Origin of the sequence: Stenotrophomonas maltophilia group sp. msm1 (genome assembly GCF_032025805.1) — a bacterium.
Lineage (GTDB): Bacteria > Pseudomonadota > Gammaproteobacteria > Xanthomonadales > Xanthomonadaceae > Stenotrophomonas > Stenotrophomonas hibiscicola.
On sequence record NZ_JAVSKH010000002.1, the window covers coordinates 512,259 to 565,616 of the forward strand.

The 53,358-nt window shown below is 66.5% G+C and carries 57 protein-coding genes, 5 tRNA genes and 2 pseudogenes (2 of these 64 running past the window's edge); 36 read left to right on the forward strand and 28 right to left on the reverse strand.

The annotated features are described in order from the left end of the window. Both ROV95_RS09935 and ROV95_RS09940 read right to left on the reverse strand, forming a co-directional pair. Positions 1-69, reverse strand: the 5' portion of a protein-coding gene (locus ROV95_RS09935) for a hypothetical protein (protein ID WP_111097927.1). 195 nt of this gene lie to the left of the window's left edge; only the first 69 of its 264 coding nucleotides appear in the window; its start codon is at positions 67-69; its stop codon lies off the left edge, out of view. Further along, a complete protein-coding gene (locus tag ROV95_RS09940; RefSeq protein WP_021202190.1) occupies positions 69-365 on the reverse strand; it encodes a hypothetical protein in 297 nt (98 codons plus the stop codon). The genes ROV95_RS09935 and ROV95_RS09940 overlap by 1 nt, the downstream gene beginning before the upstream one ends. A 429-nt stretch (positions 366-794) precedes the next feature. Here ROV95_RS09940 and thrS point away from each other — a divergent pair, with 429 nt between their 5' ends. The 14 genes from thrS to ROV95_RS10010 all read left to right on the forward strand — a co-directional run bounded on the left by thrS (position 795) and on the right by ROV95_RS10010 (position 11,443). Next, positions 795-2,696: a threonine--tRNA ligase gene (gene thrS, locus ROV95_RS09945; RefSeq protein WP_312544205.1), complete on the forward strand. Its 1,902-nt coding sequence runs from the start codon at positions 795-797 to the stop codon at positions 2,694-2,696. Positions 2,697-2,744: 48 nt separating this feature from the next. Further along, positions 2,745-3,287, forward strand: coding sequence for a translation initiation factor IF-3 (infC, locus tag ROV95_RS09950; RefSeq protein ID WP_019660568.1), 543 nt, complete (start codon positions 2,745-2,747; stop codon positions 3,285-3,287). Positions 3,288-3,553: 266 nt separating this feature from the next. Then, entirely contained in the window at positions 3,554-3,751 is a 198-nt protein-coding gene (rpmI, locus tag ROV95_RS09955; protein ID WP_005410436.1) for a 50S ribosomal protein L35, read from the forward strand. An 11-nt stretch (positions 3,752-3,762) separates the two neighbouring features. Then, positions 3,763-4,122, forward strand: coding sequence for a 50S ribosomal protein L20 (gene rplT, locus ROV95_RS09960; RefSeq protein WP_005410435.1), 360 nt, complete (start codon positions 3,763-3,765; stop codon positions 4,120-4,122). Positions 4,123-4,315: 193 nt separating this feature from the next. Then, a complete protein-coding gene (gene pheS / locus ROV95_RS09965; protein WP_164145054.1) occupies positions 4,316-5,311 on the forward strand; it encodes a phenylalanine--tRNA ligase subunit alpha in 996 nt (331 codons plus the stop codon). A 121-nt stretch (positions 5,312-5,432) separates the two neighbouring features. Beyond that, positions 5,433-7,829 carry a phenylalanine--tRNA ligase subunit beta gene (gene pheT / locus ROV95_RS09970; RefSeq protein WP_312544209.1) on the forward strand — a complete coding sequence of 799 codons (2,397 nt, stop codon included), beginning with the start codon at positions 5,433-5,435 and terminating at the stop codon, positions 7,827-7,829. A 27-nt stretch (positions 7,830-7,856) separates the two neighbouring features. Beyond that, positions 7,857-8,156 (forward strand): integration host factor subunit alpha, encoded by a 300-nt coding sequence (locus tag ROV95_RS09975; protein WP_005410432.1) that lies wholly within the window; start codon positions 7,857-7,859, stop codon positions 8,154-8,156. Further along, on the forward strand, positions 8,137-8,493 hold the full coding sequence (locus ROV95_RS09980) for a MerR family transcriptional regulator (RefSeq protein ID WP_005410431.1): 357 nt from the start codon (positions 8,137-8,139) through the stop codon (positions 8,491-8,493). The genes ROV95_RS09975 and ROV95_RS09980 overlap by 20 nt, the downstream gene beginning before the upstream one ends. A 68-nt stretch (positions 8,494-8,561) precedes the next feature. Continuing rightward, positions 8,562-8,638: transfer RNA gene (locus ROV95_RS09985), tRNA-Pro, on the forward strand. Positions 8,639-9,244: 606 nt separating this feature from the next. Beyond that, positions 9,245-9,886, forward strand: a complete 642-nt coding sequence (locus ROV95_RS09990) for a hypothetical protein (RefSeq protein WP_312544211.1) — start codon at positions 9,245-9,247, stop codon at positions 9,884-9,886. A 38-nt stretch (positions 9,887-9,924) separates the two neighbouring features. After that, a complete protein-coding gene (locus tag ROV95_RS09995; protein WP_180876562.1) occupies positions 9,925-10,488 on the forward strand; it encodes a M35 family metallo-endopeptidase in 564 nt (187 codons plus the stop codon). A 229-nt stretch (positions 10,489-10,717) separates the two neighbouring features. After that, a tRNA-OTHER gene (locus ROV95_RS10000) sits at positions 10,718-10,787 on the forward strand. Between the two features lie 117 nt (positions 10,788-10,904). Then, positions 10,905-11,105, forward strand: a complete 201-nt coding sequence (locus ROV95_RS10005) for a hypothetical protein (RefSeq protein WP_204260624.1) — start codon at positions 10,905-10,907, stop codon at positions 11,103-11,105. Further along, positions 11,102-11,443 carry a phosphotyrosine protein phosphatase gene (locus ROV95_RS10010; RefSeq protein ID WP_312544216.1) on the forward strand — a complete coding sequence of 114 codons (342 nt, stop codon included), beginning with the start codon at positions 11,102-11,104 and terminating at the stop codon, positions 11,441-11,443. Before ROV95_RS10005 ends, ROV95_RS10010 begins: the two co-directional genes overlap by 4 nt. On the opposite strand, the gene ROV95_RS10015 is transcribed toward ROV95_RS10010, so the two are convergent. Next, positions 11,422-11,871 carry a GNAT family N-acetyltransferase gene (locus ROV95_RS10015; protein WP_312545108.1) on the reverse strand — a complete coding sequence of 150 codons (450 nt, stop codon included), beginning with the start codon at positions 11,869-11,871 and terminating at the stop codon, positions 11,422-11,424. The two genes, ROV95_RS10010 and ROV95_RS10015, sit on opposite strands and share 22 nt — an antisense overlap. Before the next feature lie 47 nt (positions 11,872-11,918). Next, positions 11,919-12,440 carry a DUF3011 domain-containing protein gene (locus ROV95_RS10020; RefSeq protein WP_312544218.1) on the reverse strand — a complete coding sequence of 174 codons (522 nt, stop codon included), beginning with the start codon at positions 12,438-12,440 and terminating at the stop codon, positions 11,919-11,921. Between the two features lie 242 nt (positions 12,441-12,682). Here ROV95_RS10020 and ROV95_RS10025 point away from each other — a divergent pair, with 242 nt between their 5' ends. Beyond that, positions 12,683-13,078 (forward strand): hypothetical protein, encoded by a 396-nt coding sequence (locus ROV95_RS10025; protein WP_019660558.1) that lies wholly within the window; start codon positions 12,683-12,685, stop codon positions 13,076-13,078. Positions 13,079-13,102: 24 nt separating this feature from the next. Here the strand turns inward: ROV95_RS10025 and ROV95_RS10030 are convergent, their stop codons facing one another. Further along, on the reverse strand, positions 13,103-13,795 hold the full coding sequence (locus ROV95_RS10030) for an aspartate/glutamate racemase family protein (protein WP_053443330.1): 693 nt from the start codon (positions 13,793-13,795) through the stop codon (positions 13,103-13,105). Between the two features lie 86 nt (positions 13,796-13,881). Here ROV95_RS10030 and ROV95_RS10035 point away from each other — a divergent pair, with 86 nt between their 5' ends. The 5 genes and pseudogenes from ROV95_RS10035 to ROV95_RS10055 all read left to right on the forward strand — a co-directional run bounded on the left by ROV95_RS10035 (position 13,882) and on the right by ROV95_RS10055 (position 16,197). Further along, on the forward strand, positions 13,882-14,193 hold the full coding sequence (locus ROV95_RS10035; protein WP_019660556.1) for a metalloregulator ArsR/SmtB family transcription factor: 312 nt from the start codon (positions 13,882-13,884) through the stop codon (positions 14,191-14,193). Beyond that, complete coding sequence (locus ROV95_RS10040; RefSeq protein ID WP_171952881.1) at positions 14,193-14,543, forward strand: polyketide cyclase; 351 nt, start codon at positions 14,193-14,195, stop codon at positions 14,541-14,543. Before ROV95_RS10035 ends, ROV95_RS10040 begins: the two co-directional genes overlap by 1 nt. A gap of 37 nt (positions 14,544-14,580) precedes the next feature. Then, positions 14,581-15,189: an ATP-dependent Clp protease proteolytic subunit gene (locus tag ROV95_RS10045; protein WP_111102443.1), complete on the forward strand. Its 609-nt coding sequence runs from the start codon at positions 14,581-14,583 to the stop codon at positions 15,187-15,189. Positions 15,190-15,287: 98 nt separating this feature from the next. After that, positions 15,288-15,929: pseudogene (locus ROV95_RS10050) on the forward strand (LysE family translocator). Positions 15,930-16,023: 94 nt separating this feature from the next. Continuing rightward, positions 16,024-16,197 carry a DUF1328 domain-containing protein gene (locus ROV95_RS10055; RefSeq protein WP_021202178.1) on the forward strand — a complete coding sequence of 58 codons (174 nt, stop codon included), beginning with the start codon at positions 16,024-16,026 and terminating at the stop codon, positions 16,195-16,197. Positions 16,198-16,219: 22 nt separating this feature from the next. Here ROV95_RS10055 and ROV95_RS10060 read toward each other — a convergent pair whose 3' ends face one another. The 4 genes from ROV95_RS10060 to ROV95_RS10075 all read right to left on the reverse strand — a co-directional run bounded on the left by ROV95_RS10060 (position 16,220) and on the right by ROV95_RS10075 (position 17,532). After that, positions 16,220-16,552, reverse strand: coding sequence for an SMR family transporter (locus ROV95_RS10060; RefSeq protein WP_019660551.1), 333 nt, complete (start codon positions 16,550-16,552; stop codon positions 16,220-16,222). After that, on the reverse strand, positions 16,549-16,755 hold the full coding sequence (locus ROV95_RS10065; RefSeq protein WP_312544222.1) for a hypothetical protein: 207 nt from the start codon (positions 16,753-16,755) through the stop codon (positions 16,549-16,551). The genes ROV95_RS10060 and ROV95_RS10065 overlap by 4 nt, the downstream gene beginning before the upstream one ends. Positions 16,756-17,001: 246 nt before the next feature. Beyond that, the gene (locus ROV95_RS10070) at positions 17,002-17,235 is read right to left on the reverse strand and encodes a DUF1653 domain-containing protein (protein WP_019660549.1); all 234 of its coding nucleotides are present in this window, start codon (positions 17,233-17,235) and stop codon (positions 17,002-17,004) included. A 12-nt stretch (positions 17,236-17,247) separates the two neighbouring features. After that, the gene (locus tag ROV95_RS10075; RefSeq protein ID WP_005410420.1) at positions 17,248-17,532 is read right to left on the reverse strand and encodes a hypothetical protein; all 285 of its coding nucleotides are present in this window, start codon (positions 17,530-17,532) and stop codon (positions 17,248-17,250) included. Between the two features lie 401 nt (positions 17,533-17,933). Between ROV95_RS10075 and ROV95_RS10080 the strand changes: the two genes are divergently transcribed. The 3 genes from ROV95_RS10080 to ROV95_RS10090 all read left to right on the forward strand — a co-directional run bounded on the left by ROV95_RS10080 (position 17,934) and on the right by ROV95_RS10090 (position 19,208). Continuing rightward, positions 17,934-18,140: a hypothetical protein gene (locus tag ROV95_RS10080; RefSeq protein WP_021202175.1), complete on the forward strand. Its 207-nt coding sequence runs from the start codon at positions 17,934-17,936 to the stop codon at positions 18,138-18,140. A 132-nt stretch (positions 18,141-18,272) separates the two neighbouring features. Then, the gene (locus tag ROV95_RS10085) at positions 18,273-18,836 is read left to right on the forward strand and encodes a DUF3011 domain-containing protein (RefSeq protein ID WP_308305602.1); all 564 of its coding nucleotides are present in this window, start codon (positions 18,273-18,275) and stop codon (positions 18,834-18,836) included. A gap of 168 nt (positions 18,837-19,004) precedes the next feature. After that, positions 19,005-19,208 carry a hypothetical protein gene (locus ROV95_RS10090; RefSeq protein ID WP_005417823.1) on the forward strand — a complete coding sequence of 68 codons (204 nt, stop codon included), beginning with the start codon at positions 19,005-19,007 and terminating at the stop codon, positions 19,206-19,208. 143 nt (positions 19,209-19,351) lie between these two features. Here the strand turns inward: ROV95_RS10090 and dxs are convergent, their stop codons facing one another. From dxs to ROV95_RS10125, 7 genes are all read right to left on the reverse strand, one after another. Beyond that, positions 19,352-21,259 carry a 1-deoxy-D-xylulose-5-phosphate synthase gene (gene dxs, locus ROV95_RS10095; RefSeq protein WP_032953273.1) on the reverse strand — a complete coding sequence of 636 codons (1,908 nt, stop codon included), beginning with the start codon at positions 21,257-21,259 and terminating at the stop codon, positions 19,352-19,354. Between the two features lie 105 nt (positions 21,260-21,364). After that, complete coding sequence (locus ROV95_RS10100) at positions 21,365-22,030, reverse strand: HNH endonuclease (RefSeq protein ID WP_312544226.1); 666 nt, start codon at positions 22,028-22,030, stop codon at positions 21,365-21,367. Between the two features lie 411 nt (positions 22,031-22,441). Continuing rightward, positions 22,442-24,232, reverse strand: coding sequence for an acyl-CoA dehydrogenase C-terminal domain-containing protein (locus ROV95_RS10105; RefSeq protein WP_312544228.1), 1,791 nt, complete (start codon positions 24,230-24,232; stop codon positions 22,442-22,444). Positions 24,233-24,297: 65 nt separating this feature from the next. Further along, positions 24,298-24,774: an LEA type 2 family protein gene (locus ROV95_RS10110; RefSeq protein ID WP_010486516.1), complete on the reverse strand. Its 477-nt coding sequence runs from the start codon at positions 24,772-24,774 to the stop codon at positions 24,298-24,300. Between the two features lie 161 nt (positions 24,775-24,935). Next, on the reverse strand, positions 24,936-25,487 hold the full coding sequence (locus tag ROV95_RS10115; protein ID WP_312544230.1) for a lipocalin family protein: 552 nt from the start codon (positions 25,485-25,487) through the stop codon (positions 24,936-24,938). Between the two features lie 161 nt (positions 25,488-25,648). Continuing rightward, positions 25,649-25,724, reverse strand: a tRNA-Phe gene (locus ROV95_RS10120). A gap of 71 nt (positions 25,725-25,795) precedes the next feature. Further along, positions 25,796-25,871 (reverse strand) — tRNA-Phe (locus tag ROV95_RS10125). A 364-nt stretch (positions 25,872-26,235) separates the two neighbouring features. Here ROV95_RS10125 and ROV95_RS10130 point away from each other — a divergent pair. Beyond that, a pseudogene (locus ROV95_RS10130) lies at positions 26,236-27,260 on the forward strand (NADP-dependent oxidoreductase). Between the two features lie 37 nt (positions 27,261-27,297). Here the strand turns inward: ROV95_RS10130 and ROV95_RS10135 are convergent. Beyond that, positions 27,298-28,140 carry a methylated-DNA--[protein]-cysteine S-methyltransferase gene (locus ROV95_RS10135; protein ID WP_031269378.1) on the reverse strand — a complete coding sequence of 281 codons (843 nt, stop codon included), beginning with the start codon at positions 28,138-28,140 and terminating at the stop codon, positions 27,298-27,300. Positions 28,141-28,272: 132 nt separating this feature from the next. Between ROV95_RS10135 and ROV95_RS10140 the strand changes: the two genes are divergently transcribed. Next, a complete protein-coding gene (locus ROV95_RS10140; RefSeq protein ID WP_233653914.1) occupies positions 28,273-29,034 on the forward strand; it encodes an SDR family oxidoreductase in 762 nt (253 codons plus the stop codon). A gap of 6 nt (positions 29,035-29,040) precedes the next feature. On the opposite strand, the gene ROV95_RS10145 is transcribed toward ROV95_RS10140, so the two are convergent. After that, on the reverse strand, positions 29,041-29,526 hold the full coding sequence (locus tag ROV95_RS10145; protein ID WP_233653915.1) for a hypothetical protein: 486 nt from the start codon (positions 29,524-29,526) through the stop codon (positions 29,041-29,043). Positions 29,527-29,685: 159 nt separating this feature from the next. Here ROV95_RS10145 and ROV95_RS10150 point away from each other — a divergent pair, with 159 nt between their 5' ends. After that, on the forward strand, positions 29,686-29,856 hold the full coding sequence (locus ROV95_RS10150; protein WP_019660537.1) for a hypothetical protein: 171 nt from the start codon (positions 29,686-29,688) through the stop codon (positions 29,854-29,856). A gap of 62 nt (positions 29,857-29,918) precedes the next feature. On the opposite strand, the gene ROV95_RS10155 is transcribed toward ROV95_RS10150, so the two are convergent. The 4 genes from ROV95_RS10155 to ROV95_RS10170 form a co-directional block, all read right to left on the reverse strand. Next, positions 29,919-29,994, reverse strand: a tRNA-Ala gene (locus ROV95_RS10155). A gap of 89 nt (positions 29,995-30,083) precedes the next feature. Further along, positions 30,084-31,010, reverse strand: coding sequence for an alpha/beta hydrolase (locus ROV95_RS10160; protein WP_100478501.1), 927 nt, complete (start codon positions 31,008-31,010; stop codon positions 30,084-30,086). After that, positions 31,000-31,893, reverse strand: coding sequence for an alpha/beta hydrolase (locus ROV95_RS10165; protein ID WP_019660535.1), 894 nt, complete (start codon positions 31,891-31,893; stop codon positions 31,000-31,002). Before ROV95_RS10165 ends, ROV95_RS10160 begins: the two co-directional genes overlap by 11 nt. 21 nt (positions 31,894-31,914) lie before the next feature. Then, the gene (locus ROV95_RS10170) at positions 31,915-32,970 is read right to left on the reverse strand and encodes a sugar phosphate isomerase/epimerase (protein ID WP_180876576.1); all 1,056 of its coding nucleotides are present in this window, start codon (positions 32,968-32,970) and stop codon (positions 31,915-31,917) included. A gap of 101 nt (positions 32,971-33,071) precedes the next feature. On the opposite strand from ROV95_RS10170, the gene ROV95_RS10175 reads away from it, so the two are divergent. After that, on the forward strand, positions 33,072-33,653 hold the full coding sequence (locus ROV95_RS10175) for a TetR/AcrR family transcriptional regulator (RefSeq protein WP_010486565.1): 582 nt from the start codon (positions 33,072-33,074) through the stop codon (positions 33,651-33,653). Positions 33,654-33,833: 180 nt separating this feature from the next. Continuing rightward, positions 33,834-36,164: a TonB-dependent receptor gene (locus ROV95_RS10180; RefSeq protein ID WP_312544240.1), complete on the forward strand. Its 2,331-nt coding sequence runs from the start codon at positions 33,834-33,836 to the stop codon at positions 36,162-36,164. A 75-nt stretch (positions 36,165-36,239) separates the two neighbouring features. On the opposite strand, the gene ROV95_RS10185 is transcribed toward ROV95_RS10180, so the two are convergent. Together ROV95_RS10185 and rnd are read right to left on the reverse strand one after the other, a co-directional pair. Then, positions 36,240-37,313, reverse strand: a complete 1,074-nt coding sequence (locus ROV95_RS10185) for a hypothetical protein (protein WP_058979641.1) — start codon at positions 37,311-37,313, stop codon at positions 36,240-36,242. A gap of 88 nt (positions 37,314-37,401) precedes the next feature. Then, entirely contained in the window at positions 37,402-38,481 is a 1,080-nt protein-coding gene (gene rnd / locus ROV95_RS10190; RefSeq protein WP_312544243.1) for a ribonuclease D, read from the reverse strand. 84 nt (positions 38,482-38,565) lie between these two features. Here rnd and ROV95_RS10195 point away from each other — a divergent pair, with 84 nt between their 5' ends. Together ROV95_RS10195 and ROV95_RS10200 are read left to right on the forward strand one after the other, a co-directional pair. Beyond that, a complete protein-coding gene (locus ROV95_RS10195) occupies positions 38,566-40,452 on the forward strand; it encodes a formylglycine-generating enzyme family protein (protein ID WP_134735709.1) in 1,887 nt (628 codons plus the stop codon). Positions 40,453-40,540: 88 nt separating this feature from the next. Beyond that, positions 40,541-41,437, forward strand: coding sequence for a M48 family metallopeptidase (locus ROV95_RS10200; RefSeq protein ID WP_019660530.1), 897 nt, complete (start codon positions 40,541-40,543; stop codon positions 41,435-41,437). 530 nt (positions 41,438-41,967) lie between these two features. On the opposite strand, the gene xseA is transcribed toward ROV95_RS10200, so the two are convergent. After that, the gene (gene xseA / locus ROV95_RS10205; RefSeq protein ID WP_111097875.1) at positions 41,968-43,299 is read right to left on the reverse strand and encodes an exodeoxyribonuclease VII large subunit; all 1,332 of its coding nucleotides are present in this window, start codon (positions 43,297-43,299) and stop codon (positions 41,968-41,970) included. A gap of 44 nt (positions 43,300-43,343) precedes the next feature. Beyond that, positions 43,344-44,414: a tRNA epoxyqueuosine(34) reductase QueG gene (gene queG / locus ROV95_RS10210; RefSeq protein WP_019660528.1), complete on the reverse strand. Its 1,071-nt coding sequence runs from the start codon at positions 44,412-44,414 to the stop codon at positions 43,344-43,346. A 23-nt stretch (positions 44,415-44,437) separates the two neighbouring features. Here queG and ROV95_RS10215 point away from each other — a divergent pair, with 23 nt between their 5' ends. The 6 genes from ROV95_RS10215 (at position 44,438) to ROV95_RS10240 (ending at position 52,016) form a co-directional block, all read left to right on the forward strand. Further along, positions 44,438-45,922 (forward strand): NAD(P)H-hydrate dehydratase, encoded by a 1,485-nt coding sequence (locus ROV95_RS10215; RefSeq protein ID WP_312544248.1) that lies wholly within the window; start codon positions 44,438-44,440, stop codon positions 45,920-45,922. Continuing rightward, positions 45,919-46,401, forward strand: coding sequence for a tRNA (adenosine(37)-N6)-threonylcarbamoyltransferase complex ATPase subunit type 1 TsaE (tsaE, locus tag ROV95_RS10220; protein ID WP_019660526.1), 483 nt, complete (start codon positions 45,919-45,921; stop codon positions 46,399-46,401). The genes ROV95_RS10215 and tsaE overlap by 4 nt, the downstream gene beginning before the upstream one ends. 82 nt (positions 46,402-46,483) lie before the next feature. After that, positions 46,484-48,052, forward strand: a complete 1,569-nt coding sequence (locus ROV95_RS10225) for an N-acetylmuramoyl-L-alanine amidase (protein ID WP_019660525.1) — start codon at positions 46,484-46,486, stop codon at positions 48,050-48,052. A 160-nt stretch (positions 48,053-48,212) separates the two neighbouring features. After that, positions 48,213-50,117 (forward strand): DNA mismatch repair endonuclease MutL, encoded by a 1,905-nt coding sequence (mutL, locus tag ROV95_RS10230; RefSeq protein WP_021204166.1) that lies wholly within the window; start codon positions 48,213-48,215, stop codon positions 50,115-50,117. Between the two features lie 11 nt (positions 50,118-50,128). Next, positions 50,129-51,061, forward strand: a complete 933-nt coding sequence (locus tag ROV95_RS10235) for a DUF1684 domain-containing protein (protein ID WP_312544252.1) — start codon at positions 50,129-50,131, stop codon at positions 51,059-51,061. Position 51,062: 1 nt separating this feature from the next. After that, the gene (locus ROV95_RS10240; protein WP_111102814.1) at positions 51,063-52,016 is read left to right on the forward strand and encodes a TraB/GumN family protein; all 954 of its coding nucleotides are present in this window, start codon (positions 51,063-51,065) and stop codon (positions 52,014-52,016) included. 74 nt (positions 52,017-52,090) lie between these two features. Here ROV95_RS10240 and phaR read toward each other — a convergent pair whose 3' ends face one another. Further along, complete coding sequence (phaR, locus tag ROV95_RS10245) at positions 52,091-52,624, reverse strand: polyhydroxyalkanoate synthesis repressor PhaR (RefSeq protein WP_031270734.1); 534 nt, start codon at positions 52,622-52,624, stop codon at positions 52,091-52,093. Between the two features lie 182 nt (positions 52,625-52,806). Then, on the reverse strand, positions 52,807-53,358 hold the 3' portion of the coding sequence (phbB, locus tag ROV95_RS10250; protein ID WP_019660520.1) for an acetoacetyl-CoA reductase. It continues 189 nt past the right edge of the window; only the last 552 of its 741 coding nucleotides appear in the window; its start codon lies beyond the right edge, outside the window; it ends in the stop codon at positions 52,807-52,809.

Below are 53,358 nucleotides of genomic sequence, written 5' to 3' on the forward strand. Positions count from 1 at the left end.
GAGCAGGCCGGTAACGGCGGCTGCAAGCAGGAAGCCGACGATGATGCCGGCGAAGGCGCGCGCCCACATCAGGGCAACTCCGTGCCCGGTCGGTGCCAGGCGGCCAGCGCCGGCAGCAGCATCGCCGCGAGCATCCAGGTGCACAACATCGCCACCAGGCCGGCGGCAAAGCCGAGCTCGGCCATCCACAGCCACAGCGCGGCGGCAGCGGCGACCAGGCCGATCTGGCGGCCCAGGCGGCCGGCGCGGCGCAGGCGCGGCCAGCGGCAGTGGGGCGAGGCCGCATAGAAGGCCAGTGCCGAGAACATCGCCGCCAACATGCCCAGGCTGCAGAAACCCAGCGTGGAGAGGCCGACGGTGATCATCGCGGGCAGCCTGCGCGGCGGCGGGTCGGCGAACGCGGGGCACGGGCGGGGCCGGCGGCAGCCGGTCGAAGCGGGTGGCGCATCACGAGGTCCTGGGGGAAAGCGGGCAGGCTGGCACGGGGCGGGCTGCGCGCACATGGTAATCATTGCGTTTTCACGCCGCCAGCGCGGCTCATTCAGCGGGCCGTACGGTGGCCCTTGGGCTTTCCGGTGCGCTGGTTTAAGATCATCGCAGAACCCCAGACTGGAACAAGGTGGCCCGCGCCCAGCGCCGGCCGAGCGTGCGACATGAGCACTACCACCGCCCACTGTTGACCTGCCCCCGAAGGCCCTGCGTTCCAGGCGCCCTCGCGGCGCTTTTTTATTGCCCGGGCAACGGCCCGGGAACGCTTTCCAGCCCGCCCGGCGGGCCCGCACGAAGCCACTGCGATGATCAACATTACCCTTCCCGACGGCAGCCGCCGCGAATTCGAAAACCCTGTGAGCGTCATGGAGGTTGCCCAGTCGATCGGCGCCGGCCTGGCCAAGGCCACCATCGCCGGTGCCGTGGATGGCGTGCTGGTCGATGCCAGCGACGTCATCGACCACGACGCCACCCTGCGCATCATCACCGCCAAGGACGAGGAGGGCGTGGAGATCATCCGCCACTCCTGCGCCCACCTGGTCGGCCACGCCGTCAAGCAGCTGTACCCGGATGTGAAGATGGTGATCGGTCCGGTGATCGCCGAAGGCTTCTACTACGACATCTATTCCGAGCGCCCGTTCACCCCGGACGACATGGCCGCGATCGAGAAGCGCATGGGTGAACTGATCGCCCAGGACTACGACGTCATCAAGAAGATGACGCCGCGCGCCGAAGTGGTCGAGATCTTCAAGGCCCGTGGCGAGGACTACAAGCTGCGCCTGATCGAGGACATGGCCGACGACATCCAGGCGATGGGCATGTACTACCACCAGGAATACGTGGACATGTGCCGCGGCCCGCACGTGCCGAACACGCGCTTCCTGAAGGCCTTCAAGCTGACCCGCATCTCCGGCGCCTACTGGCGCGGTGACGCGCAGAACGAGCAGCTGCAGCGCATCTACGGCACCGCCTGGGCCGACAAGAAGCAGCTGGAGGCGTACATCAAGCGCATCGAAGAAGCCGAAATGCGCGACCACCGCCGCATCGGCAAGCAGCAGGATCTGTTCCACCTGCAGGAAGAAGCCCCGGGCCTGGTATTCTGGCACCCGAAGGGCTGGGCGCTGTGGCAGGTGGTGGAGCAGTACATGCGCAAGGTCTACCGCAACAGCGGCTATGGCGAAGTGCGTTGCCCGCAGATTCTGGACGTGAGCCTGTGGAAGAAGTCCGGCCACTGGGACAACTACCAGGACAACATGTTCTTCACCGAATCGGAGAAACGCACTTACGCGGTCAAGCCGATGAACTGCCCGGGCCACATCCAGGTGTTCAACCAGGGCCTGCACAGCTACCGCGACCTGCCGATCCGCTACGGCGAGTTCGGGTCGTGCCACCGCAACGAGCCGTCCGGCGCGCTGCACGGCATCCTGCGCGTGCGTGGCTTCACCCAGGACGACGGCCACGTGTTCTGCACGGAAAACCAGATCGAGTCGGAAGTGACTGCCTTCCACCAGCAGGCGCTGGCGGTCTACCAGCACTTCGGCTTCGACGAGATCCAGATCAAGATCGCGCTGCGCCCGGAATCGCGCCTGGGTGACGACGCCACCTGGGACAAGGCCGAAGGCGCGCTGCGCTCGGCACTGACCGCCTGTGGCGTGGAATGGCAGGAGCTGCCGGGCGAGGGCGCCTTCTACGGCCCGAAGATCGAGTACCACCTGAAGGATGCCATCGGCCGTACCTGGCAGCTGGGCACGATGCAGGTCGACTTCATGATGCCCGGCCGCCTGGGCGCCGAGTACGTGGACGAGAACAGCCAGAAGAAGCACCCGGTGATGCTGCACCGGGCCATCGTCGGCTCGATGGAGCGTTTCCTGGGCATCCTGATAGAGCACCATGCGGGCCAGTTCCCGGCCTGGCTGGCGCCGACCCAGGTGGTGGTGGCCAACATCACCGACGCCCAGGCCGACTATGTCTCGGGCGTGACCAAAACCCTTGCGGAGCAAGGCTTCCGCGTCAGCTCGGATTTGCGTAACGAGAAGATCGGCTATAAAATCCGCGAGCATACGTTGCAGCGCGTGCCCTACCTGCTGGTCATCGGTGACCGCGAGAAGGAAAATGGGGCTGTGGCGGTGCGTACGCGTTCTGGCGAAGACCTGGGCAGCATGAGCCTGCAGGCCTTCATCGAGCGGCTCCACGCCGAGGGCGCGTAAGCAAAGGTCCGGTCCGGGGGCACAGGCACCCGGGCCGGTTCGATACCCTTGGGAGAACGTAATATCAGCACCCCTGACAACAAACAGAACCGCAAGAATCAGGAAATCCGTGTGCCGCGCGTCCGCGTGATCGGCAGTGACGGAGAAATGATCGGCGTGTTGTCGCGCGACGAAGCGCTGTCCATGGCCGAAGATGAAGGCCTGGACCTGGTCGAAATCCAGCCGCAGGCCGATCCGCCGGTCTGCAAGATCATGGACTTCGGCAAGTTCAAGTTCGAAGCGCAGAAGAAGGCCAGCGAGGCCAAGAAGAAGACCAAGCAGGTCGAGATCAAGGAAGTGAAGTTCCGTCCGGTCACGGACGAGGGCGACTACCAGATCAAGCTGCGCAAGATGCGCGGGTTCCTCGAAGATGGTGACAAGATCAAGGTCAACATCCGCTTCCGTGGCCGTGAAATGAGCCACCAGGAGCTGGGCCGCGAAATGGCCAACCGGATCGAGGCCGATCTGGGCGAGGACATCGTCATTGAATCCCGTCCGCGCCTGGAAGGGCGTCAGATGGTCATGATGATCGCGCCGAAGAAGAAGACCTGAGGCCTGACGGGCTGCCTTTCGGGGCGCCTGGCTGAATGGTTCAGGGTAAGGGGGCGCCGCTGGCGTCCCTTTGCTTTTGTGGCGGGCCGGCGGGTTGCGGATGAAAGGCGGGCAGGGGCTGGTGGCAGGGCCGTTTTGCCTGTATCATGCCCGGCTCGACCCACCCAGGACGGGTCGTACGCCGATCATGGCAGGACGGAAAGAGCGGCCCAGGCCGCCGCCAGATCAGTCAGAAACCAGGGTCAAATCCCATCAAGGACATTGCAATGCCCAAGATCAAGACCAACCGGGCAGCGGCCAAGCGTTTCCGCAAGACCGCCTCGGGCAAGTACAAGTGCGGCCACGCCAACCGTAGCCACATCCTCACGAAGAAAGCGACCAAGCGTAAGCGTAATCTGCGTCAGACGGGCCATGTCCGTGCAGAAGACGCAGGCCGTCTGGACCGCATGCTCCCTTACCTCTGAGGAACTGAAAAATGGCACGAGTTAAGCGTGGCGTACAGGCGCGTCGCCGCCACAAGAAGATTCTGGATCTCGCCAAGGGCTATTACAACGCCCGTCGCAAGGTCTTCCGCGTTGCCAAGCAGGCGGTCATCAAGGCACAGCAGTACGCCTACATCGGCCGTAAGCAGAAGAAGCGCAACTTCCGTTCGCTGTGGATCACCCGCATCAATGCGGCTGCCCGCATCAACGGCCTGAGCTACAGCCGCTTCATGAACGGCCTGCTGAAGGCCGGCATCACCCTGGATCGCAAGGTCCTGGCTGACATCGCCGTGCACGACGCAGCCGGTTTTGCCGCGCTGGCCGAAAAGGCCAAGGGCGCGTTGGCGGCATAAGTCCTTCCCGATGCCGTAACCGTTCACTCGGAACGGTGTCAGGTCAAGGCAATGCATGGGGAAGGGCGCAAGTCCTTCCCCATTCTTTTTTGGGTCCCGGTGCGGCCATTGCGGCAGCGCGGGGACGGCGGTGGCGACAGGGGTCGGCCCTTCGCGCATCGCGATGGCAGATCGACTGGAGTTCCGGCCCCCCATGAGCGACATCCAATCCCTCACCACCCAGGCGCTGGCCGATGTGGCCGCCGCACAGAGCCCTGACGTGCTGGAACAGCTGCGCGTGGCCCTGCTTGGCAAGAGCGGCAGCATCACCTCGCAGCTCAAGCAGCTCGGTGCCCTGCCGGCCGAGGAGCGCAAGGCCGCCGGTGAAGCGATCAACCAGGCCCGCGACACACTGACCCGTGCGCTGGCCGAGCGCAAGGCGCTGCTGGAAGACGCCGCACTGGACGCGCGGCTGGCTGCCGAAGCCATCGACATCACCCTGCCGGGCCGCAATGGCGACCGCGCTGGCCTGCATCCGATCACCCGTACCCTGGAACGCATCACCGGTATTTTCGGCCGGCTGGGCTACGAGCTGTCGGAAGGGCCGGAGATCGAGGATGACTGGCACAATTTCGAGGCGCTGAATTTCCCGCCGCACCACCCGGCGCGCGCCATGCACGACACCTTCTACTTCGGCGACGGCCGCCTGCTGCGCACGCATACCTCCGGTGTGCAGGTGCGCTACATGGGCGACCACGCGCCGCCGCTGCGCATGATCGCTGCCGGCAAGGTGTACCGCAGCGACAGCGACCAGACCCATTCGCCGATGTTCCATCAGGTCGAAGGCCTGCTGGTGGACGAGCACTCGACCTTCGCCGACCTGAAGGGCACGCTGGCAGAATTCGTGCGCGCGTTCTTCGAGCGCGATTTCGAGATGCGCTTCCGTCCCAGCTACTTCCCGTTCGTCGAACCGGGTGCGGAAGTGGACATCGCCTGGCAGCAGCCCGATGGCAGCACCCGCTGGCTGGAAGTGCTCGGCTGCGGCATGGTGCATCCGAACGTGCTGCGCAATGTCGGCATCGATCCGGAGCGTTACACCGGCTTTGCCTTCGGCATGGGCGTGGAGCGTTTCGCGATGCTGCGCTACGGCGTCAACGACCTGCGCGCGTTCTTCGAGAACGATGTGCGGTTCCTGAAGCAGTTCGCGTAAGCCGCAACCGTGTAGAGCCGGGCCATGCTCGGCTGCCTTTCTGGATGGACGCCTCCTTGCGCATGCGCTGGGCGACCACAAAAACCGCAACGGGAGGCACGCCTCCCACCAGGGTGACACCATGAAATTCTCCGAAAACTGGCTGCGCAGCCACGTCCCGACCTCCGCCTCGCGCGATGAGCTGAGCGCGGTGCTGACCGCCATCGGCCTGGAAGTGGAAGAAGTATCCGCGCTGGGCGAAGGCCTCGATCACGTGGTCGTGGCACGCATCGTCGAGGCCGCGCGCCACCCGGAAGCCGATCGCCTGCAGGTGTGCAAGGTCGATGCCGGGCAGGGCGAGCTGCTGCAGATCGTCTGCGGTGCGCCGAACGCCCGCGCGGGCCTGGTCGCGCCACTGGCGATGGTCGGTGCGCAGATCGGCGAGCTGAAGATCAAGCCGGCCAAGCTGCGTGGCGTCGAGTCCAACGGCATGCTGTGCTCGGCCAAGGAGCTGGGCCTGGACAACGATGCCTCCGGCCTGCTGGAACTGCCCGATGACGCCCCGGTCGGCCAGGCCCTGGTCGAGTACCTGGGCCTGCCGGACGCCAGTATCGAAATCAAGCTGACCCCGAACCGCGCCGACTGCTTCAGCCTGCGCGGCATCGCCTACGACGTCGCCGCCGCTACCCGCAGTGAAGTGCTGGATTTCGCCGCCGACGCCATTCCGGCTACCGGCAGCCGTGAGCTGGCCATCCAGCTCGACGCTGGCGCCGAAGCGCCGCGTTATCTGGGCCGTGTGATCGAGGGCGTCAACGCTGCCGCCAAGACCCCACTGTGGATGGCCGAGCGCCTGCGCCGCAGTGGCGTGCGTCCGGTCTCGCTGCTGGTCGACATCACCCAGTATGTGATGCTGGAGCTGGGCCAGCCGATGCATGCTTACGACCTGGCCACCCTGCAGGGCAGCATTGCCGTGCGCCGTTCGCGCGCGGGCGAGACGCTGAAGCTGCTGGACGGCCGCGATGCCGCGCTGGACGACAGCTTCCTGGTGGTCACCGACGCCGATCGTGCGGTCGGCCTGGCCGGCCTGATGGGCGGCTTCGACACCCGTGTCACCGACGCGACCACCGCCGTGTTCCTGGAGGCCGCGCACTTCGCGCCGGCCGCGATCATGGGCCGTGGCCGCAAGCTGGGCCTGCACACCGATGCCGGCCACCGCTTCGAGCGCGGTGTCGATCCGGCACTGCCGCGTACCGCGATCGAGTACGCCACCCGCCTGGTGCTGGACCTGGCCGGCGGTACCCCGGCGCCGGTCACCGAAGCTGTGCGCGAGGCCGATCTGCCGCAGCCGGCCACGATCGTGCTGCGCCGCACGCGCATCACCCGCGTGCTTGGCATCACCATTGACGATGCCGAAGTCGAGCGCATCCTGCGTGCGCTGGGCATGGACGTGGCCGCCACCGCCGACGGCTGGCAGGTCACCGCGCCGAGCCGCCGCTTCGATATCGCCATCGAAGAGGACCTGATCGAAGAACTGGCCCGCATCCACGGTTACGAGCAGATCCCGACCACGCTGCCGGGCGGTGCCTCGCGCGTGGCGATGCCGAGCGAGACCCAGCTGGACGCGCTGAGCGTGCGCCGCCAGCTGATCGCTCGCGACCTGCAGGAAACCGTCAATTTCGCCTTCGTCGACGACGCACTGCTGGCCCAGTGGCAGCTGCGCGACGCCCTGGTGCCGCTGGCCAACCCGCTGTCGGCCGAACTGGCGGTGATGCGCCCGTCGCTGCTGCCGGGCCTGGTTGCCACCCTAGGCCGCAATGCCGCTCGCCAGCTCGGCCGCGTGCGCCTGTTCGAGCTGGGTCGGGTGTTCGCCCAGCAGGCCGGAGATGCGTCGCTTGGCGAAAGCCAGCCGGCACCGCTGGAAACCCCGCGCGTGGCCGCTGCGGTCTGCGGTGATGCGCAGGCGGTGCAGTGGGGCCTGCCGACCCGCAAGGTCGATTTCCATGACCTGAAGGGTGACCTCGAATCGCTGGCGGCCGCCAGTGGCGCGCAGCTGGAGTTCCGTGCGTCCACCCGCGCCTACGGCCACCCGGCGCGTTCGGCCGAGGTGTTGCGCGATGGCGTGGCGATCGGCTGGATCGGCCAGGTTCACCCGCGCCTGGCCAGGGCGATGGGCATCGAAGCCGACGTCTACGCCTTCGAACTGGACCTGGAACCGCTGACCGCCCGCCGCCTGCCGCGTGCCGGCGAACTGTCGCGCTTCCCGGCGGTGCGCCGCGACCTGGCATTCCTGGTGCCTGAACAGGTGGCCTGGGCCGATCTGGCGGCGACCGTCCGCCAGGCCGCCGGCCCGTTGCTGCGCGACCTGAACCTGTTCGACCGCTATGTCGGCCAGGGCGTCGAGCCGGGATTCAAGAGTCTCGCTATGGGCTTGATTTTGCAGGACAAGTCGCGCACTCTGACGGACCGCGACGTGGAAGCGGTGGTGGCCGAGGCGGTCACTGCCATCGAGCGTGAACACCACGCCCGGATCCGCGGCTGAGCGGGCAGCACTCGGGGGTAGCAGGCAATGGCATTGACCAAGGCGGAGATGGCGGAAAAGCTGTTCGACGAAGTCGGTCTGAACAAGCGGGAAGCCAAGGAATTCGTCGACGCGTTTTTCGATGTGCTGCGTGAAGCATTGGAACAGGGACGTCAGGTGAAGCTGTCGGGCTTCGGTAATTTCGATCTGCGGCGCAAGAACCAGCGCCCGGGTCGCAACCCCAAGACCGGCGAGGAAATTCCGATTTCCGCCCGTACGGTGGTCACCTTCCGTCCGGGCCAGAAGCTCAAGGAGAGGGTGGAAGCTTATGCTGGATCCGGGCAGTAACCGCGAACTACCGCCGATTCCGGCCAAGCGCTACTTCACCATCGGTGAAGTCAGCGAGCTGTGCGACGTCAAGCCGCACGTCCTGCGCTACTGGGAAACCGAGTTTCCCAGCCTTGAGCCGGCCAAGCGCCGAGGCAACCGCCGCTACTACCAGCGCCATGACGTGCTGATGGTGCGGCAGATCCGCAGCCTGCTGTACGAACAGGGCTACACCATCGGTGGTGCACGCCTGCGTCTGGACGGCCCCGATGCCCGCGAGGAATCGGCGCTGAGCAACCAGATCATCAAGCAGGTGCGCATGGAGCTGGAAGAAGTGCTGCAGTTGTTGCGCCGCTGATCCCATTTCCATCGTAATCCGCTATACTTCACGGCCCGCCGCACTGGCGGGCACATCGCAGCATCAGTCGGGGCGTAGCGCAGCCTGGTAGCGCATCTGCCTGGGGGGCAGAGGGTCGTCGGTTCGAATCCGGCCGTCCCGACCAAAAGCAGCGATAGAACAAGGGCTTGCGCCATACGGTGCAGGCCCTTCTTCGTTGTGCACCCTATCGTCACCCTATCGAATGGCGAGGATGCCCGTGTTGATCTCGGTCCACGGCCTTTCGTGGCCTTCCAGATACACCTCGGTCATCGCCGGCGAGCTGTGTGTGAGAAGGTGCTGCACTTGTTCTTCCGACCAACCTCGACGGTTGTGTGGAAGAGCACCGCCAAGCCTGCGGATCTCCTGGAGTGACACCTGATGCATGCCGATCCAAGCTGATTGACTCGCGGACGTCCTGGAACTCGCGGCTCTCCGCTGATGCGCTCGATTGCCAGGCGAAAGGCGTAGTTCTTCGACGCTTCACTGAAGTCCAACGGTCTCGCCGGCGATGGCCTTTGCGATGATGGCCGAGCTCGGCACAGTGGCGTAGGCGCGGTAGCAAAAGATCCTGGAGGTCAGTGCCTGCAAAAACGTGATTCTTATGGCGGTTCGAAAATTTAATCTGCGGTTCGGGGAAGTCCTACAGATCGATGGCTGAGGTTCGGGTTGGAAAATGCTGATCTGTATGTTAATAACGCATCTTGAATCATGGAAGAAGGCGGGTGGCGGAATGAAATCACCCATTAAAGTGGCAATGCTGTTCATCGCGCTTTGTAGCAGCAATGTTGCGATGGCCGACGCTCGGCTACAAGTCGAAATAGTTCCGCTGAAGGGCGACATGGGAGAAACTTCAATCGCGTTGAAGCTCTCGAATGTCGGTGACCAAGTTGCGGTAGTCGCTGAGTCTTCTCTGCCGACGCTCAATGCTCGCAAAATGTTGTTGGATGATCCCTTCATAGTGAAACAGCAGGATGGGCGCGAAGTCCAGTTCTTCGGGATAATGAGGGATACGCTCTCCGAAACTCCGAGTTCTTTGTCCATACCTCCTGGCGGCAGTTTCAGCCTAGATATAAATCTTGCAAGTGGCTATAGTCTGTCGCCAGGGCTGAGTTACACCATTGGCTTGCGAGCCCCGATTTCCTATCGCACCGCCGACGGCAGGAATGCGGAAGCTGGGCCCATAAAGCGGCAATCAGGCAAGTGGCAAAGTGCGTATCCCGCACCCCGCACGGTTGTTGTACCCGTTACTGGAAGAACAATGAAGCAAGCCCGGGCGGGGGAGTTTCTTGAACCTGTGGCATGTGTCGATCCGGCCGGCACCCCGCCTTCGGCCAAAAAAGTGCAATTTTTCAGAGTGTATTGGCTGGGGTAACGATTGGTGCAGGAAATGCGCTGAGCCAGCTCCAGCAGATGACTGAGGTCGATACAACATCTGAAACTGAGTTGTGGCTGAGGTTCAGCCCCTCAGTTCACTATACGCGCTACTTCGGGGAGCATGGCCCGGACGTCAACGTCGTTGCCGGTGAAGATGTCAACGAAGATGATGCGCTGGTTGATAGCACTTTGATGGCGATCATCTGGAGAATTTCGGGAGACGGAGTGACCCCGAAGCCGCCGGTGTCCCTCTCCTGCCGGTGCAATGCTGACGAAGTGCCGGCAGACACCATTGCTTATGTGCAGTCAGGTGCTCCATACGTAATTCACGCATGCCCTGTATTTTGGTCCCTATCTATGCTGCCCGCCAATCACATTGGTGAACCCTCAAAGGTTGGCACGATGGTCCACGAGTTCACTCATTTTACTGACGACAAGGGCATGGCGCTGCGGCATCCGCCGGTCCCCGGCAAGAATGTCTCATCTCTTTCGTACGCACTAGAGTTGGCGGCCAGCTCACATCCAGGCGCTGTTCGATTCCCGAACGCGTACAAGTTTTTCGTTTTGGGTCAAGCACACGGTTTTTCTCCGCCGGAATAGTCCGAGGCAGGAGGATGCGGTCATTGGAGCCCGCCAAGCCGCCGCCGGTGACCAAGCTCCGTCCGAGCGACGCCCGTAGGGCGTAGATGAGGGCAGGGCCGCAGCAGATGCGGAGCCATGTTTAGTCCCGGTGGCTGCAACCCTATCAGCGCGGAAGTAATTGATTGAATTGGGCCTCAATCGGCACTTATGGGAGGCCCGGTGCAGGCCTGAAACCCTTATGGATCAACGGGATGGGGCAGCCAGTGATGATGCCTGGGGGCAGAGGGTCGTCGGTTCGAATCCGGCCGTCCCGACCACTGTGATGAATCAAGAAGCCCGCGCAGCGATGCGTGGGTTTTTTTGTGCGTGCGGTGTATGCTGCGCGCCACTCGTACTACCGCGGCTGCTGAACCCGGTACTCACGAGAACACATCATGGAATCTGCAAGAAGCCGTGCCTGGCGTCGCAGCCAGGCCCGCAACCGTGGTGGCGACCGCGCCACGACCGCCTACAGCTACAAGCCCGAGAAGAACTGGAAGCTGCTGTATACGCGCGATGCCAAGCTCGCGCGCGCACGCCAGCTGGGCTTCACCTATCCGGTCCTCAGCGCCCGCCAACTGCAGGAACAGGAATGATCAACCTGCTGTTCGTCTGCAGCCGCAACCAGCTGCGCAGCCCGACCGCCGAAGCCATGTGGCGACGGCGGCCCGGCTTCAACGCGCTGTCGGCCGGTACCAGCCCGCACGCACGACGCCCCATCGGCCCGGCGGATATCCGCTGGGCCGATGTCATCTTCGTGATGGAGGCCAAGCACCAGCATCGCCTGCAGGCCACGTACGCGCGCCTGCTGGAACACAAGCGCCTGCATTGCCTGGACATCCCCGACGACTATCGCTGCATGGATCCGCTGTTGATGGACCTGCTGGACGCCAAGGTGGCCGTGTATCTCGATCAGCTGCCGGCAAAGCAGTAGATCAGTTCCGGATCGCCTTCGTCCAATCCATGCACGATGCCACTTTCGATGAAACCCGGGGCGGCGAGCAGGCGTTGCATGCTGGTGTTGGATGCATTCGTCGAAGTAAACAGCTTGCCTTGCCCCTGCAGCGCGATGGCATGGCGCAGCAGGGCGGCGCCGGCGTCCTGTCTGCGTTGTTCGCGCGCCACCATGAGCATCTCGACGAAGGCTTCGCCGAAGAAGTGACGATGGATGACCAGGTAACCGGCCAGCTGGCCGGACCGTTCGGCCACGTGCATGCCACCGCTGGCCTGCCAGTCGCTGATCTGCCGTGCGCGCCGCGGATCGTGGGCCGCAACGCTGTCGAGCGCGATCAACGCGGGAACGTCGGCGGGCATTTCCTCGCGGATATGCAGCGTCGTCGAGGAAGGATCGGGCGGCACCATCGAAGCTCCTGAGCTGGTTGCGCCCAGTCTATCCATCACGTCGGCAGTCAATACACCCGGAACTCGGCACGGCAGCCGTCGCTGACCCACACGCCGCGACGGTCCCAACCCCAGTTGCGGTCCTCGATGCAGGTCGTCACCGATTTCTGCTTGACCAGCCGCACCTCGTGGCGGACGCGGATGCGGCACTCCTTGTCCTTGTTCTCGTAGGACTCGCAGACCAGGCGTTCACCCTCGTTGTCGCGATCACGGCCACGGCCACGGCCACGGCCACGTCCCGGCCAGCGCCCGTATCCGTCGGCGACGAACTCGGCGCGGCAGCCGTCGGTCACCCATAACGTGCGGCGGCTCTGGCCCCAGTTCTGGTTCTCCACGCAGCGGGTGACCGACAGTTGCCTGGCCAGGCGCATCGGGCCCTCAATGGGGCATTGCTCGGTCTTGTTGAACTGGGATTCGCAGCGCAGCGCTGGAATGTGATCAGTGTCGTGGTCCTGGGCGGCCACGGCGGTGGCGGCCAGCAGCAGGGCAAGGGCGGCGCCGGTGATCGGCAGCAGCGGGCGAAGGGTCATAGGGAGCCTCGAGCGTGGATTCGGGCGGCAAGAATGACCCAGCACGAGGCCATCGGAACGCATCGTTCCGGATGTGGCTCAGTAAGGATTTAGTAGTGCGCACGGGCCCATGCAGAGGCTTACATCCCGTATCATCGCTGCACATCCGATCGCATCGGTTTACGCCTTCTTACATGTCTTCCACGCCTGTCGGCGCAGCCTGTGGCTGCCGTCACTGGTGTGCGGGCGGCCTGTGCGGGAGGATGCGCGGACCACGACGACCACAGGGGGTTGCGTTGATCAGCAGTACCGTCATTCATCGCTCGGCCGACGCAGGCGGCGCCGAGGTGCGGGTCCTGGACACCACGTTCAAGGGCAAGCACGTGTTCACTGCCTGGGGCCTGCGCGGGCCGGAACTGACCCGCAGCGCGGACCCGGTTGCGACCGTGGCCGCACGCAAGGCGCTGCACGCGGTTGCCGGCCACAGCGAAGGGCCGCGCAGCCCGGAAGTGTTCATCGCCAACCAGTCGGCGGTGGCGATCACGGTCTATCGCCTGCTTACCGAAGCGCGCTCCGGCGATGCCATCTTCTTCCTGTGCGATTCCCAGGCGGTGGTCGAATGGCTGATCACCGCGCTGGAAGTGCAGGGCGCGGACTGATTCCGCGTTCCGGCGCGCATTGATTCACGCCAGCGCCGCGTCCACGGCGGCCCGCGCATGCAGTGCAGTGGTATCGAACAGCGGCACTGTGCTGTCCTCCGGCCGTACCAGCAGCATGATCTCGGTACAGCCGAGGATGATGGCCTCGGCGCCGCGCGCGACCAGTCTCTCGATCACGCCGGCGTAGACCTGTCGTGAGTGTTCGCTGACCACGCCGGCGATCAGTTCCTGGTAGATGATGTCGTGCACGCTGCGACGATCATCGGCTTCGGGAACCAGGACCTCCAATCCGAAGCGATCCTGCAGCCGGCCGCGGTAGAAGTCCTGCTCCATGGTGAAGGCGGTGCCGAGCAGGCCCACCTTTCGCGCGCCTGCCTGCACGATGGCCTGGGCGGTGGGGTCGGCGATATGCAGCAGTGGCAGTGGGCAGGCCGCCTCGATGCGGTCGGCCAGTTGGTGCATGGTGTTGGTGCAGACCAGCAGCAGATCGGCACCACCGGCCTGCAGGCGCCGTGCGGCCTCAACCATGTGGTCGCCCAGTGCATCCCAGTCGCCGTCGTGCTGCAGCTGCTTGATCGGGGCGAAGTCCACCGACCACAGCAGCAGCTGCGCCGAATGTGCGCCACCGAGGCGCTGCCGCACGTCCTCGTTGATGAGCCGGTAATACTGCGCCGAGCTTTCCCAGCTCATGCCGCCGATCAGGCCAAGGGTCTTCATGCACAGCTCCATGCCGGGGAGCCGTCATTGCAGCACAGCCGATGCGGGAGTTGCACAACACATTAGCGATTGCTAATGTGTTGACCATGATCGAGAACGCCCTGTTCAAGGCGCTGGCCGACCCGACCCGCCGCCACATCTTCGAAAAGCTGGCCGAGGGCGGGCAGCATGCCAGCGCGCTGCGCGAGGGCGTGGCGATCAGCCAGTCTGCGATGTCCCAGCACCTGGCAGTGCTGCGCGATGCCGGGCTGGTGAGCGAACAGCGCCAAGGCCGCTTCGTCTACTACGAGGTCGATCCGCGCGGACTGGCCCACATCGGCAACTGGCTGCAGCGCTACCGGGCCTACTGGCCCGCGCGTATGGATGCCTTGCAGGATCTGCTGAAGGAGATGGATTGATGGACGACGTTCTGAACGAAGCGGCTCCTGCGTTGGTGATGGAGCAGTGGCTGCCAGCGCCACCGGAACGGGTCTGGCGCGCACTGTTGGACCCGGCGCTGCGTGAGCGCTGGTTGCCCGCAGCCGATCTTGCCGACCCGCAGCCCTGCCTGTGCGAGGAGGGACGGGAGCTGGGCTTCCGCTTGCGCGATGCGCAGCCCCCACATCTGCACAGTCTGGTGTGTTTCCGGCTGCGCGCGGATGAGGGTGGAGGGACGGTGCTGACCATCGTGCATCGGCTCACTGACCGGCGTTCTCTGATCCCGCCGGCTTCCAACGATGAGCATCGCACGGTGATGCGCGCGGCTTGAACCAGCGCTTGGATCGAACGCTATAGGGAGCAGGCACATGCGGGACAGGATGCAGCTGGTACCGATGGTGGTGGAACGCAGCGAGCGCGGCGAGCGTTCCTATGACATCTACTCGCGGCTGCTGCGCGAGCGCATCATCTTTCTCAACGGCGAAGTCGATGACACCGTGTCGGCGCTGGTCTGCGCGCAGCTGCTGTTCCTGGAATCGGAAAACCCGGAGAAGCCGATCCATCTGTACATCAACTCGCCAGGCGGAGTCATTTCCAGCGGCTTGGCGATGTACGACACGATGCAATACATCTCTGCTCCGGTGCATACGCTGTGCATGGGCACCGCGCGGTCGATGGGGTCGTTCCTGCTGATGGCCGGCGAGCCGGGTCACCGCGCGGCGTTGGCCAATGCCAGCCTGCACGTGCACCAGCCGCTGGGCGGGGTACAGGGCCAGGCTTCGGACATCTTCATCCACGCCGAGGAAATGCAGCGCACCAAGCAGCGCATCACCCGGCTGTATGCGCAGCATTGCGGACGCAGTGTCGAGGAGGTCGAGCAGACCCTGGACCGCGATCGTTTCATGAGTGCCGAGCAGGCATGCGAATGGGGCCTGATCGACCAGGTACTGGTACGGCGCGACGCGCACGCGGCCTGAGCCTGCCTCTGTAACCACCACATCCACGCTGTGCTGTATGTGCCGCGCGTTGCAGACGCACTCTATGCTGGTACGGTCTTCTGAAGTGGATGTGCGCCATGGCCCTGCATACCTGGTGGTGGTTCCTCGCCACGGTGTTCGTTCTGTGTGGCACGCCGGGGCCGAACATGCTGCATATCCTCGGCCGCAGCGTCGGACTCGGCTTCCGCGGCAGTGTACCGGCGATGGCCGGCTGCCTGCTGGCGATGCTGCTGGTGCTGGCCGCGTCCGCTGCTGGCCTGAGCGCATTGCTTCATTCCTCGCCGATGCTGTTCGAAGTGCTGCGCTATCTGGGCGTGGCCTACCTGGCCTGGCTGGGCCTGAAGGCATGGCGCGACAGCTGCCGTCCCGCGCCTACGGTGACGGTGGATGCCGCACTGCCCATGATGCCGACGCTTGGTGCCTAGACCGTGTTCCGTGGTGGCCTTCTGGTGGGCCTGAGCAATCCCAAGCTGCTGCTGTTCGCGGCGGCGTTCCTGCCGCAGTTCGTTGACCCGTCACGTGGCCAGGCGTTTCAGTACAGCGTGCTGGTGGCCACCTTCGCCGCTTGCGAACTGTTCTGGTACGTGATGTATGCAGCCGGTGGCCATGGCCTGCGCCGCTGGCTGGCCGAACCCTTTGCGCGACGCTGGTTCGAGCGGTTGGTCGGTAGCGTGTTCCTGGCGTTTGCCGTCGCGCTGCTGCGCTTTCGTCCGCGCTGATTCACGCCGCGCACGCGGCCTGTTCACGACTGCCGCATCGGTGACGGCCTAGCCTGATCATCCAGTACGCAGTCCCCGCAGGGAAAGGTTTGACATGATCAAGTGGGCCATCATCTTCGCCATCATCGGTGTGATCGCAGGCGTGCTCGGCTTCGGTGGCATCGCCGGTGCCTCGGTCGGCATCGCCAAGTTCCTGTTCTGGGCCGGCATCATCATCGCCGTGGTGCTGTTCCTGCTCGGCATGACCGTGGCCAAGAAGGTCAGCTAGCGTTGATCGCGCAGCAGCGTGCTCAGTGCGCGCTGCTGCGCGAAAACAGGTTGATCACGAGTACACCGGCGCAGATCAGGCCGATGCCGATCAGCGCGGGTGCATCCAGGCGCTGCTTGAACACCACCAGCCCGATCAGCGAGATCAGCACGATGCCGACGCCGGACCAGATCGCGTAGGCGATGCCGGTCGGGATCGACTTCATGGTCATCGACAACAGGTAGAAGCACAGTCCATAGCCGACCAGTGCGCCCAGTGTCGGCGCCAGCCGGCTCATGCCGTCGGACGCCTTCAGCAGTGATGTGGCAATCACTTCCAGCACGATGGCAGCGGCAAGGTAGAGATAGGAATTCACTGACCGCTCCAGCTCATTGCGCTCAGTTTCAGCGCCTGTTCGGCCATGGTCAATGCGCTGGCACGTTCCTGCGCGTCCAGCGGGTAGGCCGTGGCCCAGCAGCCATTGGCAGCGTGCAGCGCGCCGCGTACCGTTGGCGTCGCCGGGATTCGGCCAGCATCGCACGCTTCCAGGACGTCAAGCGCAGGCAGCGCTGGTTCCATCGGGTTGCCCGCGCTTCGAAATCGCCGATCAGCGCGCCGGTGGCTTCATCCACCAGCAGCCAAGCCATTACGGCAGGCTACTTCGATGGTGGCCCGCAGCAGTGATTGGCGCACGCGGTCGGCTGCCTTGCAGCGCGAACAGGAGCGGATACCGGCGTGGCGGGAAGAAACCGACTGGACGGTACGACTGTAGCGCAGGCCCACCGCGTTGCCGCGCGCTGCCGGCCAAGGCCGGCAGCGGAGCCATCATGCGTCGATGCGGGCGAAACGCGGTTGCGGTCCGTGCTCGCCCGGCACCTGCTCGACGAACATGGCGTACGGGCGTACCCACAGGCCACCTTCGCCATACAGCGCGCGGTACAGCACCATCGGCTGCAGGGTCTCACTGCTGCGGACGATGTCGAGCACTTCGTACTCGCCGCCCTTGAAGTGGCGGTAGCGGCCCGGGGCCAGGGTGGGTAGCGGACTCAGCTCGGCCATGGGCGGCGCGAGTCACTTGCGCGCCGGGCTGGCCGGCTTCGCGCAGTAGGCATCGATGGCTTCGGCGGTGTTGGCCAGACCCTGTGCCTGCGCCAGTTCCCACGGACGTTCGCAACGCTGGCTGTGCTCGCACCACTGGTAGCCGGCCGAACCGATGCAACCGTGGGCATCGCGGTCGCCACCGACCTTCGGCGTGGCAGGCGAAGTGGCCGCCGTATCGGCACGCGCAGCGGCCTGATGCTGGTTGGCACAGGCGGACAGCACCAGCAGGGCTGGAATCAGAAGAAGCGCTTTCATCGGGCGGGCTCCGTGCCTAAAGCGACAGTGTCTGCCGCAAATAGCCCTACAGCAAGCGCTCAGTGCATGGCGGCGCGGATCAGTTCCTCGATCAGCACGAGGTAGCTGGCCACGAAGTAGAACTTCAGCAGCGTCCAACGCTGCTGCGAGAAGAAGGTGCGCATGTGGAAGGGGCCCCTGTTGGTGACGGTAGTGTGAAGCTCCGCCAACTCCGTGACAAGGGTCACGAAAGGGGACTCACTAAACGGCCTCAGGGATGTGATGGCGGGGCGCCCTGACAGCGCGGCGCGGCATTTTCGTACAAATCTGATGGGCCATCCCGGAGGCGATCGCTAGCCTGATGGGGTACCGGTGCTCAGGGCCTTCCGTCGCCGGCTTGACCCATTCCGCAGGAGTCTCCAATGGTCATTACCGTTCAATGCAATGCCCGGCACTGGTCCGTACTGGACCCGCAGGCGCATGACGCAACCCGTTATGCACGGGGTGCCGAGGCCTTCGATGTCGCCGCAGCGCGGGCCCAGGAGCACCACCGCCGCACCGGCCAGTGCAGCACGGTACGGGTCGAGGCGCTTGGCAATTCCGTGGACGCACTCCACTTCGGACGTTGACACCACCCGGCCGAGGTGCAGTCAGCCACGGTTGAGCTGTTTGAATGGGGAAAGAACCGCCTTGGGGGCGCCCCTGTCCGCCGGGCCGCGAATCCCGGATGCTTGCGCCATCGTATTCATGTGGAGATTCCGATGGGCAAGGCACTCACCTGGCGCACCCTGGCCTGCACGCTGCTGCCGATGTTGGCCGCCGCAGGCGGCGCGCAGGCGCAGAGCTATGGCTACGGCTATGACGACGATCGCTATGGCGGTCGCGACGGCGGCGGCATCGTACGCTGCGAATCGATCAAGAACCGCAGCAATGAATGCCGCCTGGAAGGCCGTGCCCGGATGATCCGCCAGTTGTCCGGCTCGCCGTGCGTGGAAGGCGAGACCTGGGGGCAATCGCGCTACGGCGTCTGGGTCACCCAGGGCTGCCGTGCCGAGTTCGTCGGCGAGTACCGCCGCGGCGGTGGCTGGGGTGGTGGCCATGGCAACGGCTGGGGCAATGGTGGCGATGGCTGGGGCGGGGGCGAGGTGATCACCTGCCATTCCAACGGTCACCGCCAGGAATACTGCGATGCCCGCATCCGCCGTGGCGTGCGCCTGGTCCGCCAGGATTCACGCAGTGCCTGCATCGAAGGCCAGACCTGGGGCTGGGACCGCCGTGGCATCTGGGTCAGCGACGGCTGCCGGGCGCAGTTCCAGGTGAATTGAGCGCACCCCTCGAAAATCAGAATAATCTGATACAGCTCACATTTTGAACGTCGTATCTTCTGCGAATCAGGGCACCCCTGTGTGCCCCTGATCCGTCGCGATGAAGTCTGCCGTAACCGGCACGCCCATCCCGCCACCGTCGATACGCTGCCTCAAGGAGTGAGCTGCATGTTGATCCGCCTGCAATGCGAGCAACGCCAATGGCGCGTGCTGCACCCGGACCGGCCCGAACCGATCGAGTTCCGCGACGGTGCCAGAGCCTATGATTTCGCCGAGACCCTTGCACGTCTCCACTTCGTCGACACCGGGCAGCGCGCTGCGGTGCGGGTGGAAGCCAGCGGCGCCTTCGTGGAAGCGGTCAGCTACGGCTGAGGGTTGGGGCTTCCGGCCAGATCCGGTTCTGGGACCCCGCTATCCACGCATGGCGTCGATCTACTTTGCATCTGGCGTGGGTCTGCGCCTCTGTTCCGCAGTAGATCCACGCCATGCGTGGATCCACGGAGTGGCAATCGGCCTCAGCCGGCCGCGCTGAGCGGCGGTGTGCCGGCGGCCAGCTGCGGCCAGCGCTTGAGTACCGCCGCGCGGATGCCCGCGGCATCGATACCGGCTTCGGCCAGCAGGTCTTCACGGCTGGCGTGGTGCTGGTAGCTGTCGGGCAGGCCCAGGTGCAGGATCGGGCGCAGCACGCCTTCGGCGTTGAGCAGCTCACCGACGCCGGAGCCGGCGCCACCGGCCACCACGTTGTCTTCGATCGTCACCAGGCCCTCGTGCTGGGCGGCCACAGCCAGCAACAGCTCGCGGTCCAGCGGCTTGATGAAACGCATGTTGACCACGCTCAGGCCCAGTTCGCGGCCGACCTGCTCGGCGGCGGCCACCGTGCTGCCGAAGGCCAGCAGGGCGATGCGGCTGCCCTGCAGGCGCAGCTCGCCCTTGCCGATCGGCAGGGTGGACAGGTCGGTGCCGGCAGCCACGCCGGTGCCGGTGCCACGCGGATAACGCACGGCTGCCGGGCCGGGGTGCTGCAGGCCGGTGCTGAGCATCTGCCGGCATTCTGCTTCGTTGGAGGGGGCCATCACCACCATGTTCGGCACGCAACGCAGGAAGCTCAGGTCGAGGTTGCCGGCATGGGTCGCGCCGTCCGGGCCGACCACGCCGGCGCGGTCGATCGCGAACAGCACATCCAGGTCCTGGATGGCCACGTCATGCACCAACTGGTCGTACGCGCGCTGCAGGAAGGTCGAGTAGATCGCCACCACCGGCTTGCCCCCCTGGGTCGCCATGCCGGCGGCGAGGGTGACCGCGTGCTGTTCGGCAATGGCCACGTCGAAGTAGCGCTGCGGGTATTCCTTGCTGAAACGCACCAGGCCGGAGCCTTCGCGCATCGCGGGGGTGATGCCGTACAGGCGCGGTTCGGCGGCGGCGGCATCGCACAGCCAGTCGCTGAACACATCGGTGTAGGTCGGCTTCTTGGCACCGGCCTTGGCCACCAGGCCCTTGTCCGGATCGAACGGACCCACCGCGTGGTAGCCGATCTGATCGCCTTCAGCCGGCTCGTAGCCCTTGCCCTTTGTCGTCATCACGTGCAGCAGCTTCGGGCCCTTGGAGGCGCGCAGCGTCTTCAGCGTGGACAGCAGGGCGGGCATGTCGTGGCCGTCGATCGGGCCGGTGTAGTGGAAACCCATTTCCTCGAACATCGTGGACGGCACGAACATGCCCTTCCAGTGTTCTTCCCAGCGCTTCACGAAGCGCGCCGGGTTGTTCTTCTTGTCACCGAGGATCTTCTTGCCGCCTTCGCGCAGCGCATTGAGCGTGCGGCTGCCGGTAGCACGGCCGAGCATCTTGGTCAGGCCGCCGACCGCCTCGGAGATCGACATGTTGTTGTCGTTGAGGATCACCAGCAGGTTCGGTTCCGGCTCCATGCCGCCGGCATGCATCAGCGCTTCGAACGCCATGCCGGCGGTCATCGCGCCGTCACCGATCACGGCCACGATCTTGCGGTCGTCGCCTTCGGACTGGCGGGCGATGGCCATGCCCAGTGCCGCCGAGATCGAGGTCGAGGAGTGCCCGACGCCGAAGGTGTCGTACTCGCTTTCCTCGCGCTTCGGGAACGGCGCGACGCCGTCCTTCTGCTTGACGGTATGGATCTCGTCGCGGCGGCCAGTCAGGATCTTGTGCGGGTAGGTCTGGTGACCCACGTCCCAGACCAGCTGATCGACCGGAGTCTGGTAGAGGTAGTGCAGGGCCACGGTGAGTTCGATCACGCCCAGGCCGGCGGCGAAGTGGCCGCCGCTCTTGCCCACCGATTCGATGAGGTAGGCGCGCAGTTCGTCGGCGACCGCCCTCAATTCGGATTCGTCGAACGTGCGAAGGTCATCCGGAGTCTGGATGCGCGCGAGGCGGGGATAGCGGGCAGAGTCGATCATCATGTTCGCACTTTTTCTGAACGCCCATTTTCGCCCTCAAACGGGGGTGGGGCAAGCAAACGCCGCCGCCCGTGACAGGACGGTGAGGGTTGCATTTTCGGGCGTTCAGGTGCTCAGTTTCGACCGCTTGGGCAATTGCGCCTTCAGGAAGGCCATCTGGTCGGCCAGGATGTTGCGGTTGGACAGGATCAGGTGCTCGATCCAGCTGGGCCGGTAGGGGACTGCCAGCAGGGGCATGCCGGCCTGCTGCGGGGTGCGGTCGCTCTTGCGCGAATTGCAGTGGAAGCAGGCGGTAACCACGTTTTCCCAGCAGTCCAGGCCGCCCTTGGACAGCGGCACGACGTGGTCGCGGGTGAGCGTGGGGCGGTTGAACTGCTGGCCGCAGTACATGCACAGATGGGCGTCGCGGGCGAACAGGGCCGGGTTGGTCAGGTTCGGTGTCGGATCGATCGCGCGGGAGCGGGCGTGGCCGCGGGCGGCAATGATCGGGTGCAGGTCCATGCCGCTCTGCAGGCCGGTGAAGCGGTTGGTACCGCCGTGGATGTGCAGGCAGGGATCGCCCAGCGTCCAGGCAACCGCTTCGCGCGCGTAGAGGCAGGCTGCGTCCTGCCAGGTGATCCAGTCCAGTACGCGTCCGTGGGCATCAAGCGAGAGCAGCCGGACCGAACCGGGGCGATGCAGCGTCGTGGCGTTGGGCGATGCTTCGGCGCCCGGAGCAGAAAGCGGAGCTCCGGCTTCGATCAGACCCAAGCGTGTAGTGTCTGTCTCCATCGGGAGAACAGCTTATACCTGAATGTTGACGATTTGTGTATCGCCTGTCGGCGATACGCAAATCGTCAACATTCAGGTCCGCGCATTCTTCCTAATCCCCGCGCCTGTCGGCGCGCCCCCTTTAACAAAAGGGGGCTCTTCTCCAGAGGGATTTCGGGGGTTTCCATCCACGCATGGCGTGGATCTACGGTGTCGACCAAGGTCGACACCTACCAGCAGCAGAAATCTGTCGAGGGCGGGGTGGGTCCGGTTGCGGGGGCGTGAGCGCCATGGATGGCGCGACCGAGGCTACAGGGACGTACTTGCGCCGTCCCCCGCAATTGGACCCACCTCGCCATCCCGCAGGAAGCCGGCTGTTGCGGTTGCCGGCCAGCGGCCGGCACTACCGCGGGTGCCGGGCGGCAGCCCGGCTCAGGCGCCGAAGCGCTCGTCGTCCATCGTCATCAGCGGGGCGGCGCCGGACTGGATCGCGGCGGCGTGGCTGAGCGTGCGCGGCAGCACGCGGGCGAAGTAGAAGCGCGCGGTTTCGCGCTTGCCCTGGGCGAAAGCGGCACCGTGCGCGCTGGCATCGGCGGCGGCCACGCTGCGGGCCCACCAGTAGGCCAGCACCACGTAACCCGAATAGAACAGGTAGTCGTAGCTGGCTGCGCCCAGTTCGTCCGGATTGCCGGCCGCGCGCTGCAGCACGTCCATCGTCAGCTTGCCCCATTCGGCGGCCTTGGCGCGCAGCGGGCCAATGAACTCGGCCAGCGCTTCGTTGCCCTCGTGTTCCTTGGCGAAGGCTTCGATCTCGGCCAGCATCAGCTTCAGGCCGGCGCCCTGGCTGGAGGCGGTCTTGCGGCCGATCAGGTCCAGCGCCTGGATGCCGGTGGTGCCTTCATACAGTGTGGTGATGCGCGCATCGCGGGCCAGCTGTTCCATGCCGTGTTCGCGGATGTAGCCGTGGCCACCGAAGCACTGCAGGGCGTTGTAGGTGTTCTCGATGCCCCATTCGGTCTGGCAGGCCTTCGAGATGGGCGTGAGGAAGCTCACCAGGGTGTCGGCGCGCTCGCGCTCGGCGGCATCCCCGGCATGGTGGGCAATGTCGATCAGGGTGGCAGCGTGCAGCGCCAGCAGGCGGCTGCCTTCGACCAGCGACTTCACCGTCAGCAGCATGCGTCGCACATCCGGGTGGACCAGGATCGGGTCGGCCGGCTTGTCCGGGAACTTGGCGCCACTCAGGGCGCGCGACTGCAGGCGCTCACGGCTGTACTTCAGTGCGTTCTGGTAGGCGCGCTCGGACAGGCCGATGCCCTGCAGGCCAACGCCCAGGCGCGCGGTGTTCATCATGGTGAACATCGCCTGCAGGCCCTTGTGCGGCTGGCCGACCAGGTAGCCCTGTGCGCCATCGAAGTTCATCACGCAGGTGACCGACCCCTTGATGCCCATCTTGTGCTCGATCGAGCCGCAGCGCAGTGCGTTGCGCTCGCCGACGTTACCTTCGCGGTCGACCTTGAACTTGGGGGTGACGAACAGCGAGATGCCCTTGGCGCCCGGAGGGGCGTCGGGCAGCTTGGCCAGCACCAGGTGCACGATGTTGCCGGTCAGGTCGTGCTCGCCGGCGGTGATGAAGATCTTGGTGCCGGTGATCGCGTAGCTGCCATCGGCATTCGGCTCGGCCTTGGTCTTGAGCAGGCCCAGGTCGGTGCCGCAGTGCGGTTCGGTCAGGCACATGGTGCCGGTCCAGCGGCCTTCGATCAGCGGCTTGAGGAAGGCCTCGTGCTGCCAGGCTTCGCCGTGCTGCTTCAGCGCTTCGATGGCGCCGTGCGAGAGCAGCGGGAAGTTGCCCCACGCCAGGTTGGCGGCGTTGATCATTTCGTTGAGCGGCACGCCCAGGGTGTGCGGCAGGCCCTGCCCACCCAGTTCCGGCGAGGCGGTCAGGCCGGTCCAGCCGCCATCGACGAACTGGTCGTAGGCCTGCTTGAAGCCGGGCGGGGTGGTCACTTCACCGGTGGCCTGGTCGAGCACGCAGCCGATCTCGTCGCCGACGCTGTTGAGCGGGGCCAGCACGGTGGCGCTGAAGCGGCCGGCTTCCTCCAGCACGGCATCGACCACGTCGGCGGTGGCGTCGGTGAAGCCCAGGCGGGCGAACAGGGGTTCGACCTTGAGCACGTCGTGCAGGGCGAAACGGAGGTCGGAAAGCGGGGCGGTGTAGCTGCTCATCGGTACGTCTCGGTTTGATCAGGGCAGGGGAGAGTGGCGCCAGGCGCCGCGACGGAAGGTGGAAATCAGCGCAGCACGCCCGGCAGGCCGGGCGCCTGGTTGAGGGTGCTGCGGCTGCTGATATCGAAGCTGCGCTGCTTCTTTTCCTGCGGCGTGGCCGCCACCGTTCCCTTCAGGCCGTAAGCCAGGGTGCGGTTGCTGGCCAGCGCGTCGGCCACCACCAGGCGTGCGGCCGAGCTGGGCACGAGGTCAACATTGATGACATCGGCTGAGGTGCCGCCAATGGAGATGCCCGGCTTGGCCTGCAGGGTGCCGGCGTCGCTGTCGCCGACGGTCAGCGCCAGCGCGACGTCATCGAAGGTCATGGGCATGGAGCTGTAGTTCTGCAGGCGCAGGGCCACGGTCCAGTTGCCGTCGGCGCGCACGGTCAGCTGCTGGAGGCTGGCCGCCGGTTCCGAAACACGCTTGACGATGCCGTTGTTGCAGGCAACAAGGGCGAGGGTGCACAGGACGATCAAGGCGATACGGAAACGGTGGAGCATGGGCGCAGGTCCTCTGGAGGGGTGCCTTGGATAAGCATACTACGGCGTATGGTCGTTTGGATCGCCTGTGGCGACCCGTCGCAGAGGGTAGCGCGTGAAGATGGCGGCCGGGCGTGCGCGGCGCCGGATGGCGCGCGCGTGGTGCGCCGGATGCGGGGGGGTCAGTCGGCGGGTGTATCGCGAATCGGGGCCATCAGGCGCAGCGGGCCGAGGTCGTAGCCCATCGTCTCGGCCTTGGCTTTCAGCTGTTCGAACTGGGCGCGATCCATTTCCGGCAGGCGCGAGAGGATCCACAGGTACTTTCGGTCCGGTTCACCGACCAACGCCCACTGATAGTCCGGGTCCAGTGCCAGGACCCAGTAGTCGGCCCAGACCAGTGGCACCCAGCTCAGCCAGTCCGGAACGAATCGCACCTGCAACTGGCCGGGATGGCCGGCAACCGGGCGCGCCACGCCTTCAGCAACCACGCGTTCTCCGTCGCCGTTGCGGCAGGCATTGGTGACGCTGATGCGGCCATCGCGGCGCAGCCCGTAGTTGGCGGTGATATCGCCCACGCATTGCTTCTGGAACGAAACCGGAAGATGCGCAATCTCGTGCCACTGGCCGGCATAGCGGTCAATATCCAGCGCGTCGACCGCGCGCACCGGCTCGGCGGCCAAGGCCGGGCAGGTGGCGAGCAGCAGGAATGCGAGCAGGGCAGGGCGCAGAGGCATCGTTAGGCTCCAGGCAGGAGTCTGGAGCGTAGGTGCCGCCGCGCATGCCGGTGTAAATGTTTCGTCAACCGGGCGTGTGCGCAAGCGCCGCATCCGCAACTTGTGCAGTGCGCGAAGCACAGACAAAAAAAAAGACCTGCATCTCTGCAGGTCTCGAAAGATGGTGGCCGAAGACGGAATCGAACCGCCGACACGGGGATTTTCAATCCCCTGCTCTACCAACTGAGCTACTCGGCCAAACTGTGTGGCAATCACGATCAACTGCGATTCCCGAAAAAAAGACCCGCATTTCTGCAGGCTGTCGAACGTGGTGGCCGAGGACGGAATCGAACCGCCGACACGGGGATTTTCAATCCCCTGCTCTACCAACTGAGCTACTCGGCCACGTAGTTCATTGCAGCGAGGTCGCTGCCAAGGACGCGCATATTACGGAGGTCAGTCGCCTACGGCAAGCATTTTGGCAAAAAACCTTCACATTGCCGTCTGCGCAGGCGCAAGTACTTGATCCGCCGTCGCGGGGCGGGGGCGCGCTGGATGCCGATTCATCCGGGCGCGGCGGCGCGGTGATCATCGCCTGCGGCGGAATTCAGCGGGCCACGGTGATCGACAAAAGCGGTGTGGCGGGGCCAGCGCTTGGACGGCACCGACACCTGACATGGAACGCTGTTTTCGTGACCGCCATTGGGGCACGCTGCGGCGTAGTGTCGGCGTTCTCTTCCTGACGCTGGCAACAGCAGAGATCGTCGTCATGTCCGACTCATCGACCACCATCCGCATCGTGCTGGCGTCGCGTCCGCTGGGGGCGCCTACTGCAGCCAATTTCCGCTTGGAGCATGCCGCGCTGCCGCCCTTGGGCGACGGCGAGGTGCTGCTGCGCAACCGCTACCTCTCACTGGATCCGTACATGCGGGGACGCATGGACGAGGGCCCGTCGTACGCCGCGCCGGTGGCGGTGGGCGCGGTGTGGAAGGGCAGACCGTGGCCGAGGTGCTGCAGTCCAACGCCGAGGGCGTAGCCACAGGTGAGCTGGTGCTGGCACCGGGTGGCTGGCAGACCCACGCGGTGCTGCCGGCCAAGGCACTGGGGCGCCGGCTGGATCCGGCCGGGCTGCCGCTGAGTACGGCGCTGGGGGTATATGGCATGCCCGGCTTCACCGCCTATTCCAGCCTGCATGAAATCGCCCGTTTGAAGGCGGGCGAGACGTTGGTGGTGGCTGCCGCGACCGGGCCGGTGGGTGCGACCGTGGCGCAGCTGGCCAAGCTGCAGGGCGCGCGCGTGGTCGCCATCGCCGGTGGCGAAGCCAAGCGCGCTTACCTGCAGACGTTGGGGGTGGACGTGGCGCTGGATCATCGCGCCGCTGATTTCGCCGCGCAGCTGCGCGCAGCGGTTCCTGCGGGTATCGACGTGTATTTCGAGAACGTGGGCGGGCACGTGCTGGATGCAGTGCTGCCGCTGCTCAACAACTTCGCCCGCATTCCGGTGTGCGGCACCATCGCCACCTACAACGAGCGCGGCGTCGAGCAGCCCGGTCCGGACCGGTTGCCCGCACTGTTCAGCCAGATCCTGCGCCAGCGCCTGACCGTGCGCGGTTTCATCGTGCACGACTTCAACCACCTGTGGCCGGACTTCGAACGCGAGATGCCGCAGTGGCTGCGCGAAGGCCGCATCCAGTACCGCGAGGATGTGGTGGAAGGGCTGGAGAATGCGCCGGAGGCGTTCTTCGGGCTGTTGAAGGGGCACAACTTCGGCAAGCTGGTGGTGAAGCTGGATTGAGGGCTTGGCGGTGTGCCGACCAAGGTCGGCACCCACTTCAGGCAGTCGAGGCCTTTTCCCTGCGCAGCAGTTCGCGCTTGCGTGCCACGCCCCAGGCGTAGCCGGACAGGTCGCCGTCGCGGCGCACCACGCGGTGGCAGGGGACTGCCACCGCCAGCGGGTTGCTTGCGCATGCACGTGCCACCGCACGACTCGAGCGTGGCGCACCGATACGCGCAGCGACATCCGCATAGGAGGCGGTTTGTCCACGCGGGATCTGTTGCAGCGCCTGCCACACCCGTTGCTGGAATGCGGTGCCGCGGATATCCAGCGGCAGCGTGGCGCCCCGCGAAGGATCCTCGACCAGGCCCACGACCTGCGCCACCAGTTGCTCATAGCCCTGGTCGGCGCCAATCAGTTCGGCCTGGCGGAAGCGTTGCTGCAATGACTGCAGCAGCGTCTCCGGATCGTCGCCGAGCAGTATCGCGACCACGCCGGTGGCACTGCTGGCCACCAGCACGCTGCCCAGTGAACTTTCGGCAAGCGCGAAGTGGATGACTTCGCCGCGACCACCTGCGCGCCATTGCTTGGGCGTCATGCCCAGCAACTTCGGTGCGTTCTCGTAGAAGCGCCCACTGGAACCGAAGCCGGCATCATGGAAGGCATCGGTGATGCGTTCCTGCTGTTCAAGCCCGGTGCGCAGGCGGTCGGCGCGCAGCGCGGCAGCGTACTGCTTGGGGGTCAACCCTGTGGCCTGCTTGAACAGGCGGTGCAGCCGGGTCGGGCTGCAGCCGGCGATGTCGGCCAGTTCCTGCAGTGAGGGTTCGTCGAGGCTGGTCTGCAGGTGGCGGCAGACCCGTTCGACGCGGGCATCGAGGGCGGTGGTGGCGGTACTGTCCATGGCCGGATTCTGGCACGCGCCGGTTCTGCGGAAACTCCGTTTCCTGCACCGACGGGCCAGGCCCGGAAACGGAGTGTTGGCAGGCCGAAGGCGCGGCATCGTGGCGGCCACTTCACAACCGGCACCACGACCATGCGCCTGAACAACAAGATCGCTCTCATCACCGGTGCCAGCGCTGGCATTGGCCGCGCCAGCGCGCTGCGCTTCGCCGCCGAAGGGGCGAAGCTGGTGCTCAACGCACGGCGGCCGGAGCCGCTGCAGGCGCTGGTCGAGCAGATTCGCGCCGCCGGTGGCGAAGCCGTGGCGCATGCCGCTGACGTGGCTGACCCGGGCACGGCACAAGCGCTGGTCGATCTGGCCCAGCAGTCCTTCGGCGGCCTGGACATCGCGCTCAACAATGCTGGCATGCTCGGCCCGGGCGTACCTGCGGCGGAGTTCCCGGTGGACGCCTGGCGCGAAGTGATGGCGACCAATCTGGATGCCGCTTTCCACGGGGCACGCGCGCAGTTGCCGGCACTGCTGGCGCGCGGCGGCGGCTCGCTCGTGTTTGTCGGCACCTTTGTCGGCCATACCGTGGGCTTCCCGGGCATGGCGGCCTATGCGTCGAGCAAGGCGGGGCTGATCGGCCTGAGCCAAGTGATCGCGGCCGAGTACGGCGCGCGCGGCGTACGCAGCAATGTGCTGTTGCCCGGTGGCACCGATACCGAAATGGGCCGGCAGGCCGCACCGACCGGCGATGCCCGCGACTTCGTGCGCTCGCTGCATGCACTCAAGCGCATGGCCGAGCCGGAGGAGATCGCCAACGCGGCGCTGTTCCTGGCCAGCGATGAAAGCAGTTTCGTTACCGGAACCGCGATGCGTGTGGAAGGTGGGGTGTCGATCACACGTACCTGAGCGGCGTCATGAGCGTGGCGCGTAGCGGATGCCGCTGCTGGCCATGAAGCCCTTCGGATCGAAACCGGCCCAGGCTTCGCCCCAGTCGAACCGGGCGCGGCCACCTGCCAGTTTGCGCCCCAGTGCCGTGGCCAAGGTGCGCCGCATGAAAGCGACTTCGGCATCGATCGCGGCCTGGGTCGGCCAGCCGTCTTCCAGTGTCGCACCAGGCAGATCGACGCCGATCGTCACCATGTCGAGCTGTTGCCCGTGGAAGCACAGGCTGATGCCAGCGGGCACACCGCCCAGGCTGAGCCGGTGCAGGCTGAGCCAGCGACAGCCGGTGCCGACATCGCGCTCCCCTCGGACCAGCGGGGCAAAGGCGGCACGCGCTTCGTCCAGTAACAAGGTGGGGCCGATCAATGCTGGCAGGTTGCCGAGCTGGATGCTGCCGTCGGTCGCATTGAGGAGCATCGGCAACGCGTGGGCTGCGTGCTGGGCAGAGGAGGGCATGGCACACCGGTGAGCGTGGTGCCCCGGATTCTGGCTGGGCGGGGCGGTGGCGGCAAGCCGCTTCCTGCACAGGATGTTGGCGCGGGACTGACCTGCGGCTCACCCGGCAACCTCTAGCGTGGTGGCAGCGCTGGCCTGCTGCCGGCGAGGGAGTTTTCGATGAACGAGCAAAGCAGGGATCAGGACCCGAAGCAGGGCATCCAGGAAAGCCGCCAGGACAGGAAGCAGGACGATGTGGCCAAGCAGCGGCCGGGGCAGCGCGATCAACAGGTGCGTGATACGCACTCGCGCGGCCCGCAACGCAAGGATGGAGACCAGGAGCCGGCCTGAGCCGGAGGCGCTGAAAAGAAAAAACCCGCAGATCATGGCGATCTGCGGGTTCTTCTGAAGAGTGGTGGAGCCAAGGAGGATCGAACTCCTGACCTCGTCATTGCGAACGACGCGCTCTCCCAGCTGAGCTATGGCCCCACGGCAGGCTTTCAGTGTAGCGCCGCCTGCCGCGCTTGCCAAGCGCCCGGCCGGGACGGGGCAGGGATCCACCGCCGTCCCGGGCCGTTTCAGGCCAAGGCGTGGCGCAGCAGATCGCCCGCGCGTTGTACCGCCACTGCAGTGGCGGTGCTCACCGCCTGCAGGTGCATGCAGGCGTGGATCATCCCCGGCAGCCGCTCCAGCGTGCAGCCGACACCCGCAGCCTGCAGGCGTCGCGCGTAGTATTCGGCCTCGTCGCGCAGCGGGTCGTGCTCACAGCTGAGCACGGAGGCGGGCGCCAGCCCCTTCAGGTCGGTTGCGTGGGCCGGCGAAGCCAGCGCCGGCGGCTCGGCCAGATCCCCCAGATAGGCCTGCCAGCAGCGCTGCATCAGTTCGGCGCTGAGGTAGTAGCCAGCGGCGTAGTCGCGGTAGGAATCGCTGTCCATGCCGGCATCCAGCGCCGGATACAGCAGCAGTTGGTGGCACGGTTGCGGCAGGCCCAGTTCGCGCAGCAGCAGGCAGCAGGCGGCCGCGAGGTTGCCACCGGCGCTGTCGCCCCCGATCGCCAGCCGCTGTGGGTCCAGGCCGAGGCGCTCGGCGTGGTCCTGCAGCCACTGCCAGGCGTCAGCGATGTCGTACAGCGGCACTGGGAACGGGTGCTCCGGCGCCAGCCGGTAGCCCACGGCGGCGACCACGCAGCCGCTGGCATTGGCCAGCGCACGGCAAGGACCGTCATAGACCGCCAGCGAACACTGGAACCAGCCACCCCCATGAGCGAACAGCAGGGCCGGCGCGGGCCCATGGGACAGTCCTTGCGGCGTGTAGAGGCGGAGCTCCAGCGCCTGCCCGTCGCGAGCGATCACGGTGTGTTCGACCACATGTGCTACCGGCTGGGGCGCGCCCTGCAGCTGTGGCAGCGCGTTCTCGCTGATCGCGCGCAGTTCGCGCAGGTCCTCCGGCAGCGGATGGGCCGCGACGGCGTCAACGAACTGCTGCAGTGCCGGCTCAAGCAGCATGGCGTGCCTCCTGCAGGAACGGCAACAACTGTTCGAGGAACGCCTGGGGCGCTTCTTCCATGATGAAGTGGCCGCAGCCCGGCACGATGCTGCCGCGCACATCATCGGCATGCGGTTGCAGGGTCAGCATCGGCGCATCGGCGGTGGCGTGTTCGGCGCCGATCGCGAGCACCGGCATCGGCAGCCGGCGCTGCGCGCGCAGCTTGTTCTGGCGGATGGTCTCCGGAATCGCGCGGTACCAGGCGAAGCCTGCCCGCAGTGCGCCGGGGCGGCTGTAGGCGGCGATGTAGGTATCGGCGGCCACCGCATCGCGCCGGTACGACCAGCGGTCGAACATGAATTCCAGGTAGGCGCGTTCGCGTCCGCTGATGAGCGCCTCGGGCAGGTCGGCCACCTGGTTGAACATGAAGTGCCAGAGGAAGATGTTGTCGGCCGGTGCGGCGAAAATGCCGGGTTCCGGCGCGAGGCCGGGAATCACCGCTTCGGTGACCGCCAGCTGGCGCACGGCCTGCGGCTGGTCGCTGGCCAGTGCATAGGCTATCCACATGCCGATGTCATGGCCGACCACCTGGTAACGGTCGTGGCCAAGCGCCAGCATGGTCTGGTGCAGTACTGCGGCAGCACTGCCGGTGTCGTAGCCGTGGGCGGGACGGTCGGATTCGCCGATGCCCGGTGGATCAACGGCGATTGCTTCGAAACCGGCCTCGGCCAGTGCTTGCAGCACGTGGCGCCACGCGTACCAGGTCTGCGGCCAGCCGGGAATCAGCAGCACGGGCGCACCGTGCCCGGCGGAGACGCAATGCACGCGCTGGCCATCGATGCGCAGGTAGTGGTGGCGCAGCGAAGCGTCGCCGGCAGCGCCGGCGGAAAGGAAGGTGGTCATGGGGGAATGCTCCGTTGGGGCTCAGGCAATGCCGAGCATCTGCTGCATCTGTGCGGTGCTGATCGGTGCACCGGCGAAGTCGTCGAAGATCTTGTCGGTGACCGGAATGATGTGGTCGCGGATGAACGCGGCGCCTTCGCGCGCGCCAGCTTCCTGGTCCTTCAGGCAGCACTCCCATTCCAGCGTTGCCCAGCCCTGGTAGTCGTACTGCGCCAGCTTGGAGAAGATCGACTTGAAGTCGACCTGCCCATCGCCCAGCGAGCGGAAGCGGCCGGCGCGCTCGGTCCAGTCGGCGTAGCCGCCATAGATGCCCTGGCGGCCGCTGGGGCGGAACTCCGCATCCTTGACGTGGAACATGCGGATCAGCGGGTGGTAGATGTCGAGGTACTGCAGGTAGTCGAGCTGCTGCAGCACGAAGTGGCTGGGATCAAACAGGATGCGGCAGCGCTCGTGCTGGCCGACGCGCTCGAAGAAGCGCTCGAAGCTGGTGCCGTCGTGCAGGTCTTCGCTGGGATGGATCTCGTAGCAGAGGTTGATGCCATTGTCCTCGCAGCTGTCGAGAATCGGCTGCCAACGGCGGGCCAGTTCATCGAAGGCGGCATCGATCAGGCCCGGCGGGCGCTGCGGGAACGGGAACAGGTAGGGCCAGGCGAACGAGCCGGAGAAGGTGCCCATGTCCTGCAACCCAAGACGGCGCGAGGCGCGAGCGGCCAGGTGCAGCTGCTGCTGTGCCCATTCCGTGCGGGCCTGCGGATTGCCGCGCAGTGCTTCCGGCGCGAAGCCATCGCAGAGTTCGTCGTAGGCCGGATGCACGGCCACCAGCTGGCCGAGGATGTGGGTGGTCAGCTCACTGACCTGCAGGCCGTGCTCGGCCAGGGTGCCACGGATGTCGTCGCAGTAGTCCTGGCTGTCGGCGGCGGTGGCCAGGTCGAACAGGCGTGCATCCCAGGCGGGAATCTGCAGCGCCTTGAAACCGTGGCCGGCGGCCCACGCGGCAATGCTGGCAAGTGAGTTGAACGGGGCCTGGTCGCCGGCGAACTGCGCCAGGTGCAGGCTGGGGCCCTTGAGGGTCTGCATGTGTTGCTCCAATTATTTGTCGGTCGACAAAGAATAGGCGCGACTCTCGCGATGGTCAACACCCGCGTTACACTGCGCGCCTCACTGGAGCAGGCAGGCAGATGGCAGGGCGACCGCGCGAATTCGACAGGGACCAGGCGTTGCGCAAGGCGATGCTGCTGTTCTGGCAGCACGGCTATGAAGGCACGTCGATGTCGGCACTGGTCGAAGCACTGGGCATTGCCTCTGCACGCATCTACGCCGCGTTCGGCAGCAAGGAGCAGTTGTTCCGCGAAGCCGTGGCGCTGTACGAAGAAGGCGAGGGCGGTTTCGCGCCGCGCGCGCTGGAGCAGGCAACATTGCGTGAGGCGATCGGTTCGATGCTGCGCGAGGCGGTGATGACCTACACCCGTCGCGGGCGCCCGCATGGTTGCCTGGTGGTGTCCTCGGCCAGCAGCGTGTCGCCCGATGGCGAAGGCGTGCGGGACTGGCTGGCCAGTCATCGTCGCCAGCGCACGGCGGCGATCATCGCGCGGCTGCAGCAGGCGCAGGCCGAGGGGGAGCTGGCCGACGACGCGGCGGTGCAGGCGCTGGGCGACCACTTCGCCACGGTGCTGCATGGCATCTCGGTGCAGGCGCGTGACGGCATCAGCCGCGAGCGCCTGCTGGCGATGGTCGATGTCGCGTTGACCCCGCTGCCCTGAGTCAAGCCTTCAGGGCGTGCGGAATGCCCTGTAACTGTGCCGAAACCGCTTGTTTCGACGGGCTTGGGCACCACGCAACGAAATCGTAACAATTTGGGGGATAATGGCCGCTTGCGCAGTTCTCCTCCCTTTTGCCGCCCGGCTCGCGCAGGCCGCACGGACGCCTCCTCAGAGCATTGCATGCCCTCCCATTCCGATTCCCGCCGCCTGTCGGGTCTGTCGTCTTCCTTTGTTTCCTTCCGCCGTCACCCGCTGGCCCTGGCCTGTGCTGGCCTGGCCCTGGCGGGCAGCTTCGGTGCCGCCGCGCAGGACAGTGCGCCGACCCCAACCGGCCTGGACACGATCACCGTGACCGCCGAACACCGTGAGCAGAACCTGCAGGAAGTGCCGGTCTCGGTGGGTGTGGTGCAGGGAGAGCGCATGCGCGACTTCACCGCCGGCGGCGACGACACCCTGCTGGCACTGTCCGGCCGCGTGCCGAGCCTGTATGCGGAAACCACCACCGGCCGCATCTTCCCGCGCTTCTACATCCGCGGCCTGGGCAACATCGACTTCTACCTGGGAGCCTCGCAGCCGGTGTCGATCATCCAGGACGACGTGGTGCTGGAGCACGTGGTGCTGAAGTCCAACCCGGTCTATGACGTAGACCAGGTGGAAGTGCTGCGCGGCCCGCAGGGCTCGCTGTTCGGCCGCAACACCACCGCCGGCATCGTCAAGTTCGACACCCTGAAGCCGACCCAGGACTACACCGGCCGGGTCAGCGCCAGCTACGCCACCTACAACAGCGTGTCGATCGACGGCGGCTTCGGCGGCCCGATCAACGACATCGCCTCGTTCCGCGTGTCGGCGCTGTACCAGCACCGCGATGACTACGTCGACAACACCTACAAGGGCCCGAGCGCCGATGGCACGGTCAGCCCGAAGAAGAACGCCATGGGCGGCTTCGACGACCGCAACGTGCGCGCCCAGCTGCTGCTGACCCCGAGCGACCAGTTCTCGATCCTGGCCTCGGCCCACGCCCGCGACTATGAAGGCACCTCGACCTTGTTCCTGCGCGGTGCGCTGACCAAGGGCTCGAACAAGACCGACGTGCCGCGCGACAAGGTCGCCTACGACGAGGCCGACAACAACCCGCAGGCCTACAAGACCTACGGCGGCTCGGTGAAGGCACGCTACGACTTCGGTGCGATCGACTTCACCTCGATCACCGCCTACGAGACCACTTCCGGTTACAGCCGTGGTGACACCGACGGTGGCGCCGCGGCGAACTTCCCGGTCAACGGCGTGCCGAACGGCTACGGCCAGTCGATGGGCCGCATCCGCGACCTGGACCAGTGGACCCAGGAATTCCGCTTGGCCAGCCATGACGACCGCGCGCTGCAGTGGCAGGCCGGTGCGTTCTACTTCAACGGCAGCGACACCACCGACTTCTACCAGCGCGCGTGGTTCCTGCAGAGCCCGGCACGTAACCCGAACAACTGGGTGCGCCTGCGCAACAAGAACACCTCGTGGGCCGGTTTCGGCCAGCTGAGCTATGCCTTCACCGACAAGTTCACCGTTACCGCCGGCCTGCGCCAGACCCGGGACGAGAAGCACACCCGCCTGCTGAAGACGGCTGACACTGCCGCTGGCGTGGTCACCTACAAGGGCCGCACCGACGTCAAGATGTCCGACACCACCCCGAGCTGGGATCTGAGCGCGATGTATCAGGTCACGCCGGACGTGAGCGTCTATGCCAAGGTCGCCCGCGGCTTCCGCGGCCCGACCATCCAGGGCCGCTCGGCCGTGTTCAATGCCGACTTCACCACCGCCGATTCCGAGACCATCCTGTCCTGGGAAGCAGGCGTGAAGAGCAGCCTGTGGGACAACCGCCTGCGCTTGAATGCCACCGCGTTCACCTACACCGTCAACGACATCCAGCTCAACGGCAACGACTCGGACGGCAACGGCGTGCTGTTCAACGCCGACAAGGCCAGGGCCTACGGCTTCGAAGCCGACATGGAGCTGCGCCCGATCCCGAACCTGACCCTGAGCGCCGGCCTGAGCCTGCTGCACAGCGAGATCAAGGACAAGCGCGTCTACGCACAGGTCTGCGGCCTCAACGGCCAGGTGGTGTGCACGGTGAATGACCCGACCATCAAGGTCGGCGCCAACACCTTCGCGCAGATCGACGGCAACCCGCTGCCGAACGCACCGAAGTACAACGTGAACCTGGCCGCCCGCTACGACTTCCCGGTCAGCGACGCCGGCACCATGTTCGTGTCCACCGACTGGAACAAGCAGGGTTACACCAGCTTCGTGCTGTACGACAGCAAGGAGTTCAACTCCAAGGGTGACTTCGAAGGTGGCCTGAAGATCGGCTACTCGGGCAATTACGGTGCCTATGAAGTGGCGTTGTTCGCGCGCAACATCACCAACGAGAAGAACCTCAAGGGTGTGATCGAGAACTACATGGCCGCGGTCTACAACGAACCGCGCACCGTCGGTGTCTCGCTGAACATGAACTGGTAAGCCTTACCCCGTCGTGTACCGGAAACGGCGCTCATCGAGCGCCGTTTTTCGTTGCTGGCCAGGCATCATCCGTGCTCAAGGCGTGGCGCTGACGCCCTTGCCCAGCGCTGCATCGGACGGCGCACTGGGGCCCAGCACCTGCAGCTGCATCGCCTCCATCCGCTCCAGTACCTTGCGCTGCTTGCCGTTGAGGCCGCGCGAGGTGATTGCGATGTGCTTGCGTGCAGCGTCCAGCGGCGCGGGTTGGTAGTGCACCGTGAAGCGGCGCAGGGCGCATCCCATCAGCTTGTCGACCGGTGCGCAGTCGTTGGCGTTGAAATCGATATCGCCGTCGGCGGCAACAATGAAGGGGCTGAGCAGGATCTGCCCTTCGCGGGCAGTGAAGGCCAGTGGCGCGTGGGCCTTGGCGATGACCGCCTGGATGCGTACGGCAGGGATGTCTTCAGGGACGATCCTGTCATCCCAGTAGCCTTCGGTCGGGCGCGAGGTTTCGTAGTTCTGGGTGCCCCATGCCACGCAGTTGCCGGAGGCCACATGCACCGAGATGCAGACCTGCTGGGAGTGCTGATCGGTCAGGACGCCGGGTGGTACCCAGACCTTCTTCCAGGAATAGAAACGGTAATCGACGTCGGCCAGGCGGGTGGCGCCGATGTCCTTCGATACTTCGTCCGTGGTCCCCAGCGGCTTCAGCTTGGCCACGCGGGTGTTCAGGCGGTAGTTCTCCGCACCGTTCAGCAGATAGGTGCCCGGCGGAATCAGATGCACCTCGAACACGTCCATCAACACCGTCCGCTGCGGGCCGGTTTCCAGTTCGTTGGTGTTGAACAGCTGCACATAGCCCTGGGAGGGAATATCCTTGTGCTGGAAGGACACCCGCGTCGAGAACCCGGGTAGGTCGGTCGAGCGGTTGCCCAGATGAAAGCCGGGGACCGGAGAGCCGACACCTGGCCCGCCGTTGTGCACGACATACGGGGCCGGCACCAGCACGGCAACCAGACCGTCGCGGGTGGCACCGTCAATGATGTCCACCAGCTTGGCTGTGTTCTCCTTTTCCTGTGCGTAGGAAAGCGGTGCGGCCTGCCCAGAGCATGCCAGGCCCAACGTGGTTAGCAGCGGTGCGCAGGCGGTCGCGATCTTGAGGGTCTGCATCGACGTCTCCTTGTCAGTACCGCCCAACCCTAGCACGGCCCCTGCAGGCTTGAGGTGCACGGCGCCGGCGTGGTCCGGCGCCTTGTCATCAGCGTGCCGGCAGCAGCGCCTGCAGCCGCGACTCCAGTTCCTGCTGGCGCCAGCCGGCCAGAGCGGCCGGCCATTGGCGGCGCTCCAGGTAGCTTTCCAGATGCTTGCGCGAGGCCAGCACGCCATCCGGCAGGCCCAGCTCGCGGCTGCGCTCGGCAACGGCGTCCTGCAGCCTCTTCAGTGCCTGCTTGTTGGTGTCGTTGGCGGGCAACGCCAGCGGTGCCTCGGCCTCATCGGCCAGCGGCGTGTCCAGCGCCTGCCACACCGCGCCGGCGAGCTTGCGCGGTGCCTTCGGGAACTGTTCAAACAGCGTGGCCAGCGCGGCGGCATCGGCCGGTGGCGTGCGTGCCAGCGTGGCGGCCAGTTCGTTGTCCAGGATCCAGCTGCGCGGGCGGTCGCTGCTGCGTGCCTGCACATCACGCCAGCGCAGCAGGCGCAGCAGGCGGCGCTGCGCGGGAGCATCGAGAAACTGCGCTGAGCGCATCGCCAGATGCGGCCAGCGGTCCTCGTCATTGGCGACGCTGGCCAGCAGGCGCTCGCCGTCGTCGTGCAGCCACTGCTGGCGGCCCAGTGCCTGCAACTTGGCATCAATGGCGTCATGCAGCGCGAACAGGTGCTCGACGTCGTCGGCGGCGTATTGCAGTTGCGACTCCGAGAGTGGACGGCGCATCCAGTCCGAGCGTGTTTCGCCCTTGGCCAGCGCCACGCCGGTGATTTCCGCGACCAGCTTCTGGTAGCCCATGCCGCCACCAATGCCGGCCAGCGAGGCGCCGATCTGTGTGTCGAACAGCGGTCGCGGCAACACGCCGCAGGTCCACTTGAAGGCAACCAGGTCTTCGCTGGCGCTGTGCATCACCTTGGTGATCGATTCATCGGCCAGCCACGGCGCCAGTGCCTCGGTCATGCCGGGAATCAGCGGATCGATCAGCAGGATGTCCTGCCCGACCGCCATCTGCACCAGGGCCAGCTGCGGCCAGAAGGTGCGTTCACGGATGAATTCGGTGTCCAGGCCGATGCGGGTCGGGCGCTGCTGGAAGTACGCATCCAGCTCGGCGGGGGTGGTGATCCAGGTTGCCACGGTTCAGGGCCTACTACTCGGGTTTGCTCAGGCAGGGGAGAATAGCCTAACGTCGGTGCGCGTCCGTGCCGAAGGAGGCTCCGCTTGCGTTTTCCGTTGTCGTCCGCGCTGTGCACCGCCTTGGCCATGGCCCTGGCAGGCTGCACGCCGTCGCCCCCCACGGCAGTGGACCGGAGTGCCGGGGAGGAGGCGCGCCCGTCCGCGAACGCAGACAGCGACGAGCGCCCGCAGGCCGGGCAGGGCAGCGTGACCATCGCCGGTGAGGATGCCGCCGAGGATGTACAGCAGTGGACGCCGCCGCGGGTGGACCGCCAGGGCCGCAGCCTGGCGCAGTTGCGCCGCGCGGCCGGGCAGGCCTTCACTGAGGGCCGGCTGTATGAGGATGCCGATGCCGCCATTCCGCTGTGGCTGGCAGTACAGGAAGAGGACCCGGATGACCGCCAGGCCCGCCAGGGCCTGCAGCGTGCCCGCCAGCGCCTGCAGCAGCAGGCGGATGCGTTGCTGGTGCGGCCGCTGAAGCAGCGCGAGGCGCTGGCCGAGGCCAGCCGCCAGGCGCTGGTGCTGCTGACCCTGGCGCCCAAGGACGAGAAGGTACGCGCACTGCAGGGTCGGGTGGAGCTTGCCCAGCGGGTGGTCGCTTACAACCGCGCCGGTGAAGAGGACCTGCGCGCGGACCGGATCGGCGAGGACGGGGATGGCGCCATCGGCAACTTCCGCGAGGCGCTGGCACTGGACGAGAACAACAGCCGTGCACGGCAGGGACTGGCCGCGGCCGAAAGCGGGTTGATCCGTCGTGCCGAGGACGCTGCTCGCACGCGCGATTTCGCCAGCGCGGGCACCTGGCTGGCCGAAGCCAGCAAGGTGCGCGACTCGTCGCCGACCATTGCCGACGCGTTCGAGCGCATCGAGCAGATCCGTGCGGCGGCATTGCTGCAGTTGCGCGATGACGGCCTGCGCGACCTGTCCACGCCGCAGGGCCTGAAGCCGGCACGCGAGAAACTGGCCGAGGCCCTGCGCATCGCCCTGCCGGGAGACGCGGTGGTGGCCCAGCTGCGTGAGCGCATCGACCTGGCCACCCACTACGGCAGCTTCCGCCCGGGACAGGTGTTCAGCGACGCCATGCGTGATGGCGGACGCGGTCCGCAGATGGTGGTGGTGCCGCATGGCGGTTTCCAGATGGGCGCCGGTGATGCCGAACCGGGTTCGAGCGATGCTGAGCGACCATCGCACTATGTGCGCTTTGATCGAGGCTTCGCGATGGCGATCACTGAGGTCACGGTCAGCGATTTCCAGCGCTACGTGAAGGCGACCAACGCGCGCCCGCGTGCGACCCGTCGCGGCCATTCGGTGGTCTATGACGAACGCAGCGGCAACTTCATCCGCCGCAGCGGCGTGGACTGGCGTTCGGACTACGACGGTGGCCTCGCGATGGCCAATTTGCCGGTGATGCATGTCAGTATCCGCGATGCCGAAAACTATGCGGCGTGGTTGTCCGAGCAGACCGGGCGCAGCTACCGGTTGCCCAGCGAGGCCGAGTTCGAATACGCGCTGCGCGCCGGCAGCAGTGGCCGCTATCCGTGGGGCGCCGCCGGCACGCCGCCGCCCGGTGCTGGCAACTTCACTGGCAGCAAGGATGTCTCGCCATCGGGACGGCACTGGCACAACGCCTTCATCGGCTATGGCGATGGCTGGTGGGGGCCCGCGCCGGTGGCCAGTTTCCAGGCCAATGCCTTCGGCCTGCACGACATGGCGGGCAATCTCAGCGAGTGGGTGGCCGATTGCTGGCATGCCAGCTACCGGCGCGCGCCCTCCGATGGCGCGGCCTGGTTCAACCCGGGCTGCCGCGCACGGGTGATCCGCGGGGGCAACTGGGCCAACGCGCCGGAGCAGACCCGTGCGGCGTGGCGGCAGTCGCAGGATTCGGACACCACCAGCGCGCGCATCGGTTTCCGCCTGGTGCGGGGCATCTGAGCGGCACCGGGCTTCACCCGCTGCTGGCGCCCGCGCACTAAGATTGCGCCGTGCCCGCCGGCCGGCGGGGCCTGCTGGACGACCCCTGATGCGCAATGATCCCTTTTCCCGCTCGCCCCAAGGCCCGCAGCGTCGCGGCCTGTTTGGCAACATCCGCTGGTGGGTGCTGTTGCTGGCCGCCGGCTATGCGCTCTTCTACTGGTTTTCCAATCGCACGGTGGACCCCTACACCGGCGAGAAGGTGATGATTGACAGCAGCCTGGACGCCCGCCAGGAGACCGCCTTGGGCTTGCAGGCCTACCAGCAGATCCTCTCGGAGGAGCCGCCGATGGACTCCAACGCGCCGATCGCGCGCGATGTGCGCGACATCGCCCAGCGCCTGATTGCCAAGGTTGATGTGGTGGAGACTGCACTGGCGCAGGAGCACGGCGTTCAGCCGGCGCATTTCGCGCGTGATTTCCAGTGGGAAGTCAACGTGATCCCATCTGAACAGGCCAACGCATTCTGCCTGCCTGGTGGCAAGATGGCGGTCTATACCGGCCTGGTGCCGGTGGCGCGCACGCGCGACGCGATGGCGGTGGTGATGGGCCACGAGATTGCCCATGCGCTGCTGCGCCACGGTGCGCAGCGGATGGCGCAGCAGAAGCTGACCCAGATCGGGCAGATGGCCGGCGCCGCCAGCGGCATGGATGCGCAGCAGCAACAGATGATGATGTCGGCGATGGGCTACGGGTATCTGCTGCCCTATGCGCGCAGCCACGAGACGCAGGCCGATGAAGTGGGACTGATGCTGGCTGCGGCGGCGTGCTTCGACCCGCGCGAGGCGGTGCCGCTGTGGCAGCGCATGGGCCAGGCCAGTGGTGGCCAGTCACCGCCGGAGTTCGCGTCGACTCACCCGAACCCGGGTACCCGTATCCAGAACCTGCAGGCGTTGATGCCGAAGGCACTCGAGTACCGGCAGAAGTTCTGCGAGCAGGCAAAGTAGGGGGTTGTTCGGCAGGGCTTGCAGCCCTGCACCTGCCGAAGCAACAGCAACAGCAACAGCAACAGCGTGCATTCCGTGGGATGGCGGGGTGGGTCCGGTTGCGGGGGCCGCTGCAAGTACGTCCATGTAAGCTCGGTCGCCGCATCCATGCGGCTCACGCCCCCGCAACCGGACCCACCCCGCCTTCGACAGATGTCCGCGATCTGCCGGAATGGCGCTTGGGGTCAGATCCGTTTTCCGCAGGAAAACGGATCTGACCCCGAATTGATTCGATATCTGAAAGAGATTCATCCACGCATGGCGTGGATCTACCGACCGTCATCGGGACACTGTCGAGGGTGGGGCGGTGTGGCTGTGAGGACCGTTGGCGCCATGGATGGCGCCATCGAGCCCCCAGGGATGGGTTTACGGCGTGTCCTGCACAGCCACACCACCCCGCCAAGCTATCAGCAATCCAGAGCCGCTTTCGCTGTTGCTTCGGCTGTTGCATTTGCCTCTGCAGGTGCAGGGCGCAGCCCTGCCGAACCCCTTTACTTGACCTGCACGTCGATCACGCCGTCGCCCACGCGCGCCTGCAATGCGTCGCCGGGCTGTACCTGATCGACCTGGCGCACCAGCGTGCCATCGTCACTGCGGGTCAGGATGCTGTAGCCGCGCGCTACAGTCGCCAGCGGGCTGACCGCTTCCAGCGAACGCGCCAGCCCGCGCAGGCGCAGCGCATCGCGTTCCAGCAGACGCTGCATCGCTGCCTGCGGTCGTCCGCGCAGGGCGGCCAGGCGGCGTTGCATCGTGTCGAGCTGGCGCTGTGGGTGGTGCCCGCGCAGGACCGCCGCTGCATGGCGAAGGCGCGCAGCACGGCGCTCCTGCTGCTGGTTGAACGCGGCATGCAGGCGCCGGCCCAGATCGAGCTGGCGGCGGCGCAACAGGTCCAGTCGCGCCTGCGGGCTCTGCGCGTTCAGGCGCAGCAGGGCACGGTCAGCACGTTGCATCGCCTGCTGCATCGTGTGCCGCTGCAGCTGCGCCATGCGTGCCGCGGTGCGGCGCAGGCGCAGGGCCAGTTCGCGCTGGTCCGGTACCAGCAGCTCGGCTGCCACCGATGGCGTCGGTGCACGGAGGTCGGCGGCGAAGTCGCTCAGGCTGAAGTCGGTTTCATGGCCCACCGCCGACACTACCGGGGTGCGGCTGGCGGCGATCGCACGGGCCAGTGCTTCATCGTTGAAGGCCCACAGGTCTTCCAGTGAACCGCCGCCACGGGTCAGCAGGATCACGTCGTAGCGGCCACTGGCATCGGCGGCCTGCAGCAGGCGGGTGATCTGTGCAGCGGCGCTGCTGCCCTGCACCAGGGTCGGCAGCAGGTCCACTTCCAGCAGCGGGAAGCGGCGGCCGAGCACGCTCAGCACGTCGCGCACAGCGGCGCCGGTGGGGGAGGTGATCACCGCAAGGCGCTGCACGTGCGCCGGCAGCGGCCGCTTGCGTGCCGGGTCGAACAGGCCTTCGGCCTCCAGCCGTGCCTTCAGCTCCTCGAAGGCGCGGCGCAGTGCGCCTTCGCCGGCTTCCTCCATGTGGTCCAGCACCATCTGGTACTCGCCACGGGCGTCGTACAGGGTCACCTTGCCGCGCACCAGCACGCGCATGCCTTCGCGCGGCACGAACTTCAGGTACTGCGCCTTCATCCGGAACATCGCCGCGCGCAGCTGCGCACGTGCGTCCTTCAGGGTGAAATACAGATGCCCGGAGGCGGGACGCGCCACGCTGCCCAGTTCGGCCTCGACCCAGATCGCCGGGAAGCTGCCTTCCAGCAGGTCGCGGGCCAGGGTGTTGAGCTGGCTGGGGGTGAGGATGTCGTTGTTGCGTGGCTGCATGGGAACGGCGTGCTGCGGGCGGAACGGGGGCTCAGGATCGCACGTCAGCGCACCGTGTGCTGGCCCAGTGCCCACTGCACGTGTTCACGCACCAGCGGCGAGGGATCGTCGATGCGGGTCTGCAGGGCAGCCAGCGCTTCGGCCGAGGACGGCGCATTGCCCAGCGCCACGGCGATGTTGCGCAGCCAGCGCTCATGGCCGCTACGCCGGATCGGGCTGCCTTCGGTGCGGCGCAGGAACTCGGCTTCGTCCCAGGCGAACAGCTGGTCCAGGCGCGCGGTATCGAGGTTGTTGCGCGCGCGGAAATCGGCTTCGTCGGTACGCTTGGCGAACTTGTTCCAGGGGCAGACCAGCTGGCAGTCGTCACAGCCGTAGATGCGGTTGCCGATCAACGGCCGCATGTCTTCGGGGATGGCACCGTCGTGCTCGATGGTCAGGTAGGAAATACAGCGCCGCGCGTCCAGCCGCTGCGGGCCGGTGATCGCGCGGGTAGGGCAGACATCGATGCAGCGCGTGCAGGTGCCGCAGTGTGCCGTAGCCGGCGCATCGATCGGCAGCGGGATATCGATGTAGATCTCGCCGATGAAGAACCAGGAACCGCCGTTGCGGTCGATCAGGCAGGTGTGCTTGCCGATCCAGCCCAGCCCCGCGTTGCGCGCCAGTGCGCGCTCCAGCACCGGCGCCGAATCGACGAATACCCGGTAGCCCAGCGGTGCCACTTCATCGTTGATCTGCGTGGCCAGCTTCTGCAGGCGGTTGCGCATCAGCTTGTGGTAGTCGCGGCCCAAGGCGTAACGGGCCACGTAGGCGCGGCCCGGGTCGGCCAGGGTTGCCCAGGCTTCGGTGTCGTCCTTGTGGCTGTAGTCCATGCCTACCGAGATCACCCGCACCGTGCCGGGCAGCAGCTCGGCCGGGCGCGCGCGCAGGGTGCCGTGGCGCGCCATCCAGTCCATCGTGCCGTACAGGCCTTGGCCCAGCCAGTCGGCCAGGTGCGCCTCGTCCTCGCCCAGCTCGATGCCGGCGATGCCGCAGCGCTGGAAGCCATGCGCACGCGCCAGTTCGCGGATGCGCTGTACGGCCTGGGCCGGATCGACAGGGGCGGGGGCGGGAGACATATGCACCAGTATAAAATCCCCGCATGGCCAACCTTGCCGCTCTGTTCGATTCCGCTGCCGCGCGTGCGCTTGATGCGCAGGCCTCGGCACTGGCTGCCGAGGGCGGCTGGAGCCTGATGGCGCAGGCCGGCCACGCCGCCTGGCAGTGCCTGCTGCAGCATTGGCCACAAGCGCAGCGGATCGGCGTGGTGGTTGGCGCAGGAAACAACGGCGGCGATGGCCTGGTGTTGGCCCGCCATGCACGACAGGCCGGGCGTACGGTGACGGTGATCGCCTTGCCGGGCAAGCCACCGGCGACGTCGCTGGCGCAGCGTGCCGCATCGGAATTCAAGTCCGGTGGCGGCACCCTCACCGATTTCGACGGCGTGCTGCCCGAGGCCGATATCTGGGTCGATGCCCTGTTCGGTCTGGGCTTCGATCGCGTGCCGGAAGGTGTGGCGCAGGCGCTGATCGTCGCCCTCAACGCGCAGGCGGCACCGGTTTTGGCGCTGGACGTCCCCAGTGGCGTCGATGCCGATCGGGGCGCCGTACCGGGCGAAGCGGTGAAGGCTGCTTTGACCCTGCAGTTCATCGTGCCGCATCGCGGGCTGTATACCGGCGATGCGCTGGATCACTGTGGCCAGAAGGCGCTGGCGCCGCTGCAGCTGCCCGCGGCCGCATGGCAGGGCGTGTCACCCGCCGTGGAGCACTGGACCCAGGCGCGCTTGCCGGCACTGCTGCCGCCGCGCCGCGCCAACAGCCACAAGGGCGAATCCGGCCACGTGCTGTGCGTCGGCGGCAACCACGGCAGCGGCGGTGCCATCGCCATGGCAGCCGAGGCCGCCTTGCGCGCAGGGGCGGGGCTGTTGAGCCTGGGCACCCGCCGCGACCACGTCGGTCCACTGCTGGCTCGGCTGCCCGAGGCGATGACCCATGCACTGGAAGACGGCGATGTGCTGCCGGCGCTGCTGGACAAGGCGAAGGTGGTGGCGATCGGCCCCGGCCTGGGCCAGGACGAATGGGCATGCGCAATGTTTGCGCAGGTGCTGGACAGCGACAAGCCGCTGGTGGTTGATGCCGATGCACTGAATCTGCTGGCGCAGGATCCGCGCGCGCTGCCGGACGCCATCCTTACGCCACATCCGGGCGAGGCCGCGCGCCTGCTCGGCTGCAGTACCGCTGACATCCAGGCCGATCGCTACCGTTGTGCGCAGGCGTTGGCCGAACGCTTCCACGCCGTGGTGGTGTTGAAGGGCGCAGGCAGCATCGTGACGGCGCCCGGGCAGGCGCCACGGCTGATCGCTGCAGGCAATCCCGGCATGGCCGTGGGAGGCATGGGCGATCTGCTCACCGGCATCATCGCCAGCCTGCGCGCGCAGGGCCTGGCCGCCTTCGACGCCGCCGCGGCCGGTGCGCTGCTGCATGGGCTCGCGGGCGACGCCGCGGCCGCCGATGGCGCGCGCGGCCTGCTTCCTACTGATCTGCTGTCGCCGTTGCGGCGACTGGCCAACCCGGAACTTTCCCGATGATCGATTTCTTCCTTGCCGACAGCGATGCCACTGAACTGCTCGGGCAATGGCTGGCGGCCACCCGGCCGCCGCAGGCGCTGGTCGAACTGCGCGGCGACCTGGGGGCCGGCAAATCCACCACGGCCCGCGCACTGCTGCGCGCGCTGGGTGTCCAGGGCGCCATCCGCAGCCCGACCTACACCCTGGTCGAGCGCTATCCGCTGGCCGGCGGTGGCGAGGCCTGGCATCTGGATCTGTACCGGATCGGGCAGGCCGGCGAACTCGATTTCCTCGGGCTGGACGAGGGCAGCGCGGTACTGTGGCTGGTTGAATGGCCGGAACGCGGTGCCGGTGCGCTGCCGCCAACCGACCTGGTGGTGGCGCTGGAGATCGAGGGACAAGGGCGTCGCGTTCGTCTCACTGGCGCCAGCGACGCAGGGCATGAATGGCTGAAACGGCTTCCCCAAGGAGGCGACTTGCAGGCCATATCTGTCGGCTGACGAGAACAAACACCGGCAGGTTACGGATTATTAAGGAAAAAGGTGTTGCATTCCGTTCAGTGCGGTGATTGAATCCTGAGCCATGCGCCCGGGGAACCGTCTCATCGCCATCTGTGCCGCCGTCGGACTGGGTCTGGCGAGCGTCAGCGCGTGGGCCGGTGAAATTCGCCAGGTCCTGCTGAATACCGGTGCCACCGGCACCCGTGCCGAGATCTCGCTGGTGGGCAGTGGCGGTTACAAGACGCTGTCGCTGGCCGGACCGAACCGCCTGGTGGTCGATTTCCCGGACTCCAGCGCCGTACGCAACCTGAAAATGCCGGCGGCGCAGGGCGTGGTCACCGCAGTGCGCACCGGACAGCCGGTGCCGGGTACCTTCCGTGTCGTTTTCGACCTTGCTGAATCGGTGGCGCCGTTCCGCCCACAGATGCAGCGCGAGGGCAATGAATCCAAGCTGGTGATCGAATGGCCGGGCGATGGCCCGGCCGTGGCCGCCAGCCGTCCGGCAGCGACGCCGGCGGTGCCGCCGCAGGCGCCGGCCAACACGCCCGCACCGACGCCGACGCCGGCGGAGAGCGCGCAGGCGCGTACCGATGCCGCGCGTGCCACGGCGCTGCTGACTGCCCAGGTGCGGCAGCAGGCCAGTGCCACCGCCGCCGCGCCGGCCACGCCTACCCCGGCGCCATCCACCGCGCCGGCCCAGGTCGCGGCGGCGGGTACCGTGGCCAGCAGTTCGCCTTCTTCCTCGCCGGCCGCGATCCTCGCTGGGCAGCGCACCGCAGCGGTGGTGACCACGCCGCCGGCCACGGTGCCTGCGCCGGCACCGACGCCGGTGGAACCGCCGCGCCCGGCCATGCCCAGTGATGCCTCCCGCATCCGCATGCAGGCCGGCATGCGCCATCTGGTGGTGGCCATCGATCCCGGTCACGGAGGCCAGGATCCGGGCGCGATCGGCCCGACCGGCAAGCGTGAGAAGGATGTCACTTTGGCGGTGGCGCGGGAACTGGCCCGTCAGGTCAATGCGACGCCGGGCCTGAAGGCCTACCTGACCCGCGACAGTGACGTGTTCATTCCGCTGCCGATGCGCGCGCAGAAGGCGCGTGCGAACAAGGCCGACATCTTCATTTCCATCCATGCCGACGCGGCCGAGAACCGTTCGGCCACCGGTTCGTCGGTGTACGTGCTGTCGACCAAGGGTGCCTCTTCGCAGCGCGCCCGTTGGCTGGCAGACAAGGAAAACGCGGCCGATCTGGTCGGTGGCGTTCGCCTGCAGCAGACCGAGGGCACGCTTGCCAATGTGCTGCTGGACCTGGCGCAGAGCGGCTACATGAAGGCGTCCGAAGACGCCGCCGGCCACGTGCTGGGCGGCCTTAAGCGGATCGGCAACAACCACAAGCCGAACATCGAGCGCGCCAACTTCGCGGTGCTGCGTACGTCGGACATGCCGGCGATGCTGGTGGAAACCGCGTTCATCTCCAACCCGGATGAAGAGCGTCGCCTGACCGACCCGGCCTACCAGCGCAAGATCGCCGGTGCCGTGCTCGATGGCGTGCACACCTTCTTCAGCCGCCAGCCACCGCCGGGGACGCTGTACGCGGCCCGTGCCCAGGCCGAGATCGACGCCGCAGCCACCATGGCCGGCGGCAGCAAGTAATCCGCTTCCTGTAGAGCGCGGTAGAGTCGACTGTTAGTCGACTACGTGCGCAGCGCGGGGCTTTTCGGCGCCCGGGCGGAGAGCAGTCGACTGACAGTCGACTCTATCCACGGGCGCTCCGCTATCATCGACCCATGAAGTCTGCTGCCCATCATCTCCCATGAGCGCGCCCGGTCCGCGCCCGATCCGGCCCTTGCCGGAGATCCTGATCAACCAGATCGCCGCTGGCGAAGTGGTCGAGCGTCCCGCTTCGGTGGTCAAGGAGCTGGTCGAGAACGCGATCGACGCCGGTGCCAGCCGCGTAGATATCGATCTTGAAGAGGGCGGTGTACGCCTGATCCGCATCCGCGACAACGGCAGTGGCATCGCGCCGGAGCAGCTGCCGCTGGCGGTATCGCGCCACGCGACCAGCAAGATCGCCGATCTGGACGATCTTGAATCGGTGGCCACGCTCGGTTTCCGTGGCGAAGCGCTGCCGTCGATCGCCTCGGTCAGTCGCTTCACCCTGGCCTCGCGTCGCGCACATGACGAGCATGGTTCCGCGCTGCAGATCGAAGGCGGAAAGATCGGTGAGGTGACGCCGCGCGCGCATGCGCCGGGTACCACGGTGGAAGTGCGCGAGCTGTTCTACAACGTACCGGCGCGGCGCAAGTTCCTGCGCGCCGAGCGCACCGAGCTGGGCCATATCGAAGAATGGCTGCGCTCGCTGGCCCTGGCGCGGCCGGACGTCGAACTGCGCGTGTCCCACAACGGCAAGGCCTCGCGCCGTTACAAGCCGGGCGATCTGTATTCCGATACGCGATTGGCAGAAACGCTGGGCGAGGATTTCGCCAACCAGGCCGTGCGCGTGGATCACAGTGGCGCCGGCCTGCGCCTGCATGGCTGGATCGCGCAGCCGCATTACTCGCGTGCCAGCGCCGACCAGCAGTACCTGTACGTCAACGGCCGTTCGGTGCGTGATCGCAGCGTCGCCCACGCGGTGAAGATGGCGTACGGCGATGTGCTGTACCACGGTCGGCAGCCGGCCTATGTGCTGTTCCTCGAACTGGACCCGACCCGTGTTGATGTCAACGTGCACCCGGCCAAGCACGAGGTGCGCTTTCGTGATTCGCGGCTGGTGCATGACTTCGTCTATCGCACGCTGAAGGACGCGTTGGCTGATACCCGCGCGGGCATGTCGGCGCAGGAGATCGGTGCGGGTCCGGTGCATCCGGTGGACGCCGCTGCTGCATCGATGGCATCGAGCGCGGGCGCATCGGGTTTCGGGCTGGTGCGTGGGCCTGCGCCCGGTGCCGGCTCGGGCGCAGGCGGCGGTGGCTTTTCCGGCTGGCGCCCGCAGCAGCCCCTTGGGCTGCAGGTCGCTGATGCACCGGCGGCCTACGCCGCGCTGTATGCCACGCCGGCCGGTGCCGAGCCCGGGGCGGCGCTGCCGCCGATGCCGACCGAGAACGGACTGCCGGTCACCAGTGCCGATGCCGGAGTGCCGCCGCTGGGCTATGCGATCGCGCAGCTGCACGGCATCTACATCCTGGCCGAGAACGCCGAAGGCCTGATCGTGGTCGACATGCATGCCGCACACGAACGCATCGGCTACGAGCGGCTGAAGAACGCGCACGATGGCATCGGCCTGCAGTCGCAGCCGTTGCTGGTGCCGATCACGCTGGCGGTGGGCGAGCGCGAGGCCGATACCGCCGAAAGCGAAGCCGACACGCTGGCCGCACTCGGCTTCGAAGTGACCCGTGCCGGCCCCGGTTCACTGCACGTGCGCAGCATACCGGCACTGCTGGCGCATGCCGAACCGGAAGGCCTGCTGCGCGACGTGCTGACCGACCTGCGCGAGCACGGCCAGAGCCGCCGCGTGGCCAGCGCGCGCGACGAGCTGCTGTCGACCATGGCCTGCCACGGCGCGGTGCGTGCCAACCGTCGCCTGACCGTGCCGGAAATGAACGCGCTGCTGCGCGACATGGAGATCACCGAGCGGTCCGGCCAATGCAACCACGGCCGGCCGACCTGGGCCCGTTTTTCGCTGGCGGAGATCGACCGCTGGTTCCTGCGCGGACGTTGAGGGGAGCATCGATGCGTTATCGGGGAATGGGCGGCCTGCTGGTCGCCATGGTGTTGGCCGCCTGCAGCCCCGCGCCGCCGCCGGCACCGGCTTCGGCCGCGGAGGATCCGTCCTATGCCGCCGGGCAGCAGCAGTGGCGGGTGGCACGCTATCAGGACCTGACCCGCCCGGACGGTTGGACAGCGCTGGTCGGCCTGCACTGGCTGCAGAACAGATCGCACTTTGTCGGCAGTGGCGCGACCAATGGCATCCGCCTGGCGGTGGGGCCGGACAAGCTGGGCCTGCTGCGCCGCGAAGGCAGCCAATGGTGGTTCACTCCCGAAGCCGGTACGGACGTCAGCCATGGGGGCAAACCGGTCCGCGGCCGCATCCGCATCGACACCGACAAGGATCCGCAGCCGACGCAGCTGGCCTTCGATGGTGGCAAAGGCCAGCTCAGCATCATCCGTCGCGGTCCGCGCGATGCGCTGCGGGTCAAGCACGCCGATGCGCCTGCACGCCGTGGGTTCGCCGGCCTGGAGTACTGGCCGGGCGGTCCTGACTGGCAGGTGCAGGCGCGCTTCATCGCACACCCGCCAGGCAAGGCCCTGCCGATCGTCGATATCACTGGCTTGACCACCGAGATGCCGAACGCGGGCGCGGTCGAGTTCCAGCGTGATGGCCGCAACTGGCGGCTGGAGGCGATAGGTGCACCCGGGCAGCCGCTGTTCCTGATCTTCGCCGACCGCACCAGCGGTCGCGGCAGCTATCCGGCTGGGCGTTACCTGGACACCGATGCGCCAGGCGCCGATGGTACGGTGCGCATCGATTTCAACCATGCCTACAACCCACCGTGTGCGTTCACCGCCTATGCAACCTGCCCGTTGGCGCCGCCTGAAAACCGGCTGGACCTGCGCGTGGAAGCGGGCGAGAAGGCCTACCACCTGCCTGAAGGAGAAGGCTGAGATGCCGATCAGATCACTGTTGCGTGCCGCCGTTCTGTTGGCGGCCTGTGCGCTGGCACCGCTGGTTGCAGCACGTACCCTGCAAGCCGACACCGCTGGCGCAGCGGCGGCCAGGCCGCCGGTGCCGTTGCTGTGGAAAGTGACCGGCCCAGGCGACTCACGCCTCTACCTGCTCGGTTCCTTCCACCTGCTGAAGCCGCAGGACTACCCGCTGTCGCCCGATGTCGAACAGGCGTTCGAGGCCTCACAGCGGGTAGTGTTCGAACTGTCGCCGGAAGACATGCAGTCGCCCCAGCTGGCCAGCCGCATGGTGCAGGCGGCGATCCGCACCGATGGCAGCGAGCTGAAGCGTGATCTGGATGCGGCCACCTGGCAGAAGCTGCAGGCCTTTGCTGCCCAGAACCAGTTGCCGCTGGCGCAGATGCAGGGCATGAAGCCCTGGTTCGTCGGCCTGAGCATTTCGATCGGGCAGATGCAGAAGCTCGGCCTGGACCCGGCGCTGGGCCTGGACCGCCACTTCATGGAGCGCGCGCAGAAGACCGGCCGCAAGACGGCGGGACTGGAGGACATTGATACCCAGATCGGCATGCTTGACGGAATGACGCTGCAGGAACAGCGGCAGATGCTGGCCGAAGCACTGGACCAGGCCGGCAAGGCCGATGAGCAGGCGCGGCTGCTGCATGATGCGTGGCGCCGCGGTGATGATCGCCTGCTGTGGACCAAGATGGCGGCAGAGATGCGCCAGCAGTACCCGCAGCTGTACCAGCGCATCAACACCGGGCGCAACGATGCCTGGGTGCCGAAGCTGCAGCCGTACCTGCAGGCCGGGCAGGGCGGTACGCTGGTGGTGGTCGGCACGCTGCACCTGCTGGGCAGTGATGGCGTGGTCGAGAAGCTGAAGGCCAAGGGCTACAAGGTCGAGCGCGTGTGCACGGGGTGCAAGGCGAAACGCTGACGCATCGTTGGCGCGATGCCAAACAGAACGGCGCGCCAGGGGCGCGCCGTTTTCGTGTCAGCCTGTGAAGCGGCTCAACGGCGGGTCTTGCTGCCGGTGCCGGTGCCCGGTTCGTTCGGCTTGTTGCCGGTGCCCGTGCCCGTGCCGGTGCCGCCCGGGCGCGGGCCACCGAAGCCGCTGCCCATGCTGCGCTGGAATTCCTGCCACAGCTCCAGGTTGCGCTCGGTCAGCTGGTTCATCATCGCCCACGGGGTCTGGCCCAGCAGGTTGCCCATCTGCTGGCGGAACTGCTGCTGCTGGTCGAGGAAGACCTGCATGCTGCGCTCCAGGTAGTTGCCCATGAAGCCCTGCAGGGAATCGCCGTAGAAGCGGATCAGCTGGCTCAGCAGCTGCGTGGACAGCATCGGTTCGCCGTCCTGTTCCTGGTCGGCGATGATCTGCAGCAGGACCGATCGCGTGAGGTCGTCGCCGCTCTTGGCGTCGCGGACTTCGAAGTCTTCACCGTCCAGGATCAGCTGGCGCACGTCCTCGATGGTGATGTAGCTGGAGATCTCGGTGTCGTAGAGACGGCGGTTCGGATACTTCTTGATGATGCGGGTCGCAGCCATGAAGCGGTACTCGTCACAGTAGACGCGCAGCATGGCGCAGTGCAGCAGCGGTTGCAACCGCCCCAGCCCCCGCCAGGCTTGGCTTTCAGGGGCGATCATGTTGCGCAACAAGGGTTTGCGTGCTGCGCAGCATGACCATCGGCAGGGGCCGCCGGTGCATGCCGCGGCGCCCCCTGCGCGGCTCACCAGCCCATGTGGTGGCCGCCGTTGATGTCCAGGTTGCTGCCGGTGATCCACGAGGCTTCCTCGGCCACCAGGAAAGACACGCCATAGGCGATTTCTTCCGGCTTGCCGAGGCGCCCGGTGGGAATGTCGGCGATGATCTTGGCGCGCACGTCCTCCGGAACCGCCATCACCATGTCGGTGGCGACGTAGCCGGGCGAAATGGTGTTGACCGTGATGCCGAAGCCGGCGTTCTCGCGGGCCAGCGAGATGGTGAAGCCGTGCATGCCGGCCTTGGCCGCAGCATAGTTGGCCTGGCCGTACTGGCCCTTCAGGCCGTTGATCGAGCTGATCTGGATGACCCGGCCCCAGCCGCGGCGGCGCATGCCTTCGATGACCGGCCGGGTGACGTTGAACACCGAGTTGAGATTGGTGTTGATCACATCGTGCCACTGGTCCGCGCGCATGCGGTGGAAGGTGGTGTCACGGGTGATGCCGGCGTTGTTGACCAGGATCTCGACCGGGCCCAGCTCGGCCTCGACGGCGCGCACCAGCGCTTCGGCGCTGTCTGG

Excerpts from the sequence above, each read along its gene's own strand:
- ROV95_RS09940 (WP_021202190.1), bottom strand. The coding sequence starts at position 365 with ATGATCACCGTCGGCCTCTCCACGCTGGGTTTCTGCAGCCTGGGCATG.
- thrS (WP_312544205.1), top strand. The coding sequence starts at position 795 with ATGATCAACATTACCCTTCCCGACGGCAGCCGCCGCGAATTCGAAAAC.
- rpmI (WP_005410436.1), top strand. The coding sequence starts at position 3,554 with ATGCCCAAGATCAAGACCAACCGGGCAGCGGCCAAGCGTTTCCGCAAG.
- rplT (WP_005410435.1), top strand. The coding sequence starts at position 3,763 with ATGGCACGAGTTAAGCGTGGCGTACAGGCGCGTCGCCGCCACAAGAAG.
- pheS (WP_164145054.1), top strand. The coding sequence starts at position 4,316 with ATGAGCGACATCCAATCCCTCACCACCCAGGCGCTGGCCGATGTGGCC.
- pheT (WP_312544209.1), top strand. The coding sequence starts at position 5,433 with ATGAAATTCTCCGAAAACTGGCTGCGCAGCCACGTCCCGACCTCCGCC.
- ROV95_RS09975 (WP_005410432.1), top strand. The coding sequence starts at position 7,857 with ATGGCATTGACCAAGGCGGAGATGGCGGAAAAGCTGTTCGACGAAGTC.
- ROV95_RS09980 (WP_005410431.1), top strand. The coding sequence starts at position 8,137 with ATGCTGGATCCGGGCAGTAACCGCGAACTACCGCCGATTCCGGCCAAG.
- ROV95_RS09990 (WP_312544211.1), top strand. The coding sequence starts at position 9,245 with ATGAAATCACCCATTAAAGTGGCAATGCTGTTCATCGCGCTTTGTAGC.
- ROV95_RS09995 (WP_180876562.1), top strand. The coding sequence starts at position 9,925 with ATGACTGAGGTCGATACAACATCTGAAACTGAGTTGTGGCTGAGGTTC.
- ROV95_RS10005 (WP_204260624.1), top strand. The coding sequence starts at position 10,905 with ATGGAATCTGCAAGAAGCCGTGCCTGGCGTCGCAGCCAGGCCCGCAAC.
- ROV95_RS10010 (WP_312544216.1), top strand. The coding sequence starts at position 11,102 with ATGATCAACCTGCTGTTCGTCTGCAGCCGCAACCAGCTGCGCAGCCCG.
- ROV95_RS10015 (WP_312545108.1), bottom strand. The coding sequence starts at position 11,871 with ATGGTGCCGCCCGATCCTTCCTCGACGACGCTGCATATCCGCGAGGAA.
- ROV95_RS10020 (WP_312544218.1), bottom strand. The coding sequence starts at position 12,440 with ATGACCCTTCGCCCGCTGCTGCCGATCACCGGCGCCGCCCTTGCCCTG.
- ROV95_RS10025 (WP_019660558.1), top strand. The coding sequence starts at position 12,683 with ATGCGCGGACCACGACGACCACAGGGGGTTGCGTTGATCAGCAGTACC.
- ROV95_RS10030 (WP_053443330.1), bottom strand. The coding sequence starts at position 13,795 with ATGAAGACCCTTGGCCTGATCGGCGGCATGAGCTGGGAAAGCTCGGCG.
- ROV95_RS10035 (WP_019660556.1), top strand. The coding sequence starts at position 13,882 with ATGATCGAGAACGCCCTGTTCAAGGCGCTGGCCGACCCGACCCGCCGC.
- ROV95_RS10040 (WP_171952881.1), top strand. The coding sequence starts at position 14,193 with ATGGACGACGTTCTGAACGAAGCGGCTCCTGCGTTGGTGATGGAGCAG.
- ROV95_RS10045 (WP_111102443.1), top strand. The coding sequence starts at position 14,581 with ATGCGGGACAGGATGCAGCTGGTACCGATGGTGGTGGAACGCAGCGAG.
- ROV95_RS10055 (WP_021202178.1), top strand. The coding sequence starts at position 16,024 with ATGATCAAGTGGGCCATCATCTTCGCCATCATCGGTGTGATCGCAGGC.
- ROV95_RS10065 (WP_312544222.1), bottom strand. The coding sequence starts at position 16,755 with ATGGAACCAGCGCTGCCTGCGCTTGACGTCCTGGAAGCGTGCGATGCT.
- ROV95_RS10070 (WP_019660549.1), bottom strand. The coding sequence starts at position 17,235 with ATGGCCGAGCTGAGTCCGCTACCCACCCTGGCCCCGGGCCGCTACCGC.
- ROV95_RS10075 (WP_005410420.1), bottom strand. The coding sequence starts at position 17,532 with ATGAAAGCGCTTCTTCTGATTCCAGCCCTGCTGGTGCTGTCCGCCTGT.
- ROV95_RS10080 (WP_021202175.1), top strand. The coding sequence starts at position 17,934 with ATGGTCATTACCGTTCAATGCAATGCCCGGCACTGGTCCGTACTGGAC.
- ROV95_RS10085 (WP_308305602.1), top strand. The coding sequence starts at position 18,273 with ATGGGCAAGGCACTCACCTGGCGCACCCTGGCCTGCACGCTGCTGCCG.
- ROV95_RS10090 (WP_005417823.1), top strand. The coding sequence starts at position 19,005 with ATGTTGATCCGCCTGCAATGCGAGCAACGCCAATGGCGCGTGCTGCAC.
- dxs (WP_032953273.1), bottom strand. The coding sequence starts at position 21,259 with ATGATCGACTCTGCCCGCTATCCCCGCCTCGCGCGCATCCAGACTCCG.
- ROV95_RS10100 (WP_312544226.1), bottom strand. The coding sequence starts at position 22,030 with ATGGAGACAGACACTACACGCTTGGGTCTGATCGAAGCCGGAGCTCCG.
- ROV95_RS10105 (WP_312544228.1), bottom strand. The coding sequence starts at position 24,232 with ATGAGCAGCTACACCGCCCCGCTTTCCGACCTCCGTTTCGCCCTGCAC.
- ROV95_RS10110 (WP_010486516.1), bottom strand. The coding sequence starts at position 24,774 with ATGCTCCACCGTTTCCGTATCGCCTTGATCGTCCTGTGCACCCTCGCC.
- ROV95_RS10115 (WP_312544230.1), bottom strand. The coding sequence starts at position 25,487 with ATGCCTCTGCGCCCTGCCCTGCTCGCATTCCTGCTGCTCGCCACCTGC.
- ROV95_RS10135 (WP_031269378.1), bottom strand. The coding sequence starts at position 28,140 with ATGGACAGTACCGCCACCACCGCCCTCGATGCCCGCGTCGAACGGGTC.
- ROV95_RS10140 (WP_233653914.1), top strand. The coding sequence starts at position 28,273 with ATGCGCCTGAACAACAAGATCGCTCTCATCACCGGTGCCAGCGCTGGC.
- ROV95_RS10145 (WP_233653915.1), bottom strand. The coding sequence starts at position 29,526 with ATGCCCTCCTCTGCCCAGCACGCAGCCCACGCGTTGCCGATGCTCCTC.
- ROV95_RS10150 (WP_019660537.1), top strand. The coding sequence starts at position 29,686 with ATGAACGAGCAAAGCAGGGATCAGGACCCGAAGCAGGGCATCCAGGAA.
- ROV95_RS10160 (WP_100478501.1), bottom strand. The coding sequence starts at position 31,010 with ATGCTGCTTGAGCCGGCACTGCAGCAGTTCGTTGACGCCGTCGCGGCC.
- ROV95_RS10165 (WP_019660535.1), bottom strand. The coding sequence starts at position 31,893 with ATGACCACCTTCCTTTCCGCCGGCGCTGCCGGCGACGCTTCGCTGCGC.
- ROV95_RS10170 (WP_180876576.1), bottom strand. The coding sequence starts at position 32,970 with ATGCAGACCCTCAAGGGCCCCAGCCTGCACCTGGCGCAGTTCGCCGGC.
- ROV95_RS10175 (WP_010486565.1), top strand. The coding sequence starts at position 33,072 with ATGGCAGGGCGACCGCGCGAATTCGACAGGGACCAGGCGTTGCGCAAG.
- ROV95_RS10180 (WP_312544240.1), top strand. The coding sequence starts at position 33,834 with ATGCCCTCCCATTCCGATTCCCGCCGCCTGTCGGGTCTGTCGTCTTCC.
- ROV95_RS10185 (WP_058979641.1), bottom strand. The coding sequence starts at position 37,313 with ATGCAGACCCTCAAGATCGCGACCGCCTGCGCACCGCTGCTAACCACG.
- ROV95_RS10200 (WP_019660530.1), top strand. The coding sequence starts at position 40,541 with ATGCGCAATGATCCCTTTTCCCGCTCGCCCCAAGGCCCGCAGCGTCGC.
- xseA (WP_111097875.1), bottom strand. The coding sequence starts at position 43,299 with ATGCAGCCACGCAACAACGACATCCTCACCCCCAGCCAGCTCAACACC.
- queG (WP_019660528.1), bottom strand. The coding sequence starts at position 44,414 with ATGTCTCCCGCCCCCGCCCCTGTCGATCCGGCCCAGGCCGTACAGCGC.
- ROV95_RS10215 (WP_312544248.1), top strand. The coding sequence starts at position 44,438 with ATGGCCAACCTTGCCGCTCTGTTCGATTCCGCTGCCGCGCGTGCGCTT.
- tsaE (WP_019660526.1), top strand. The coding sequence starts at position 45,919 with ATGATCGATTTCTTCCTTGCCGACAGCGATGCCACTGAACTGCTCGGG.
- ROV95_RS10225 (WP_019660525.1), top strand. The coding sequence starts at position 46,484 with ATGCGCCCGGGGAACCGTCTCATCGCCATCTGTGCCGCCGTCGGACTG.
- mutL (WP_021204166.1), top strand. The coding sequence starts at position 48,213 with ATGAGCGCGCCCGGTCCGCGCCCGATCCGGCCCTTGCCGGAGATCCTG.
- ROV95_RS10235 (WP_312544252.1), top strand. The coding sequence starts at position 50,129 with ATGCGTTATCGGGGAATGGGCGGCCTGCTGGTCGCCATGGTGTTGGCC.
- ROV95_RS10240 (WP_111102814.1), top strand. The coding sequence starts at position 51,063 with ATGCCGATCAGATCACTGTTGCGTGCCGCCGTTCTGTTGGCGGCCTGT.
- phaR (WP_031270734.1), bottom strand. The coding sequence starts at position 52,624 with ATGGCTGCGACCCGCATCATCAAGAAGTATCCGAACCGCCGTCTCTAC.